53 protein-coding genes and 1 tRNA gene (2 of these 54 cut by a window edge) are annotated in these 56,768 nt (G+C 55.6%); 25 read left to right on the top strand and 29 right to left on the bottom strand.

From position 1 onward, the window contains the following. The 4 genes from ompC to IBT47_RS15420 form a co-directional block, all read left to right on the top strand. Positions 1-812, top strand: the 3' portion of a protein-coding gene (gene ompC / locus IBT47_RS15405) for a porin OmpC (RefSeq protein ID WP_200546182.1). The gene continues 292 nt to the left of window position 1, outside the view; the window shows 812 of its 1,104 coding nt (coding positions 293-1,104); its start codon lies off the left edge, out of view; its stop codon occupies positions 810-812. 1,213 nt (positions 813-2,025) lie between these two features. After that, positions 2,026-3,084 (top strand): FAD:protein FMN transferase ApbE, encoded by a 1,059-nt coding sequence (gene apbE / locus IBT47_RS15410; RefSeq protein WP_200561241.1) that lies wholly within the window; start codon positions 2,026-2,028, stop codon positions 3,082-3,084. A gap of 9 nt (positions 3,085-3,093) precedes the next feature. Continuing rightward, positions 3,094-3,735, top strand: coding sequence for a DNA oxidative demethylase AlkB (gene alkB / locus IBT47_RS15415; protein WP_200561243.1), 642 nt, complete (start codon positions 3,094-3,096; stop codon positions 3,733-3,735). Positions 3,736-3,841: 106 nt separating this feature from the next. Beyond that, positions 3,842-5,494 (top strand): multidrug ABC transporter permease/ATP-binding protein, encoded by a 1,653-nt coding sequence (locus IBT47_RS15420; RefSeq protein WP_200561245.1) that lies wholly within the window; start codon positions 3,842-3,844, stop codon positions 5,492-5,494. 181 nt (positions 5,495-5,675) lie between these two features. Here the strand turns inward: IBT47_RS15420 and IBT47_RS15425 are convergent, their stop codons facing one another. Genes IBT47_RS15425 through IBT47_RS15450 form a run of 6 tightly spaced genes read right to left on the bottom strand, consistent with a single transcriptional unit; the run spans position 5,676 to position 11,048 of the window. Continuing rightward, positions 5,676-6,470 carry an amino acid ABC transporter ATP-binding protein gene (locus IBT47_RS15425; RefSeq protein WP_200561247.1) on the bottom strand — a complete coding sequence of 265 codons (795 nt, stop codon included), beginning with the start codon at positions 6,468-6,470 and terminating at the stop codon, positions 5,676-5,678. 2 nt (positions 6,471-6,472) lie between these two features. Next, positions 6,473-7,387, bottom strand: coding sequence for an amino acid ABC transporter permease (locus tag IBT47_RS15430; protein WP_200546187.1), 915 nt, complete (start codon positions 7,385-7,387; stop codon positions 6,473-6,475). Then, a complete protein-coding gene (locus IBT47_RS15435; RefSeq protein WP_200561249.1) occupies positions 7,374-7,898 on the bottom strand; it encodes a GNAT family N-acetyltransferase in 525 nt (174 codons plus the stop codon). Before IBT47_RS15435 ends, IBT47_RS15430 begins: the two co-directional genes overlap by 14 nt. Positions 7,899-7,908: 10 nt before the next feature. Beyond that, the gene (locus IBT47_RS15440; protein WP_105591308.1) at positions 7,909-8,850 is read right to left on the bottom strand and encodes an ABC transporter substrate-binding protein; all 942 of its coding nucleotides are present in this window, start codon (positions 8,848-8,850) and stop codon (positions 7,909-7,911) included. Between the two features lie 52 nt (positions 8,851-8,902). Continuing rightward, positions 8,903-10,033, bottom strand: coding sequence for an amidohydrolase (locus IBT47_RS15445; protein ID WP_200561251.1), 1,131 nt, complete (start codon positions 10,031-10,033; stop codon positions 8,903-8,905). A gap of 13 nt (positions 10,034-10,046) precedes the next feature. Continuing rightward, a complete protein-coding gene (locus IBT47_RS15450) occupies positions 10,047-11,048 on the bottom strand; it encodes an LLM class flavin-dependent oxidoreductase (RefSeq protein WP_200561253.1) in 1,002 nt (333 codons plus the stop codon). A 202-nt stretch (positions 11,049-11,250) separates the two neighbouring features. On the opposite strand from IBT47_RS15450, the gene IBT47_RS15455 reads away from it, so the two are divergent. Beyond that, entirely contained in the window at positions 11,251-11,421 is a 171-nt protein-coding gene (locus tag IBT47_RS15455) for a hypothetical protein (protein ID WP_200561255.1), read from the top strand. Positions 11,422-11,431: 10 nt separating this feature from the next. Here the strand turns inward: IBT47_RS15455 and IBT47_RS15460 are convergent, their stop codons facing one another. The 4 genes from IBT47_RS15460 to malX all read right to left on the bottom strand — a co-directional run bounded on the left by IBT47_RS15460 (position 11,432) and on the right by malX (position 15,516). Next, positions 11,432-12,157, bottom strand: coding sequence for a 4'-phosphopantetheinyl transferase (locus IBT47_RS15460; protein ID WP_200561257.1), 726 nt, complete (start codon positions 12,155-12,157; stop codon positions 11,432-11,434). Between the two features lie 75 nt (positions 12,158-12,232). Beyond that, entirely contained in the window at positions 12,233-12,439 is a 207-nt protein-coding gene (locus IBT47_RS15465) for a hypothetical protein (RefSeq protein ID WP_200546191.1), read from the bottom strand. Between the two features lie 216 nt (positions 12,440-12,655). Continuing rightward, a complete protein-coding gene (locus tag IBT47_RS15470) occupies positions 12,656-13,846 on the bottom strand; it encodes a MalY/PatB family protein (RefSeq protein ID WP_200561259.1) in 1,191 nt (396 codons plus the stop codon). Between the two features lie 56 nt (positions 13,847-13,902). Further along, complete coding sequence (gene malX / locus IBT47_RS15475) at positions 13,903-15,516, bottom strand: maltose/glucose-specific PTS transporter subunit IIBC (protein ID WP_200561261.1); 1,614 nt, start codon at positions 15,514-15,516, stop codon at positions 13,903-13,905. A 258-nt stretch (positions 15,517-15,774) separates the two neighbouring features. Between malX and malI the strand changes: the two genes are divergently transcribed. The 3 genes from malI (at position 15,775) to IBT47_RS15490 (ending at position 17,784) form a co-directional block, all read left to right on the top strand. Beyond that, entirely contained in the window at positions 15,775-16,806 is a 1,032-nt protein-coding gene (gene malI / locus IBT47_RS15480) for a Mal regulon transcriptional regulator MalI (protein WP_200561263.1), read from the top strand. A 417-nt stretch (positions 16,807-17,223) separates the two neighbouring features. Beyond that, entirely contained in the window at positions 17,224-17,562 is a 339-nt protein-coding gene (locus tag IBT47_RS15485; protein WP_200561265.1) for a hypothetical protein, read from the top strand. Between the two features lie 21 nt (positions 17,563-17,583). After that, positions 17,584-17,784, top strand: coding sequence for a hypothetical protein (locus IBT47_RS15490; protein ID WP_200561267.1), 201 nt, complete (start codon positions 17,584-17,586; stop codon positions 17,782-17,784). A 199-nt stretch (positions 17,785-17,983) separates the two neighbouring features. On the opposite strand, the gene IBT47_RS15495 is transcribed toward IBT47_RS15490, so the two are convergent. The 3 genes from IBT47_RS15495 to IBT47_RS15505 all read right to left on the bottom strand — a co-directional run bounded on the left by IBT47_RS15495 (position 17,984) and on the right by IBT47_RS15505 (position 20,146). Then, positions 17,984-18,060, bottom strand: a tRNA-Pro gene (locus tag IBT47_RS15495). A gap of 76 nt (positions 18,061-18,136) precedes the next feature. Continuing rightward, positions 18,137-19,897: an LPS biosynthesis-modulating metalloenzyme YejM gene (gene yejM, locus IBT47_RS15500; RefSeq protein ID WP_200561269.1), complete on the bottom strand. Its 1,761-nt coding sequence runs from the start codon at positions 19,895-19,897 to the stop codon at positions 18,137-18,139. A gap of 21 nt (positions 19,898-19,918) precedes the next feature. After that, positions 19,919-20,146, bottom strand: coding sequence for a YejL family protein (locus IBT47_RS15505; protein ID WP_200561271.1), 228 nt, complete (start codon positions 20,144-20,146; stop codon positions 19,919-19,921). A 161-nt stretch (positions 20,147-20,307) separates the two neighbouring features. Between IBT47_RS15505 and yejK the strand changes: the two genes are divergently transcribed. Then, positions 20,308-21,312 carry a nucleoid-associated protein YejK gene (gene yejK, locus IBT47_RS15510; protein ID WP_200561273.1) on the top strand — a complete coding sequence of 335 codons (1,005 nt, stop codon included), beginning with the start codon at positions 20,308-20,310 and terminating at the stop codon, positions 21,310-21,312. A gap of 97 nt (positions 21,313-21,409) precedes the next feature. Here the strand turns inward: yejK and rplY are convergent, their stop codons facing one another. Together rplY and IBT47_RS15520 are read right to left on the bottom strand one after the other, a co-directional pair. Further along, positions 21,410-21,694, bottom strand: coding sequence for a 50S ribosomal protein L25 (gene rplY, locus IBT47_RS15515; RefSeq protein WP_105591320.1), 285 nt, complete (start codon positions 21,692-21,694; stop codon positions 21,410-21,412). Between the two features lie 126 nt (positions 21,695-21,820). After that, the gene (locus IBT47_RS15520) at positions 21,821-23,575 is read right to left on the bottom strand and encodes a DEAD/DEAH box helicase (RefSeq protein WP_200561275.1); all 1,755 of its coding nucleotides are present in this window, start codon (positions 23,573-23,575) and stop codon (positions 21,821-21,823) included. A gap of 186 nt (positions 23,576-23,761) precedes the next feature. On the opposite strand from IBT47_RS15520, the gene rsuA reads away from it, so the two are divergent. From rsuA to IBT47_RS15535, 3 genes are all read left to right on the top strand, one after another. Further along, a complete protein-coding gene (gene rsuA, locus IBT47_RS15525; RefSeq protein WP_200561277.1) occupies positions 23,762-24,466 on the top strand; it encodes a 16S rRNA pseudouridine(516) synthase RsuA in 705 nt (234 codons plus the stop codon). 27 nt (positions 24,467-24,493) lie between these two features. Further along, positions 24,494-25,693 carry a Bcr/CflA family multidrug efflux MFS transporter gene (locus tag IBT47_RS15530; protein ID WP_200561279.1) on the top strand — a complete coding sequence of 400 codons (1,200 nt, stop codon included), beginning with the start codon at positions 24,494-24,496 and terminating at the stop codon, positions 25,691-25,693. Positions 25,694-26,185: 492 nt separating this feature from the next. Then, positions 26,186-26,533, top strand: coding sequence for a YejG family protein (locus IBT47_RS15535; RefSeq protein WP_105591324.1), 348 nt, complete (start codon positions 26,186-26,188; stop codon positions 26,531-26,533). Positions 26,534-26,652: 119 nt separating this feature from the next. Here IBT47_RS15535 and yejF read toward each other — a convergent pair whose 3' ends face one another. The 9 genes from yejF to yeiP all read right to left on the bottom strand — a co-directional run bounded on the left by yejF (position 26,653) and on the right by yeiP (position 37,571). After that, positions 26,653-28,236, bottom strand: a complete 1,584-nt coding sequence (gene yejF, locus IBT47_RS15540; RefSeq protein ID WP_200561281.1) for a microcin C ABC transporter ATP-binding protein YejF — start codon at positions 28,234-28,236, stop codon at positions 26,653-26,655. 1 nt (position 28,237) lies between these two features. Continuing rightward, the gene (locus tag IBT47_RS15545; protein ID WP_200561283.1) at positions 28,238-29,263 is read right to left on the bottom strand and encodes a microcin C ABC transporter permease; all 1,026 of its coding nucleotides are present in this window, start codon (positions 29,261-29,263) and stop codon (positions 28,238-28,240) included. Then, positions 29,263-30,354: a microcin C ABC transporter permease YejB gene (locus tag IBT47_RS15550; RefSeq protein WP_105591327.1), complete on the bottom strand. Its 1,092-nt coding sequence runs from the start codon at positions 30,352-30,354 to the stop codon at positions 29,263-29,265. Before IBT47_RS15550 ends, IBT47_RS15545 begins: the two co-directional genes overlap by 1 nt. Positions 30,355-30,365: 11 nt before the next feature. Continuing rightward, complete coding sequence (locus IBT47_RS15555) at positions 30,366-32,174, bottom strand: extracellular solute-binding protein (protein WP_200561285.1); 1,809 nt, start codon at positions 32,172-32,174, stop codon at positions 30,366-30,368. A gap of 111 nt (positions 32,175-32,285) precedes the next feature. Then, on the bottom strand, positions 32,286-33,878 hold the full coding sequence (locus IBT47_RS15560; protein ID WP_200561287.1) for a cyclic di-GMP phosphodiesterase: 1,593 nt from the start codon (positions 33,876-33,878) through the stop codon (positions 32,286-32,288). A gap of 212 nt (positions 33,879-34,090) precedes the next feature. Continuing rightward, entirely contained in the window at positions 34,091-34,663 is a 573-nt protein-coding gene (gene mepS, locus IBT47_RS15565; protein ID WP_105591330.1) for a bifunctional murein DD-endopeptidase/murein LD-carboxypeptidase, read from the bottom strand. Positions 34,664-35,185: 522 nt separating this feature from the next. After that, positions 35,186-35,893 (bottom strand): phosphatase PAP2 family protein, encoded by a 708-nt coding sequence (locus IBT47_RS15570; protein ID WP_200561289.1) that lies wholly within the window; start codon positions 35,891-35,893, stop codon positions 35,186-35,188. Positions 35,894-35,930: 37 nt separating this feature from the next. Further along, the gene (locus IBT47_RS15575) at positions 35,931-36,914 is read right to left on the bottom strand and encodes a GTP-binding protein (protein ID WP_200561353.1); all 984 of its coding nucleotides are present in this window, start codon (positions 36,912-36,914) and stop codon (positions 35,931-35,933) included. 84 nt (positions 36,915-36,998) lie between these two features. After that, on the bottom strand, positions 36,999-37,571 hold the full coding sequence (gene yeiP / locus IBT47_RS15580; RefSeq protein WP_105591333.1) for an elongation factor P-like protein YeiP: 573 nt from the start codon (positions 37,569-37,571) through the stop codon (positions 36,999-37,001). A gap of 255 nt (positions 37,572-37,826) precedes the next feature. Here yeiP and IBT47_RS15585 point away from each other — a divergent pair, with 255 nt between their 5' ends. From IBT47_RS15585 to fruA, 7 genes are all read left to right on the top strand, one after another. Further along, positions 37,827-38,081 (top strand): YkgJ family cysteine cluster protein, encoded by a 255-nt coding sequence (locus IBT47_RS15585; RefSeq protein WP_105591334.1) that lies wholly within the window; start codon positions 37,827-37,829, stop codon positions 38,079-38,081. 274 nt (positions 38,082-38,355) lie between these two features. Then, positions 38,356-38,847, top strand: a complete 492-nt coding sequence (locus IBT47_RS15590; protein WP_200561291.1) for an Hcp family type VI secretion system effector — start codon at positions 38,356-38,358, stop codon at positions 38,845-38,847. Further along, positions 38,844-39,260: a polymorphic toxin type 44 domain-containing protein gene (locus IBT47_RS15595; protein WP_200561293.1), complete on the top strand. Its 417-nt coding sequence runs from the start codon at positions 38,844-38,846 to the stop codon at positions 39,258-39,260. Before IBT47_RS15590 ends, IBT47_RS15595 begins: the two co-directional genes overlap by 4 nt. Then, a complete protein-coding gene (locus tag IBT47_RS15600; protein ID WP_200561295.1) occupies positions 39,238-39,663 on the top strand; it encodes a hypothetical protein in 426 nt (141 codons plus the stop codon). Before IBT47_RS15595 ends, IBT47_RS15600 begins: the two co-directional genes overlap by 23 nt. Positions 39,664-40,036: 373 nt before the next feature. Next, on the top strand, positions 40,037-41,170 hold the full coding sequence (gene fruB / locus IBT47_RS15605; protein WP_200561297.1) for a fused PTS fructose transporter subunit IIA/HPr protein: 1,134 nt from the start codon (positions 40,037-40,039) through the stop codon (positions 41,168-41,170). After that, positions 41,167-42,108, top strand: coding sequence for a 1-phosphofructokinase (gene fruK / locus IBT47_RS15610; protein WP_105591336.1), 942 nt, complete (start codon positions 41,167-41,169; stop codon positions 42,106-42,108). Before fruB ends, fruK begins: the two co-directional genes overlap by 4 nt. A gap of 16 nt (positions 42,109-42,124) precedes the next feature. Next, positions 42,125-43,813, top strand: a complete 1,689-nt coding sequence (gene fruA, locus IBT47_RS15615; RefSeq protein ID WP_200561300.1) for a PTS fructose transporter subunit IIBC — start codon at positions 42,125-42,127, stop codon at positions 43,811-43,813. A gap of 97 nt (positions 43,814-43,910) precedes the next feature. Here fruA and nfo read toward each other — a convergent pair whose 3' ends face one another. Together nfo and IBT47_RS15625 are read right to left on the bottom strand one after the other, a co-directional pair. Further along, positions 43,911-44,753 (bottom strand): deoxyribonuclease IV, encoded by an 843-nt coding sequence (gene nfo / locus IBT47_RS15620; RefSeq protein WP_200561302.1) that lies wholly within the window; start codon positions 44,751-44,753, stop codon positions 43,911-43,913. Between the two features lie 61 nt (positions 44,754-44,814). After that, positions 44,815-45,879 carry a YeiH family putative sulfate export transporter gene (locus IBT47_RS15625; protein WP_200561304.1) on the bottom strand — a complete coding sequence of 355 codons (1,065 nt, stop codon included), beginning with the start codon at positions 45,877-45,879 and terminating at the stop codon, positions 44,815-44,817. 164 nt (positions 45,880-46,043) lie between these two features. On the opposite strand from IBT47_RS15625, the gene yieE reads away from it, so the two are divergent. The 5 genes from yieE (at position 46,044) to cirA (ending at position 52,764) form a co-directional block, all read left to right on the top strand. Next, complete coding sequence (gene yieE / locus IBT47_RS15630) at positions 46,044-46,910, top strand: DNA-binding transcriptional regulator YeiE (protein WP_200546211.1); 867 nt, start codon at positions 46,044-46,046, stop codon at positions 46,908-46,910. Positions 46,911-47,091: 181 nt separating this feature from the next. Then, positions 47,092-48,558, top strand: coding sequence for an amino acid permease (locus IBT47_RS15635; protein ID WP_200561306.1), 1,467 nt, complete (start codon positions 47,092-47,094; stop codon positions 48,556-48,558). Positions 48,559-48,734: 176 nt separating this feature from the next. Continuing rightward, positions 48,735-49,817, top strand: coding sequence for an iron ABC transporter permease (locus IBT47_RS15640; protein WP_200561308.1), 1,083 nt, complete (start codon positions 48,735-48,737; stop codon positions 49,815-49,817). Further along, complete coding sequence (locus IBT47_RS15645) at positions 49,817-50,602, top strand: ABC transporter ATP-binding protein (protein ID WP_172606542.1); 786 nt, start codon at positions 49,817-49,819, stop codon at positions 50,600-50,602. Before IBT47_RS15640 ends, IBT47_RS15645 begins: the two co-directional genes overlap by 1 nt. Positions 50,603-50,778: 176 nt before the next feature. Further along, the gene (gene cirA, locus IBT47_RS15650) at positions 50,779-52,764 is read left to right on the top strand and encodes a catecholate siderophore receptor CirA (protein ID WP_200561310.1); all 1,986 of its coding nucleotides are present in this window, start codon (positions 50,779-50,781) and stop codon (positions 52,762-52,764) included. Positions 52,765-52,810: 46 nt separating this feature from the next. Here cirA and fghA read toward each other — a convergent pair whose 3' ends face one another. The 3 genes from fghA to IBT47_RS15665 form a co-directional block, all read right to left on the bottom strand. Further along, positions 52,811-53,653, bottom strand: a complete 843-nt coding sequence (fghA, locus tag IBT47_RS15655) for an S-formylglutathione hydrolase (protein ID WP_200561312.1) — start codon at positions 53,651-53,653, stop codon at positions 52,811-52,813. An 88-nt stretch (positions 53,654-53,741) separates the two neighbouring features. Then, a complete protein-coding gene (locus IBT47_RS15660) occupies positions 53,742-54,866 on the bottom strand; it encodes an S-(hydroxymethyl)glutathione dehydrogenase/class III alcohol dehydrogenase (RefSeq protein WP_105591346.1) in 1,125 nt (374 codons plus the stop codon). A gap of 84 nt (positions 54,867-54,950) precedes the next feature. Then, a complete protein-coding gene (locus tag IBT47_RS15665; RefSeq protein WP_200561314.1) occupies positions 54,951-55,829 on the bottom strand; it encodes a LysR family transcriptional regulator in 879 nt (292 codons plus the stop codon). 100 nt (positions 55,830-55,929) lie between these two features. On the opposite strand from IBT47_RS15665, the gene IBT47_RS15670 reads away from it, so the two are divergent. Then, positions 55,930-56,768, top strand: the 5' portion of a protein-coding gene (locus IBT47_RS15670) for a YbfB/YjiJ family MFS transporter (protein ID WP_200561316.1). Its footprint extends 298 nt past the window's final position; the window shows 839 of its 1,137 coding nt (coding positions 1-839); its start codon is at positions 55,930-55,932; the stop codon falls past the right edge of the window.

The following is a 56,768-nucleotide window of genomic DNA, read 5'->3' on the forward strand; positions in this document are numbered from 1 at the left end:
TCGGTTTCGCGGGTCTGAAATTTGGCGATGCGGGGTCTCTGGACTACGGTCGTAACTACGGTGTTATGTACGACATTGGCGCATGGACCGACGTTCTGCCTGAGTTCGGTGGCGATACCTACGGTGCGGATAACTTCCTCTTCCAGCGTTCAAGCGGCCTTGCGACCTATCGTAACAATGACTTCTTTGGTCTGGTTGACGGCCTGAACTTTGCTATCCAGTATCAGGGTAAAAACGGCAGCCCGGAAGAAAGCAACAACGGTCGTGACGTGCTCGGCCAGAACGGTGATGGCTGGGGTCTGTCAACCACCTATGACATCGGTGAAGGCTTTGGTATCGGTGCCGCTATGTTCTCTTCTGACCGTACTGACGAGCAGAACAACAGCGCAGCGCTGGGTCACGGCGACCACGCGACCGCATACTCAGGCGGTCTGAAATATGACGCTAACAACATTTACCTGGCCGCCATGTATACTCGCGCGTATAACGCGACCCGTTTTGGCAGCATTGACTCCAGCGCTTACGGTTACGCAAACCAGGCAGATAACTGGGAACTGGTTGCACAGTACCAGTTTGATTTCGGCCTGCGCCCATCTCTGGCATTTGTTAGCTCACGTGGCAAACAGATCGAAGGTTACGGTTCTCAGAACCTGAAACGCTACATTGATGTGGGTACCACCTACTACTTCAATAAAAACATGTCCACCTACGTTGATTACCAGATCAATCTGCTGGACGACAGCGCCTTCACCAACGCAGCCGGTATCAATACCGACGATGTAGTGGCAGTTGGTCTGGTTTACCAGTTCTAAGTCTTGCTACTACAGATGGGCTGAAGGATATCCCCTGATGCCTGTAAGTTGAAAGTAACGGAGCCGCTATCTTTTCAAGATGGCGGCTTTTTTATCATCGGTAGCCGCATAACCCTCTCTTAACGTCATCCTTTCCGCAATAAAGTGCACTTGTGCTTTTGTTATCAGCAGCTAATCGTTTGTGGCTGTGGCTGTGGCTGTGGCTGTGGCTGTGGCTTGAGCAAGCCAGGCCCGACCTCTGCGGCGGCCGGGCGGTCCTCGCGTCATGCTGCGCATGATGCCTTCGGTTCCGGCTTCTGGTCTTGCGGACCGACCCGGAGTGGGCGTCCTGCCCACGCCGCGCCTGAGACCCGCGTCCATGCGGGTCTCTCCGGCCCAGAATCCTGCACCTCAGCGCTGCGGATTGCCCGGTCGCCGCAGAGGTCGGGCCTTCTGAACGTTTTGCATCGCTTTCATCATTCAGAGAAGAGATCCGGATTCATTTTTCAGGCAACGCAGAAGCCAGAAAGCAGGCGAGTTGTGCCTCCGGGCAGACAACTCGCAGCACTGAACGCGAAGAGGAATACTGGATTCATTTTTCAGGCAACGCAGAAGTCAGAAAGCAGGCGAGTTATGTCTCCGGGCGTACATTTCACAGTGCTGAACGCAGAGCGGAATTCTGGATTCACTTTCAGGCAACGCAGAAGCCAGAAAGCAGGCGAGTTGTGCATCCGGGCGGACATTTCACAGCGCTGAACGCAGAGAGGAATCCTGGATTCATTTTCAGGCGACGCGGAAGCCAGAAAGCAGGCGAGTTATGCCTCCGGGCGGACAATCCACAGCGCTGAACGCAGAGAGGAAGCCAGGATTCGCCTGCATGGACGCAGGCGAAAGGCACAGCCGCGCAGGACGCGCGTCTGTGCTGGTCCGTCCGGCTGACAAGCGAAGTGAAGGTACCGCAAAGCGGCGCGAGGACCATCCGCCCGGAGGCATAACCCGCCAGCGCCAGCCTCTGACCTTACAAACAACCTGGGGTACAATCCACCTGTGTGGCATTCCCTCGTTAACTCACCCTATTTCTAAACCGCCCCTGAATCACCACACCGGCTTCCCTTGTCATTCCCGCCTGTGGCAAAGATAATCATCGCCACAAATTTTATACAGTATTTAAAAATGGCGCAGCCCTCGTAGCTCAGGCTTACGTCGTAACGGCAGCAAAAAGGTTAGAAAGAAAATGAAAGCGAACTGGCGACACTTTATCAGCCTGGCGGCCGCATTTTTGCTGGTGGCCTGCGACAACCCGCAAACCACCGCGCAGCAGGATGCCATGGTGCTGGAAGGGAAAACGATGGGAACCTACTGGCGCGTCAGCCTGGCGGGCGTGGATAACTCGCGCCGTGAAGCGTTGCAAAACGCCATCCAACAGCAGCTGAATAACGATGACCATGAGCTTTCAACCTGGAAAAATGATTCCGTCCTTTCCCGATTCAACCAGTACCGCGGCAGCGACCCGCAGCCGGTCAGCGACAATATGGCCGATATCGTCACCCTGGCGCTGCGAATTGGTCATCAAACCGGCGGTGCGATGGATATCACTATTGGACCCCTGGTTAATCTGTGGGGCTTCGGCCCGGACAAACAGCCCGTCAGCACCCCGAACATTCAGCAGATCGATGCCGCCCGCGCGCTGACCGGATTGCAGCACCTGCAGGTGATCAACCGTGCCGGGCAGGCATATCTGCAAAAAGATCTTCCGGGACTGTACGTGGACCTCTCAACCGTGGGTGAAGGTTTCGCCACCGACCACCTGGCGCGGCTGATGGAAAAAGAGGGCATCAACAACTATCTGGTTTCGGTAGGCGGGGCGGTGCTGACGCGTGGGCAAAATGCGCAGGGCAAAGCCTGGCAGGTGGCGATTCAGAAACCGACCGATCGTGAAAATGCGGTACAGGCCATCGTCGATCTGCAGGGACACGGCATCAGCACCTCCGGCAGCTATCGCAACTACTATGAACTGGACGGCAAGCGTATTTCTCACGTGATCGATCCGGTCACCGGCCAGCCGATCCAGCATCGACTGGTGTCCGCCACGGTGATTGCTACCACGGCGCTGGAGGCCGACGGCTGGGATACCGGGCTGATGGTACTGGGCGAGGAGAAAGCCAAAGCGCTGGCGCTGCGTGATAAGCTGGCGGTCTATCTGATCTATAAACAGGGCGACGGCTTTGTCAGCTGGATGTCGCCGCAGTTTAAGGCCTTTATACAGTCTGATACCGGCAGTGATAAACCCTGAGGAGTCGTTATGCTCGATCTGTTTGCCGAAGAGGAACCCTGGAGCGAACCGCTGGCTGACGGCGCGGTGATCCTGCGCCGACGAGCACTGAGCGATGCCGATGCACTACTTGAACAGGTGGCGCAGATTGCGGCACAGAACCCCTTTCACCATCGCATCACGCCCGGCGGCCACCGCATGTCGGTGGCGATGACCAACTGCGGAGATCTGGGCTGGAGCACCGACTCGCGCGGCTATCAGTACAGCGAGCAGGATAACGCCGGGGGAACCCGCTGGCCGCCTATGCCGACGCTGTTTCGCCAGCTTGCCGTCAGCTGTGCCGCCGAAGCCGGTTTCGCTAACTTTAATCCCGATGCCTGCCTGCTTAACCGCTATGAGCCTGGAGCAAAGCTGACCCTGCATCAGGATAAGGACGAGCGCGACCTGCGCCAGCCGATCGTCTCGGTTTCGCTCGGGCTGCCTGCGGTCTTCCAGTTTGGCGGTTTTGAGCGGAGTGACGGCATCACGCGGGTGCTGCTGGAGCACGGTGATGTGGTGGTATGGGGCGGGCCTTCACGGCTGCGCTACCACGGGATTCTGCCGCTGAAACCCGGTATTCACCCTCAGGCCGGTGCGTTCCGTTTTAATCTGACCTTCCGCCGCGCGCACTAACCCCGGCTTAACACGCAGCCAATGCGGTGATAATGAGAATTAGTATTGATATAGCCCACTATCTCATTAAACTGCTAGCTGCTTTTTTACCTGCCGGGATGTTTTCATGGAGTTGCTCCACGTTGTTTATAAGCAGTATCGCTGGCCGTTTATCGGCGTGATCCTGCTTAGCCTGCTCAGCGCCGCGCTGGGTATTGGTCTTATCGCCTTTATCAACCGCGAACTGATCGTTACTCTCAACTCTTCACTGATGGTGCTGCCACAGTTCCTTGGCCTGCTGCTGTTGCTGATGGCAGTAACGCTGGGGTCCCAGCTGGCGCTGACCCTGTTGGGTCACCACTTTGTCTATCGCCTGCGCGGTGAATTTATCCGCCGGATTCTGGATACTCGCGTCGAGCGCATCGAGCAGATTGGTAACGCCCAACTGCTGGCGGCGCTGACCAGCGACGTGCGCAATATCACTATCGCCTTCGTGCGCCTGCCGGAACTGATCCAGGGGATTATTTTAACCGTGGGATCGGCGGCCTATCTGGGCTGGCTGTCACCGAAAATGCTGGTGGTCACCGCCATCTGGGTTGCCATCACGATTTTCGGCGGCTGGCTGCTGGTATCACGCGTTTACCGCCATCTGGAAGTGCTGCGTAACACCGAAGAGCGCCTGTATGCCGATTTCCAGACCATTATCGAAGGCCGCAAAGAACTGGCGCTGAACCGCCAGCGCGCGCAGCAGATTTTTGACGATGTCTACGGTGAGGATGCCCGCACCTATCGCCATCATATCGTGCGCGCGGATACCTACCATCTCAGCGCCGTGAACTGGTCGAATATTATGATGCTCGGCGCGATCGGGCTGGCATTCTATCTGGCCAATAGCCTGGGCTGGGCCGATACCGCTGTGGCCGCCACCTATTCGCTGACGCTGCTGTTCCTGCGTACGCCGATGCTGTCTGCCGTTGGCGCGCTGCCGACGCTGCTGACCGCGCAGGTGGCGTTCAACAAGCTCAATACCTTTAAGCTGGCCGACTACCAGGCTGAATTCCCGGCGCAGCGCGGTAAAAAAGCGTGGCAGACGCTGGAGCTGCGCAACCTGGTGTTCCACTACGGCGATAGCGGATTCAGCGTGGGACCGATCAATATGGTTCTCAACCGTGGCGAGCTGGTGTTTCTGATTGGCGGTAACGGCAGCGGAAAATCCACGCTGGCGATGCTGCTGACCGGGCTATATCAGCCGGTTTCCGGCGAGATCCTGCTCGACGGCAAAGTGATTCAGCCCGAATCGATGGACGATTACCGGCAGCTGTTCTCAGCGGTATTTACCGATGTGCATCTGTTCGACCGACTCATCGATGACAGCGGCCAGCCGGCCGATCCCGAGCGGGTCCAGGCGTGGCTGGAGCGGCTACAGATGCAGGATAAGATCCAGCTTGACGGCAACCGCATACTGAATCTGAAACTGTCGAAAGGGCAGAGCAAGCGCCTGGCGCTGCTGCTGGCCACCGCCGAACAGCGCGACATTCTGCTGCTTGACGAGTGGGCGGCGGATCAGGACCCGCACTTCCGTCGTATCTTCTATCGCGAGCTGCTGCCGTGGCTACAGGGGATGGGTAAAACCGTCTTTGCTATCAGCCATGACGATCACTATTTCCTGCATGCCGATCGCCTGCTGGAAATGCGTCATGGGCATCTCACTGAGCTGACCGGGGCCGAGCGGGATATGGCCACGCTGGACGCGGTAAAGCGTACGGATACCGCAGGCTGACCTTTGCATAAGTTCAGCTACTATTGTTATTAGTCAACGGGTTAGTACAGGGGTAAGCTGATTGCAACGGTTGAGTACCGCCGTTAACTTCCCTGAACTTTCTCGTCGTCTTACCAAATGGTTGCAACGGCTTATCATTATGATAAGCCGTTTTTTTATGAATCAGAGAGAGGGGGAGAAATTAGAGAACTTTGGCGAGGAAGCGGCTGGTGCGCGGATGCTGCGGGTTGTTCAGCACCTGCTGTGCGCTGCCCTGTTCAACGATTTTACCGTCAACCATAAACACCACATTATCGGCCACCTCGCGCGCAAAGCCGATTTCATGGGTGACCACCACCAGTGTGGTGCCGGAGCGGGCGAGCTTTTTAATGGTATCCAGTACTTCACCAACCAGCTCCGGGTCCAGCGCGGAGGTGGGTTCATCAAACAGAATAACCCGCGGATCGAGCGCCAGTGCACGAGCAATCGCGATACGCTGCTGCTGACCACCGGAAAGATGGCGCGGCCAGGCATCCGCCTTGTGACGTAATCCCACCGCATCCAGCAGCTCTCCGGCGCGTTCTATCGCCTGCTGGCGGGTTAATCTTTTATGCACAATGGGCGCTTCAATAATGTTTTCCAGCACCGTCAGATGCGGGAACAGATTAAAGTTCTGGAAGACGTAGCCCACCTCGGTACGCTGTTTGAGAATTGCCTTTTCCTTCAGCTCATACAGCTTATCCCCTTTGCGCCGATAGCCAATGTAGTCGCCGTCAATGCGAATAAAGCCTTCGTCGACGCGTTCCAGATGATTAATCGCCCGCAGCAGGGTGGATTTACCGGAGCCGGAAGGGCCGAGGATCACCGTCACCGAACCCGGCGGCAGCTCGAGCGACACATTATCCAGCGCCTTGAAGCGGCCAAAGCTTTTGCTGACGTGGGTAATCGAAATATGGCCGCGCACCGCGTGGCTGTGCAGATCGAGGGCTTCTGACATCGTTAGCTCCTTAGCGGGGTGATCGCCGCAGTCTGGCGGCGTAAGCGCCAGCGTGGACGCGGAGTAGAAGATTCACGGGTTGCACTGCGGGCCAGCCAGCGCTCAACGTAATGCTGCAGAATCGACAGTACGGTGGTGATCAGCAGATACCAGACGGCGGCCACCATCAGCAGCGGGATAACCTGCTGCGTGCGGTTGTAGACCATCTGAATGGTGTAGAACAGTTCCGGCATCGCCAGTACGTACACCATCGCGGTGCCTTTGGCGAGGCTGATAATTTCGTTAAAACCGGTCGGGATAATTGAGCGCAGTGCCTGCGGCAGGATAATGCGTAGCGTGCGGCGCGAGCCCGGCAGGCCCAGCGCGGCGGCGGCTTCAAACTGACCCTGATCGACGCCGAGTATGCCACCGCGAATAATCTCAGCGGTATAGGCCGACTGCACCAGAGTCAGGCCGATTACGGCGGTGCTGAACTGGCCAAGTACGTCAATGGTCTGGTATTCGGCAAAGGTCAGCGGAGTGAACGGAATACCAATCGACAGTGTGTCGTAGAGGTAAGAGAAGTTGTAGAGAATAATCAGCACCACAATCAGCGGCAGCGAGCGGAACAGCCAGATGTAGCCGAAAGCCAGTCCTGAAAGCAGCCACGAAGGCGAAAGGCGGGCCAGCGCCAGCAGGCCGCCAAAGAAAATACTGAGTACCGTGGCGATCAGCGTCAGCAGCAGGGTCTGGCCCAGGCCGCTGAGGATCGCCGGGTGGAAGAACCAGTGCGCGAAGACCTTCCACTCCCAGCGAGGATTAAAGGCCACCGACTGAATCACTACCGCCAGCACAAACAGGGCAATAAACCCGCCCAGCACTCTGAGCGGATAGCGGGCAGGGACCACGCGCAGGGTTTCCGTTTCATTGTGTTTCATGAGCGGCTCCTGCGGTAACATGCTGATTCAGCAGCTTGCGGAAGCGCAGTCGGCCATCATGGGGCGGCAGGCTGTACTCTTCCGGGTTACGGGTGATATCGAACTGCGGCTGATAGCCGTGGGAAAGATAGAGCCTGACGGCTTCCGGCTGGCGGAAACCGGTGGTGAGGAACACCCCTGTGTAACCTGCCAGCTCGGCGCGTCGCTCCAGTTCAACCAGCACCTGCAGTGCCAGCCCCTGGCGGCGCAGATCGCTGCGCGTCCAGATGCGTTTCAGCTCGGCGGTTTCCGCGTCGAGCGCCTTGTAGGCGCCCATTGCAATAATCTCACCTTCGCGCTCCAGCACCACAAACGTACCCCGTGGCGGCAGATACCATTCGGTCAGCTCGACTTCCGCGTCGCGGGCGAAAAAATCACCGTAGCGGGCGCTGTATTCGCCAAACAGACCTTCGATAATCGGTGCCAGCTCCGGGGCTTCCGGTGACAGCTGGCGGAACTGTGCTTGACTCATCGCGAACTCCTTAGTCGCCCAGACCCGGCGGGTTGATCTCGGAGCGATCCAGGCGTTCAATGCCTTCGCCCCAGCGGTTCAGTACCTTGTCGTACTCGCCGCTTTTAATCACGCCGTTCAGCGCGGTGTTCACCGGCGTTACCAGGCCATTACCTTTCTTTAGCGTCACCGCGATGTGTGCCGCCTTCGGCCAGCCGCCGTCAACGCTGCCTACCAGTTTGGTCTGGCCGGTCAGCGCCGCTTTCCATGCGCCGATCACGTTTGGACCAAAGAAGGCATCCGCACGGCCGGACTGCAGTGCCAGCGTCTGCGCGGCATCATCTTTCACGTAGATTGGGGTAAACGGCTTCAGGCCTTTTTTCTGGTTGGCTTCATCCCAGGCCAGCAGGATCGCTTCCTGGTTGGTGCCGGAGCCAACGATAATGCGCAGGCCGGCAATATCTTCCGCTTTTTTCAGCGAGGTGATTTTGCTGGTGGACTTCACGTAAAAGCCCAGTGAATCCTGGCGGTAGGTGGCGAAGTCAAACTTCTCTTTACGCTCTTTGGTGACCGTCACGTTGGTAATCGCCGCATCGTATTTGCCGGAACTGACGCCCAGCGGCCAGTCTTCCCATGAAGTTGGTACTACGTTCAGCTCAAGACCCAGGCTATCGGCCACCAGGCGGGCGATATCCACTTCGCTACCCTGCAGAGTTTTGTTGTCATCGGAGAACAGCGTCAGCGGCGGTGAGTTCAGCGCGGCTACCGCCACGGTAAATTTACCCGGCACGGCGAAGCGGTGATCCTTAGGGATCTGCGCCACGGCTTCAGGGTTCACCGGCGCATGGATCGGCGCGGCATTGGCTTCCACGCTGATCCCCGTGCCGTTCACGGTGACGGTTTCGGCCCAGGCTCCGCTGGTCAACAGGGCGGTAGCAACGAACAGTCCTGACAGTAATGAGGTTTTAAGCATAATGTTTACTCTTATTATTTGAATGTGCAGGTGGAAACGCAGTTTGCTGTGGCTAACTAATTTCACGCAGCACGGCTTCTGCCAGCTGGCTGAAATAACGGGCGGCCGGTTCGATCAGGCTTTCATCCGGTTTAAATCCGGGATGATGCAGGCCGAATTCGCTGGCGCTGCCGATACTGACGAAGGTGCCAGGGGTGTTGTGCAGGTAGAAGGCGAAATCTTCCCCGCCCATTTGCAGGTCGGCGTGCTGTACGGTGTAACCGGCTCCCGCCGCGACCCCTTTACTGAATTCTGCCCAGCGCTCGGTGTTGACCAGCGCCGGAGGCCCCGGATGCCAGTTGAGCTTCGCCGTTGCACCGAAGCCTTCGGCGATGCTGCTAATCAGCTGCTGGAAGCGTTGTGGTAATGATTCACGAATGGCGTCGTTGTGGGTTCGCACCGTCCCTTCCAGCACCACGGTCTGCGGCAGCACGTTCCAGGTATTGCCGCCCTCAATGCGGGTGACGCTGACTACCACCGATTCAAGCGGGCTGTAGCTGCGGCTGACCAGCGTTTGCAGTGCGGTAACGATCTGGCTGGCAATCACAATCGCGTCAATGCCCTCCTGCGGACGGGCGGCGTGGGCACCTTTACCGGTGACTTCGAAGTCAAAGCGATCGACGTTGGCATAAAACGGCCCGCCGCGCGTGGCGAAAGTGCCAACCGGCAGTTCCGGCGCGTTATGCATGCCGAAAATCGCGCTTACGCCTTCCAGCGCACCAGCTTTGATCAGCGTTTTCGCCCCGCCAAAGCGTTCTTCCGCTGGCTGAAACAGCAGACGTACCCGGCCTGGTAGCGTTTTCTCACGCGCTTTCAGCAGCAGTGCAGCACCAAGGATCACCGAGGTATGCACATCGTGACCGCAGGCGTGCATCACACCGGGATTCTGTGAGCGAAATTCAACCGGGACCACCTCTTCGATCGGCAGTGCATCGATGTCGGCACGCAGCGCAATCAGTGCGTCACCCTGACCGATCTCGGCCACGACACCGGTGTTCAGCCCGTAAGGCTGCGGCTCGATGCCTGCGCTGCGCAGCCAGCCCTGAATGCGTTCAGTGGTGGCAAATTCCTGATTGGACAGCTCGGGGAACTGATGCAGTTCACGTCGCCATGCGATTAACTGTTGTCCAAGATTCTGACTCATTGTGCTGTGCTCCTCAGGCGGCGACGAGGCGATGGCTGGCCAGTAGTTCCAGCGATTTCACCCGCGCCGCGCCGCTGCTGACCGGCGTATCAATAACAAACTCTTCAATGCCGTACTGCTGATGCAGCGCTTCCAGCTCGTTATGAACCTGTTCGGCTGTGCCTTTAATGACCGCGGCTTCGCGCGGTTCGATGCGGTAATTCGTGGCATTCGCCTGACGAATAAAGGCTTCCGCCTGGGCAATCGTACCAACGGTGACGCTCTGGCCATTTTCTACATGAACACGGTAGTGCTGCAGATCGGCGGCAAGCAGGTCGGCATCTGCCGCTGACTCCGCCACAATCACCTGCACCGCTACCAGCGCCGACTGTCCGCCGCTCAGGCGACGATAGGTTGCCAGCGTCTGCTCCAGCTCCTGGCGGTTACCGTTAAGATGCGCGGCAAAAACAAACTGCCAGTTCAGCTCGGCGGCCAGCTGTGCGCTGCCTTCGCTGGCACCCAGCAGAAAACGCTGAGCCGGGCGAGCAGGGACCGGGGTCGCCAGCAGCTGGTCTTCGGTTTGGCTGTCGCTGGCGGTGGCGTTCAGCCAGCCTTCCAGTGCCCGCAGCTGGCTGGAGAAATCGCCTTTCGCTTCGGCGTTAATGCCGTGCTGCAATGCACGGGTGGACAGCGGCAGGCCGCCTGGCGCTTTGCCCACGCCAAGATCGACGCGGCCCGGAGCCAGAGAGGCCAGCAGGTTAAAGTTTTCCGCCACTTTATAAGGGCTGTAGTGCTGCAACATTACGCCGCCGGAGCCGACACGCAGATGGCGGGTATGGGCCAGAATCCAGGCGATCAGCACTTCCGGTGACGGGCTGGCCAGGGCCTGCGTATTGTGGTGTTCAGCCAGCCAGAAGCGGTGAAAGCCCCACTCTTCGGCTTTTTGCGCCAGCAGTAATGTCCTTGCCAGTGCCTGGGCAGGTGTTTCACCTTCTGCTACCGGACTTTTATCCAGCAGGCTCAATTGATAAGCCATAATTAATCCTTAATGTGCTTCAGTTGCTGGCAATTATTGAAGGGAGCTGCGGGGGGAGTAAAACAACAAATCTGGCATATATCATTCATCAAATGGGATAAGCGGCTATTACCAGCGGCTGGCAAAGGCTGTGCGAAATGGATATTTTGCGGAGGCGATAAAATAAGGTTTACTAACCTTTCACAACACAGAGGAGCAACGTATGAAAGGTTTATGGCTGCATTTTACCCGCTTTTTCCAGGTGCCTGCCGGTATGGCAACGCTGGATAGCTGCCGGGTTGTTGAAGCGATGATTCCGATGGTGGAACTGTATGGTGTGGATCTGCACGACCTGCCGCAGCTGAACGACCGCAGCCCGCACGACGGTAAATAAGCTATGCAGACTATTTCTGCAGCCCGATAACCCAGGTTAATACCGTATCGGGCTGTAACTCAACTTCTACCGTAAACTCCCTTCCGGCATAAAACTCAACGGAAAACGTCTCAGTCAGCCTTAGCGTGAGCTGCGTGTTTTGCGCATCCCAGTCAACCACCTCTGCCGCACTGAAATCCATAAAACGCCGCAGTTCGGGCCATATCGCCTTATATAAGCTCTCTTTCGCCGAAAAAACGATTGTCACCGCACAGGCAAAAGGCAGTTCAAGCCGTTCTAACAGTGCCTTCTCTGCAGGATTAACGATCATATGTGCCATTTCTGACGCGTGTTCTTCCGTCATCATCTGTTCGCAGTCGATGCCCGGCAGGACGTTATTGCGGCGGGTCAGCAGCGCGCAGATGCGACGATGGGTGTGCGAAAGCGAACCACGTATGCCTTCCGGCCACAGCGGAGCACGGTCTTCATCGTTGTGCAGAATGAACTGCGTAACGTCCATCCTCGTCAACGCCTGCTGCAGGCAGTAGCGGCTGGCAAGATACTCCGCGCGGCGTTTGTTCACTGCTTTATGCAGCCTGGCAGGGAAGGGGATATTCAGCGAATCAAACAGGTCAGGGGTGAAATGCGCTTCGTTAAACTGCACGTCGAGCAGTAACACATCGGGATAAGCGGCGAGCGGGCTAACTATCGAACTGACAATAAACGGAGGCAGAACAGGCAGGTTTACCAAAAGCATAGCCACTAACCGGTTGAAAGATGATGCGTAATTTAAACAGGTTAGTGGCCAGAGATCAAAGCCGGGCAGGCGGAATCAGTGGTTAGGCGGGATCGCGAGATTCTTAATCGATACCACGAAATGCTCATTGCCCTTGGAAATCTTGGCACCGCGGTCACACCAGTGGCTGGCGAGACGGAAAAAATCGTCGCTACCGATGTCGTAGGCCAGTTCTACTTTATGGATACCCGAATGAAGAAGTTCTTCTGCATCTTTGAAGTTTGTCGCTTTTACTGTCGGCATGTTAGTCATCCTGTTTTACACAGTGCGATGAAAAGTGTATCCACAGCGTATGATATTTGTGTGACAGTTTTGTTTCACCGAAACGGGTTGCTGACAATATGCGATATAACCCGCAAAATTTTGCAACGTGTTGTAATTCAGCAGAAGGGCGCGGCTGATGATGTCCGGCATCACCCTTTCACCTCAACTCTCAGACGCGCCGTTCTGTCTGAGCGGTTAACCAGAACGGTGCTGGATTACTGCCTCAATGCCAGCAATTAATTTATCCATCCCCGCTTCGACTTTCGACCTCGGGCAGCCGACATTCAGCCGCAGGAAGCCGTTGCCCTCTTCACCGTAGGTATAGCCGGGCATAATCGCGACTTTCTGCCGTTCGATCAGTTCTGTTTGCAGCAGACGATCGTCAATCCCTGACGGGCGCAGATCGATCCAGGCCAGGTAGGTCGACTGCGGTGGCTGCCAGTCCAGCTGCGGGAAGGCGTGATTCAGCCGTTCTGCCACGTAGCGCAGATTGCCCAGCAGATAGTCGCGCAGCGCATCCAGCCAGGGTTCACCGGCGCGATAGGCCGCCACGTGGGCATGAACGGCCAGCACCGCTGGAGAAGACAGGCCATCGCAGGCTTTAAGCTGGTGAAGGTAGGCATCGCGATGGTTTTTACTGCCGATCAGCCCGTATGCACCGGTCAGCGCGGGAATGTTAAAGCTCTTGGAGCCGGAGGTCAGCAGCGCCCAGTCGCTTCGTGCCACTTCATTCCACGGCGTGTGCCGATTGTCACCCCAGACCATATCCATGTGGATTTCATCGCTGATCGTTCGTACGCCGTGCCGCTCGCACAGCCCGGCAATCAGCGTAAGTTCCGCACGCGTCCAGACTTTTCCGGTCGGATTGTGCGGGCTGCACAGCAGCAGTATCGAGCAGTCTGGCTGGCTTAGCAGGTTTTCCAGCAGCGCTGCGTCCAGTCTCCAGTCGTTACCCTCTTTGATCAGCGGGCAGGGCAGCAGGCGGCGCTGATTGCCGTCTACCACTTTATAAAACGCGTCGTAGGCCGGGGTGAAAGTGACTACGCCGTCACCCGGATGGCTCCACAGGCGGATCAGCTGCGCCGCCATATAGATCACAGAAGGACCGTAGACCACCGTTTCACTATCAATACGGCTGTTGAAGCGCTGCTGAAACCAGTGGGCAATTGCACCGAGAAAATCATCATGCTGCCAGCGGCTGTAGCCCAGCACACCGTGCTGCAACCGCTGTTGCAGCGCCTCAAGAATGCACGGCGCGGTAGGGAAATCCATATCTGAGATGGTGAACGGCAGCAGGTCGGCGCTACCGAAGCGATCGGCGACGTAATCCCACTGGGTACACCAGGTTCCGTGACGGTCGGTGACGGTGGAGAAATCAAAAGACATGCGCTTCACTCCCTGAACAAAGCTGAAAAGGGCGGCCTGAGCCGCCCACTTGGGGTTTATACGGTAAGTGGTTCTGCTGCCGCAGGACTGGCCGCTGTACGGATCAGAGCATCCAGCTCGTCTTTCACCGACTGCACCTGTGGGCCAATTACCACCTGCAGGTTGTGTTCATTAAGATGCACTACACCAATCGCCCGGTTAGCCTTCAGCGTGGCATCATCCACCAGCGTCATATCCGCTACCGACAGGCGCAGGCGGGTGATGCAGTTGTCCAGCGATACGATGTTACCGGCACCGCCCAGCGCACTCAGAATAGCCGGCACGTTGTAGCCCGATTTGCTGGAAGACGGTACGGCGGCGGCGGTCGGCAGGCTGTCCGATTCGCGGCCCGGGGTTTTGATATTAAAGCGGGTAATTGAGAAGCGGAAGATAGCGTAGTAACCCGCGAACCAGATGGCCGCCACAACCGGCACCAGATACCACTTGGTAGCGGTGCCGTGCAGAATCCCGAACACTACAAAGTCAATGATATTGCCGTCCGTATTACCGATGGTCACGCCCAGCACCGACATCACGGTGAAGCCCAGCCCGGTCAGGAATGCGTGGATCACGTACAGCGCAGGAGCCACGAACAGGAACAGGAATTCGATCGGTTCGGTGGTGCCACCGACCACGCAGGCAACCACGCCGGAAATCAGCAGCCCTTTAATTTTATGACGGTTTTCAGGTTTGGCGCAGTGGTACATGGCCAGCGCGGCACCCGGCAGACCGCCGAGGAAGGCCGGCATCTTACCCTGCGACAGGAACTGCGTTGCGCTTTCAGAAAAACCGTGGGTGGTCGGGCAGGAGAGCTGTGCCTGGAAGATGGTCAGCGCGCCGCTGACCTCGCGGCCGCAGACATCTAACGTTCCGCCTGCTTCGGTGAAGCGGATTAGCGCCACCAGAATGTGCTGCAGGCCGAACGGCAGCAGGAAACGCTCGCCGGAGCCGAAAATCATCGGGCCAAATACGCCCGCGCCCTGGATCAGGCGGCCAAGGCCGGTAATCCCGGCAGCGAAGAACGGCCAGATCAGCGGGATCAGTAAACCGACCAGACCCAGCACTACGGTAGTGACAATCGGCACGAAGCGGGTACCGCCGAAGAACGCCAGCGCGTCCGGCAGGCGTATGGTGTTAAAGCGCTCGTGCAGCCGGTAGACGATGATGCCAACGATCACCGCACCCAGAATGCCGGTATCGATAGACTGAATGCCCAAAATCATCTGGATATTATTGGCTTTCAGCACCGCCGGATCGGTAGTGGGCAGCGTACCGTTGGCGGTCAGATAGAAATTAACGGCCAGATTCAGCACGGTGAAACCGACGAAGCCGGAGAAAGCGGCAACGCCTTTATTTTCACGCGCCATCCCCAGCGGAATCGCAATAGCGAACATCACCGGCAGGAAGCTGAAGGCGAAAGAGCCAACCTTGCTCATCCAGACGAAAATCAGCTGAAGAACGGGGTTGCCCAGTACCGGTAGCAAGGTGATGACATCGCGGCTGCTCAGTGAGCTGCCAATGCCGAGCATAATGCCGCAAAACGACAGCAGCGCGACCGGCAGCATGAAAGTTTTACCCAGACTCTGGAAGAACTCCCAGAGTGTGAAACGTTGTTTTTTATGTGCAGGCATACCCGCTCCCCAATGGTGTTGTTAGGCTCTGTGTTGCTGGCGGCTAAGATAAAACGTTTTACCAAAACAATACGTGTTCAAGCTCACACTATCAGATCATTCCAGATATAACGGGGTTTAAAAAAGGTTTAACGTTTTACTAAAATTGCTTAATCATATATAACTCTCTGACCAGGCTAATTTTTTGCTTCCGGGTACGTATAATGGCGGCCGTGAGCGATGCCGTTTCGTGGAGTCCGGTATGAACGATAAAGTCCGATGAACCATAAAAAGATCACGATTATCGACGTGGCCCGCCACGCCGGTGTGTCTGTCACCACCGTTTCACTGGTGCTGGGCGGCAAGGGGCGTATCTCTCAGGCGACGGCTGAGCGGGTTAACCGCGCCGTGGATGAACTGGGTTTTGTGCGTAATCGCCAGGCAAGTACGCTGCGCGGCGGCGAATCCGGCGTGGTCGGGCTGATTGTCCGCGATATCTGCGAGCCGTTTTACGCCGAAATGACCGCGGGCCTCAGCGAAATGTTTGAAGCACAGGGCAAAGTTTTGTTCCTGCTGCAAAGCGGATCGTCGGGGAAAGGTCTGATGCGCTGCTTCGATACGCTGCTGACGCACGGCGTGGACGGCATTGTGATTGCCGGCGGTGAAGGGGCGATGAACGGCCTGAAGGAAAAGGCCGAAGAGCAGGGCGTGCCGCTGATTTGCGCCACCCGTTCCGGCGGCATTGACGGCGTTGACGTGGTCCGCCCCGACAATATGCTGGCGGCAAAAATGGCCACGGAATACCTGATAAGGCAGGGGCACAAGCAGATCGCCTATCTCGGAGGGCTCAGCAATTCACTGACCCGCGCCGAACGGCTTGGCGGTTTTTGCGCCACGCTTCTGCAATACGGCCTGCCGTTCCGCACGGAATGGATTATCGAATGCGATTATCAGCAAAAGTGTGCGGCGGATGCGACGGAACTGCTGCTCTCCCACTATCCAAAAATCAGCGCCATCGTCTGCCATAAATCTTCCGTGGCGCTGGGGGCGTATTTTGGCGTGCTGCGGACCGGCGCTGAAGTTGGCGGCGGCGCAGTTGACAGTTTCTTCCAGCAAAAAATCGCCCTGATTGGCATGGAAGACGCCCCCGAGTCCGAGTTGACCGAACCGCCGCTAACCTCAATTGCCAACTCCGCGCGTGAAATCGGCCACGCTACGGCGCGGCGTCTGCTGCTGCGCATCGGTGGGCAGAATCTGGAAGCGCAGAATATTATCGTGCCGCCCGCGCTGGTGGAGAGGGCGTCGGCGTGATTCGAATTGATAAATTCCGCCTTAGCGGGCGGGTTTTATCAATTATCGCAGCGACAGATTAAGTAGCCCGATCGTTTTCGTCAAAGACCTATTATCATGTTCCTGAGTGCGATATTAAATTCTAATTCCTGATGCGATAATATCCTATGCCGCATTGATTTGTTAGTTATTGTATTTAAAGGTTGAATGTATTAGGTTTTGGTAATTGTGATGATGTTCAATTATTTTTGTAAAAAATAGCTTATTTTTATGTGTAATTGATTTTAATGAGATCATAATAAATCTATATTGTTGATATTTAAGTAATTTATTTCATTGATTGTTTCCTATTAAATATCTTGTAATTTTAAATCATATGAATGTATTCTTTGGTTGCAGTTTGAATTTAATGCTAACTTCTTATAAAGGATTATAAATATGATGGAGCTAAATATTTTAAAAATGGAATCTGTTACCGGTTCTGGTGGTAGAAATGATAATTACAGTGCTGCGGGCAGAGCTGGAAAGCGAGGTAGCCAATCAGGGTCTGGAGGAGGAAATCAGAACGGGAATAGCAACTACGTCACGGATTGTAATAATGGAATCATCGGTGGAATGATTGCTGGATCCATCGGTGGACTAGGCGGTTTGGCTTTAGGATTAGCTGGTGGTGCGCTTGCTGGCGGGTGTTTTGAGAGCGGTTCCGGCTCAAATAATAATAACGGGAGTAACTCAAATTCAAACTGCGGAAATAATAATGGTGGTTGTTCATGGTGATGATCCTTTAAAGGCTTGAAAATGAAACGCAAAATATTCAGGGGCATAATATTACTTCTATCCATCCTGATTGTGGCGGCCTTGCTGAATGGGGCGGGGGTATTTGAAAATACCTTTTATGCTGCCCCACGCGAGCTTTCTAATCTGGTGATAACCGTTTTGAGCATGTTTGGTATGGTCAAGATCACCGATGGGATATTTGTATTCTTTTCCAGAAGATGACTGCGTCAGTGTCATTGTGCTGGCCTGTGTCATATAGGGCCTCTTTTAACAGAGGCCTTTTACATTCACAAATAGAGTGGATTTCAATCAAACCTAACGATTACACAGGCTAAATTATCTTAGTCTTTAGCCTGTGGATGCAGGGCATGATTCAGGCACAAAAAAACCAGCCGTAAGAGGCTGGTTTTTTTTAGGCATTTGGTCGGCACGAGAGGATTTGAACCTCCGACCCCGGACACCCCATGACCGTGCGCTACCAAGCTGCGCTACGTGCCGATATTTGCAGCATAGTTTACTGAACTGGCCTTCGAATGCAAGTAGCTAACATCTTGACTGCGTTATATTTATACAGTCAGTTAGCGATAAAACGTTTTTCGTCGGTCAGCACCTGAAGCAGCAGCGCCAGCTGTGGCTTGTGATTCTTCAGCTCTTCACCCTGCGAATTCCACGCCGTATAGCTACCGTTGTTATCCAGCAGCAGTGTCTCATCGGCGGTGGTGATGACCAGGCGGTGGTTGCTGATACTGCTTGCCACCCAGTTATGACGACGCTTCGCAGAAAACAAGTCTTCCCCCTGCGAATAGTCAGCAAGCGGCGTATTCACATGCAGAAGACGCTGCATCAGGGTTGCCATAATGTCCTGATGATCGGTGAGTTTATTCACCGTTTGTGCGGGCGTTTGTGGCCAGTGCACGATCATCGGCACCTGTAGCGCTGCGCGATTGCCCGGATTGTCATCACCTTCCAGCACCACGCCGTGCTGAGCGGTAATGACCACCACTGTCTTGTCTAACAGCCCTTTCTGTTCAAGCGTAGCCAGCACGCTTTGTATCTGCTGATCGACATTGGCAGCGGCCCGACTGTACCGACGAAGGCGTTGCTTATCGGAACTATCCCCGCCGCTGTTATCTGCGGTGGTTAATGACAGATAGGAGAACCACGGATTGCTATCGTTTCTGTGCCCGTTCAGCCAGTTTTGCCACTGGGTGGTCGTCTGATCGTTGCTCTGTTCGCGTGCTTCCGGCAGAGAGAAATCAGACAGCAGCGCCTGGCGATACAGCGGCGAATTGAAGCCGTCGCTGGCAAACAGGCCAAACTGATACCCCTGCTGGCCCAGCGTGCCAATCAGCGTTGAAGCAATGCGTGATGAGAGTACGCCGTCCATATAGCTCGGGGAAATACCATAAAACAGCCCAAACAGACCGGTGTCATCGGTGCCGCCGGAGCTGAAGTGCTGGCTAAAGCGCACATTGCTTTCGGCGAAACGCGTCAGATTCGGCAGCATTTTAGGCATGGTGGCTTCATTCAGCCCGTCCACGGTGATGACCAGCAGGTTGTTGCGTGTACCGCGATCGCTGACGGTAATATCGCTCAGCGGATAGGCGACCGACAGCGCTTCAGGATTCCCCTGCTGCACCAGGCGGCGCTGATACTCCTGCGCATCCAGCAGACCGTATTTTTCCAGGAAGCGTCGCGCTGTCATTGGATAGGAAAGCGGAAGGTTCGAACGCTGCATCGTGATCGGGCGATAGAAGTTAGCATCCGCCCAGATATACATCAGATGACTGGCAAAGAAGGCGCTGATAAACAGGGCCGCCAGCGGTTTGCCGAAGCTGCGGCGGTTCAGGCTGCGCAGCTTTTGCCAGCTCCAGGTGGCAAACAGCATCTCCACAAGGAAAATCACCGGCACGCTGATAAACATCAGCTGCCAGTCGCGCGCCAGTTCGCTTTGATCGGGGTTAATCACCAGTTCCCAGACAACGGGATTCAGGTGCAGGTGGAATCGTTCAAAAACCGCGCCGTCGACCAGAATCAACGTCAGTCCCGCAGTGGCGATAATCGCCGACAGGAAGCGTAACAGCCGCTGCGACATCACCACGAAGGTCAACGGGAAAACGATCAGCAGATACGCGGCGAAGACGATAAAGCTGAAGTGCCCGATCCAACTGCTAAACGCATAAATCCGACCGGCCAGCGAGGTTGGCCAGTCGGAAACAAACAGGTAGCGGCTACCCAGAATGAACGCAAAAATGATGTTAAACAGGGCGAACCAGTGCCCCCAGCTTATCATCTGGGAGACTTTTTCACGGTAGCGCTGCCGATTTGTTACCATAACGGGATCAGAGTCGTCTCATCAGTGGGCTTTATCTTCGCGTACCGACGCCTGAAGCGCTTCGGCAAACGAACGAGCCATAGTCTGGCGCTGCGCAGGTGCAACGCTGGTATTGAGCAGGTTGGTCACCATATTTCCCAAAACCATCAGGGAAAGATCGGTAGGAGTCTGGTTTTTTTCCAGTACCTGGACCAGTTCTGCGAGGATTTTTTCCACGCGTTCGTTACTGTAACGGGATGATTGTGCCATAGCGTCTATTTTACTGAGATTTAAAAGGCGTCATTTTACCGTAACAGCACGTTTTTTTCTGCATTTTTATCGTCAGCAACGGGTTAATGTTGTTGCTGATTGGTTGATCGAAATAGCACTCGGTGATTGAATACGCGCCTGTGCCAAAAGGAGAGTTTACCATGAGTCTGGATATCGACCAGATTGCCCTTCATCAGTTGATCAAACGTGATGAACAGACGCTGGATCTGGTTCTGCGTGATTCGCTGCTGCCGTCCACCCCGGCGGTTACCGCCATGATGGAAGAGCTGCACCGCGTTTACAGCGCCAAAAGTAAAGCCTATGGCCTGTTCAACGAAGAGAGCGAGCTGGCCGAGGCGCTGCGCAACTGCCGCAAAGGCGAGGATGATTTTCTGGCTTTCAGCCGTGCCGCCACCGGCCGCCTGCGCGATGAACTGGGTAAATATCCCTTTGCAGAAAGTGGCGTGGTGCTGTTTGGTCACTACCGCTACCTGGCGGTAAACTATCTGTTGATCGCCGTGCTGAGCAGCCAGAACAGTATGCGCGTGAACGAAGAGCTGGATATCAGCAGCACGCAGTTCCTGGATATTAATCATGCCGATATCGTGGCGCGCGTCGATTTGACCGAGTGGGAAGCTAACCCTGAATCGACCCGTTATCTGACCTTCCTGCGCGGTCGGGTAGGGCGCAAAGTCGCCGACTTCTTTATGGACTTCCTCGGTGCCAGCGTGGGTCTGGATACCAAGGCGCAGAACCGTGGGCTGCTGCAGGCGGTGGATGACTATTGCGCGGAAGCCAGCCTCGATAAAAACGAGCGGCAGAACTACCGTCAGCAGGTTTACAGCTATTGCAACGAGCAGCTGCAGGCGGGTGAAGAGATCGAACTTCAGGGGCTGTCGGAAGAGCTGGCGCCGCTGGGTGAAAAAACCTTCCAGGCGTTTACCGCCGAGCAGGGCTACGAGCTGGAAGATAGCTTCCCGGCCGATCGCAGCACCCTGCGTCAGCTGACCAAGTTTGCCGGTAGCGGCGGTGGTTTAACCCTTAATTTTGACGCTATGCTGCTGGGCGAGCGTATTTTCTGGGACCCGACCACCGATACGCTGACCATTAAAGGCACGCCGCCGAATCTTCGCGATCAATTGCAGCGCCGCACCAGCGGTAAGTAGCCGCATAGGGCGGATCTGATTTCAGGTCTGCCCGAATTCAGCATAAAAAAAACGCCGCATATGCGGCGTTTCTTTTACATCTGTAACGAACGAGCGATTAAGCGCGAACGAAGTCGATGTGGTGCAGTTTTGGCTTGAACGGGTGACGCTGAACAGCCTGCACTTTAACTTTGATTTCTTTGCCATCTGCAACCAGAGTCAGCACTTCTTCGTAAAAACCAGGCTTAGCCTGCATGTTCATTACGGAGTCGTGGTCCAGTTCGATAGCGATAGCTTCTTCTTTGCCACCGTAAACGATAGCTGGGAATTTGTTAGCTACACGCAGGCGGCGGCTCGCACCCTTACCCTGCTCTTTACGTACTTCTGCATTGATAGTGAACATTTTAAAGTCTCTTCAGTTTTTGTCCCTGCTACAGGCGACCCAGCAGCAGGCGGATTGTTCAGCTTTTGCATAGCAAAAGCGGGCGGCATTATAGCCTCGTTTGCCGCTGTGGGCAACGTAATAAACTCAGCGCAGCTCATTAGCCCGGCGAAAACGTCCCTGGTAATCAAAGACTTTTTCCCGCACCTGCCAGAAATGGCGCTGTTTGCGGGCGACAACAAAATCGGGATGGCGCAGCAGCGGCTGGAGGCTGATGATATCGTCAGCCGTTTTCCAGTTCAGCGGCACGCCCGGTGCGCGCTGGTGCGGGCGTAAAAAAAGCTGCTCCAAGGCGGTGCGCTGCGCCGGGCTTTTCAACCGGAAACGCTCGCTCACCTCGCTGGCCTCTTCATCGAAGTAGCGCACCTTCAGCCATTCGCCGTGCTCGTCGCTTCCGGCCTCCAGCACCATGGCCGCACAGCGCAGTACCAGCGCATCCTTCAGCTTCAGCGCGGCTTTCAGCATATCGTCGGGATCGACCAGAATCGTGTCGCACTCGCGGCAGCGACGGGCGGCAATATCATTTTCGGCATTGCACTGCGGGCAGTTCTTGAAGCGAAAGCGATAGTCACACTGTTCGCGGTTGCCTTCATCATCCTCCAGCACGCCCTGGCAGCGGCGGCCAAAGTGCTCAATAATCGTGCCGTCGGCGGTGGTTTTCCCCCAGAAGGTGTTGGCGAAACCGCAGCCGGGGCAGAAAACCTGCACTGGCTTATTGTCACTTTTCCCTTTTGGCGTCCCCACTTCCGGCGTGAACAAATCGTGGGGATTACCGGCGTAGTCGAGGATCAGGCAGTCGCTTTTCCCCGGACTGAGGCGCAGTCCGCGGCCGACAATCTGCTGGTAAAGGCTGACCGATTCGGTGGGGCGCAGAATGGCAATCAGGTCGACGTGGGGCGCATCAAAGCCCGTGGTCAGTACCGCGACGTTGACCATATATAGCAGCTCACGCGCCTTGAAGGCGGTAATCAACGCGTCGCGTTCGGCGGCGGGCGTTCCGGCGCTGATTAAGGCTTTACTGTCCGGCAGCAGGCCGAGAATTTCTCTGGCATGCTCAACGGTAGCGGCAAAGATCATCACTCCCTGACGCTCTTGAGCAAATTCGACGATCTGCTGAATGATATGCGGCGTGATGCGCTGCTGCTGTTTCAGTTCACGGTTGAGATCGGCCTCGCTGAACAGGCCATTTTCCTGCGCCTGTAGACGGCTGAAATCATACTGCACGACCGGCATGTCCAGCCGCTCGGGCGGTACCAGAAAGCCGTTCTTAATCATATAGCGTAGCGGAAGCTCATAGATGCAGTCGCGAAACATCGCCTGCTCGCTGCCGCGCACCATGCCGTGATAGTGGAACTGATAGATCCAACCTTTCCCCAGCCGGTAAGGCGTGGCGGTAAGGCCAAGCAGGCGCAGTTGTGGATTGCGCTGACGCAGTTGGTTGATGATTTGCTGATACTGGCTGTCGTCGGCATCACTGATGCGATGGCACTCATCAACAATCAGCAGTGAAAAACGGTCGTCAAACTGCGCCAGGTTTCGTGCCACCGACTGCACGCTGCCGAACACCACTTTTGCCTGGCTCTCTTTACGCTGTAGTCCGGCGGCAAAGATGTCCGCCTCCAGATCATAAGCCTGATATTTCGCGTGATTCTGCGCCACCAGTTCTTTGACATGCGCCAGCACCAGTACCCGACCACGCGCCACGCGGGCCAGTTCGGCAATCACCAGGCTTTTGCCCGCGCCGGTCGGCAGCACGATGACCGCCGGCTCGGCGGAGCGGCGAAAGTAGCTGACGGTGGCATCCACCGCTTCCTGTTGATAGGGGCGTAGGGTAAAAGACATGAACACTCACTGCGGAAAAAATATTTGGCTATTATGCCACGAAAGGGCGTTATGAGGACTATTCCCTCTGTGATGCAGGGACTTCTGCGGCTATACTGTGCATTCCATTCTGGATGAGCGCTTCGCGCCACATCACAAGACGTTAATCGTCAGTTTTCATTCCAAAATACAGGCAGTGCAGAGTTAATGCGACTTGATAAGTTTTTATCCCAGCAGCTGGAAGTCAGCCGCGCCATCGCCGCACGTGAGCTGCGAGCAAAAAGAGTGACCGTTGACGGCGAAGTCGTGCGCGATGGCTCGTTTAAACTGACCCCTGAAAGTCTGGTGGAGTTTGACGGTAATCCGCTGCAGCAGCAGCTGGGGCCGCGCTATTTCATGCTGAATAAGCCGGTGGGTTATGTGTGTTCTACCGACGATCCCGATCATCCTACCGTGCTTTATTTCCTCGCCGAGCCGACCGCCTATAAGCTGCATGCCGCCGGACGGCTGGATATTGATACCACCGGTCTGGTGCTGATGACCGATGACGGTCAGTGGTCACACCGTATTACTTCTCCTCGCCACCACTGCGAGAAAACCTATCTGGTGACTCTTGAGCATCCGCTGGGCGACGACACGGCGCAGCAGTTTGCCGAAGGCGTGCAGTTGCACAATGAGAAGACGCTGACCAAACCGGCGGTGCTGGAAGCGCTCGACGAACATCACGTGCGCCTGACCATCAGTGAAGGTCGTTACCATCAGGTTAAACGGATGTTCGCCGCGGTGGGGAACCGCGTGGTGGAGCTGCATCGCGAACGTATTGGTGATATCAGTCTGGACGCCGATCTGGAGCCGGGTGAGTACCGCGCGCTGACTGAGGAAGAAGTCGCCAGCGTTGGGCTGGCGCGCTAGCGCACAATAATTTCAAAGGGGCAGTGAGTGTCAAAGGATAAGAATTCTTCCGCAGGATTGGTGGTGATCCTCGGTCTGTTGGCGATGCTGATGCCACTTTCGATCGATATGTACCTGCCTGCGCTGCCGCAGATTGCTCGCGAGTTTGGCGTGTCGGCGGGCAGCGTACAGATGACGCTCAACGCCTACATTCTTGGCTTTGCACTTGGTCAGCTTATCTATGGGCCGCTGGCGGACAGCTTTGGCCGCAAGCCGGTGATTGCGGTGGGCACGCTGATCTTTGCGGTGGCTGCCGCCGCCTGTGCGCTTTCGCTGAGTATTGAGCAGCTGATCAATATGCGTTTCCTGCACGGCCTGTCGGCGGCGGCGGGCAGCGTGGTGATCAGCGCTCTGATGCGCGACAGCTACTCGAAAGAGGAATTCTCGCGCATGATGTCGTTCGTGATGCTGGTGACCACCGTGGCACCGCTGCTGGCACCGATCGTCGGTGGCTGGCTGCTGCTGATCTGGAGCTGGCACGCTATTTTCTGGACGATTTCCGTGGCCGCGATCATTACCACGCTGCTGGTGGTAACCCAGATAAAGGAAACGTTGCCGAAGGAGAAGCGACAGCGGTTTAATTTGCGTACCACGCTGGGTAATTTCCTGTCGCTGTTTCGCCATAAGCGGGTGTTCAGCTATATGCTGGCCAGCGGCTGTTCGTTTGCCGGGCTGTTTTCATTCCTGAACGCCGGGCCATTCGTTTACATCGAGCTGAACCATATTTCGCCGCAGCATTTTGGCTACTACTTTGCGCTGAACGTGGTGTTCCTGTTCCTGATGACGCTGCTGAACAGCCGCTGCGTTCGGCGTTTTGGTCCGCTGGCGATGTTCCGCTTTGGTCTGCTGGTCCAGTTCACTATGGCGGTTTGGCTGCTGCTGGTTAGCGCGCTGGATCTCGGCTTCCTGCCGCTGGTGTTTGGCGTGGCGATGTTTATCGGCTGTGTAGCGATGGTGTCATCGAATGCGATGGCGGTGATCCTGGATGAATTCCCTCATATGGCGGGAACCGCTTCTTCCCTGGCGGGCACGCTGCGTTTTGGTGTGGGCGCGCTGGCCGGGGCGCTGCTGTCTACCATGACCTTTAACAGCGCGTGGCCGATGGTCACAGCGATCTTTATCTGCGCCACGCTATCGGTTGTTCTGTTCCTTTATGCGGCGCGCCCGCGTTACGCTCAGTCCGCCTGATTCTAATGCCGGGCCGCTTTTGGCCCGGTAGTATTCCCAATACCCAGAGCCCTGTGTTCAGGTACAGGGTATCTGCTGCAATCCGTTAATCCGCTTCAGATATCGATCTTCGAATCGTTCTTCCTGCCTCTTCGCGGGTTGTTTCTCTTCCGTACCCGGGCACGCCTGACTGTAGCCGGGCAGTGATGCATTTGATCAAGTACCGGACATTTTCACCGTTCTGTTGATTATTTGTGAAATGCTAACCCTGAAAAAGTAACAATATTGCTACGAAAACGGTTGTGATCCCGAGGGTAACGCGGTAAATATAGCGAATAAATGAGAGTTACCTCTCAAAAAAAGACTATAAAAAATGTGGATAAGTCAGGTAATTAAAACTGCCTGAGATAAATAATGCTGTTTATCAGCACGTTAAAGTTATTTCCACAATTGATGATTTACCTTGTAAAATAATTGTGAAAAAATTGTTTAAAAGTCACTCTGGGGGGGACTATGTTGAATACATTACAACATTCAGTGGTACATCGTTTGCCAGCCAGTTATCGACGCTGCGGTGGGCCTGTCGGCTTCACCGTAGAACCGCAAGCTGCCAATGTGTTAAACAGCGATGACGACTTGATCGGGCTGCGCCTGCTGAGCCACAACGGTGATTCTGCATGGGAAATTATGCAGAATATCAAACTGGCACTGGCTGATATGCAGCTGGAGTGTTCCGTGCTGGAGCTGGAAGGCGAGCCCTGCCTGTTTGTTCATCGGCAGGATGAATGCACCACCACCTGCCGCCTGAAGAATTTCGGCGTCGGTATTGCTGAAACCTTTGCCGGTGAACGCCGCGATTAGGTCAGGCTGAGTCTCACCACATTTGAACAAGCTTGTCCCCACCGCCAGACGTTTTGATTAAGCCTGACCCGGCCGCAGAACGTCATAACTAAACCCGTAGCAGCACGTCGATCTCGCGATCAGGCCAGCATCAGCAGCTGGCGAGTGTATTCCTGCTGTGGCGTATTAAAAATCTTCTCACATTCTCCCTGTTCGACTACTTCTCCCTGCTGTAGCACCACGACCTGATGACAAAGCGAACGCACCACCTGCAAATCGTGGCTGATAAAGATGTAGGCCAGCCGGTGCTGTTGCTGAAGCTGTTTCAGCAGGGCGAGGATCTGTTTCTGCACCGAACGGTCCAGTGACGAGGTTGGTTCATCCAGAATGATCAGCTGCGGTTGCAGGATTAGCGCGCGGGCGATGGCGATACGCTGGCGCTGACCGCCGGAAAACTCTGCCGGATAGCGCTGGCGCGTTTCGGGGTCCAGGCCGACCTCTTCCATTGCGGTAATCACCTTTGCTTCCCGCTGCCCGGCATCCAGCTCGGGGTGGTGAACCTGTAGCCCTTCTGCAATGATTTGCAGCACGTTAAGCCGCGGATTCAGCGCCGAGTTAGGGTCCTGAAACACCACCTGGATCTGACGGCGCACTGGCAGCATCTGCTTGCGGTTCCACTGGTGCAGCGGCTGGTTGTTAAACCAGATATCGCCACCGGAAGCAATCAGCCGCAGCAGCGCCAGTCCGGTGGTGCTTTTACCGGAGCCGGATTCCCCAACCAGACCGAGCGTTTCACCCGGATGCAGGCTAAAACTCAGCGATTTTAATGCATGATGATAGCCCACCGTGCGGCGCATCAGCCCCTTTTTAATCGGGAACGCTACCTGTAAGTTATCCACTTTCAGCAACGGTGCCTGTTGAGTATCCGCGGGTTCCGGCCGGCCTTCTGGCTCAGCATCCAGCAGCTGGCGAGTATAAGGATGCTGCGGTGCGGCAAAGAGCTGCTGTGTGCTGTTATGTTCCACAGCCTGGCCGTTGCGCATCACGGTTACGCTATCCGCAAGCTGGCGCACAATATTCAGGTTATGGGTGATAAACAGCAGGCCCATATTCAGCTCCTGCTTCAGCTCCTTCAGCAGGGTGAGGATCTGCGCCTGTACCGTCACATCCAGTGCGGTCGTGGGTTCGTCGGCAATTAACAGTTCGGGCTGAGTCAGCAGCGCCATAGCAATCATTACGCGCTGGCGCTCGCCGCCGGAAAGCTGGTGGGGAAAATCATTTAATCGCCTGGTTGCATTGCGGATGCCCACACGTTCCAGGCAGCTGAGCATTTCGGCCCGTGCGGCTTCCCGGCGCATCCCGCGATGCAGTGACAGCACTTCATAAAGCTGCTTTTCTATGTTGTGCAGTGGGTTTAGCGAAACCATCGGTTCCTGAAAAATCATCGCTATACGGTTACCGCGCAGGCCGCGCAGCGTGCGTTCATCGGCATGCAGCACGCTCTGACCGGCAAACTGGATATCACCCTGCGGGTAAACCACCGGCGGTGAAGGCAGTAGCCGCATCACCGACAGCGCCGTCACGCTTTTACCTGAGCCTGACTCGCCGACCAGCGCCACGGTTTCACCGGCATCCACCGAAAGCGAAAGCCCGTCCACCACGCGCCGTTCAACGCCGCCCTGGCGAAAAGCAATGCTCAGATCCTGAATCGAAAGTAGCGCCATATCAGTGTACCTTGCTCGGGTCAAAGGCGTCGCGCACGGCTTCACCAATAAAAATTAACAGTGACAGCAGGATCGCGAGCGAGAAGAAGGCGGTCAGCCCCAGCCACGGAGCCTGTAGATTATTTTTACCCTGTAGCAGGAGCTCCCCCAGCGACGGCGAACCCATTGGCAGCCCGAAGCCAAGAAAATCCAGCGAGGTCAGCGTGGTGATCGATCCGCAAAGAATAAACGGCAGGAAGGTCAGCGTGGCGACCATCGCATTCGGCAACATATGCCGCGACATAATGCGCCAGTCGCTGACCCCCATCGCCTGTGCGGCGCGGATGTAGTCGAAGTTACGCGTGCGGAGAAATTCCGCGCGAACCACGCCGACCAGGCTCATCCAGCCGAAAATCACGGTAATCGCCAGCAGCCACCAGAAGCCGGGCTGCACCACGCTGGAGAGCAGGATAATCAGGAATAACGTCGGCATGCCCGACCAGACCTCAATAATACGCTGTCCCCACAGATCGACTTTACCGCCAAAATAGCCCTGGGTTGCGCCGACGATAATGCCAATCACGCTGGAAAACAGCGTCAGCATCAGGCCAAACATCAGGGAAATCCGCGTGCCGTAGAGAATGCGTGCCAGCACGTCTCCACCGTTAGCATCGGTGCCCAGCCAGTTTTCCAGCGAGGGCGGGGAAGGGAAGGGGCGGGTGCTGGCAAAGTTAATTGTATTATCGCCGAAGCGGATTGGAGCCCAGATAGCCCAACCCGCGCTGTCCAGCCGCTGCTTCAGCCATGGGTCCTGATAATCTGCCGGGGTGTCCAGCGGCCCGCCAAAATCACTTTCGGTATAGTTCACCACCAGCGGGAAATAGGTCCGATCTTGATAGTGCACCACCAGCGGCTTATCGTTCGCCAGCAGTTCGGAGCCGAGGCAAAGCACGAAAAACACCAGGAAGATCCACAGCGACCAGTATCCGCGGCGGTTATGCTTAAACCGCGCCCAGCGGGCCTGATTAATCGGATTTAAATGGCTCATCAGCGCCCCTCGAAATCAATACGCGGATCGACCAGCGTGTAGGTGATATCGCTGATAATGTTCAGCAGTAACCCGATCAGCGTGAAAATGTACAGCGTGCCAAACATCACCGGATAATCGCGTTGAATGGTCGCGTCGTAGCCCAGCAGACCCAGGCCGTTAAGCGAGAACATCACCTCAATCAGCAGCGAGCCGGTAAAGAACATGCTGATAAAGGTGGCGGGGAAACCGGCGATCACTAACAGCATGGCGTTTCGGAACACGTGGCGGTAAAGAATTTTCTCCTCATCCAGCCCTTTGGCCCGGGCGGTAACGACGTACTGTTTGCGGATTTCATCAAGAAACGAGTTTTTAGTCAGCATGGTCAGCGTCGCAAAGCCACCGATTACCGTCGCCAGCACCGGCAGGGTGATATGCCAGAGATAGTCGGTGATTTTGCCATACCACGGCAGGCTGTCGAACTGCGGTGAGACCAGTCCGCGCAGTGGGAACCAGTCGAGGTAGCTGCCTCCGGCAAACAGCACAATCAGCATGATACCGAACAGGAAAGAGGGAATGGCGTAGCCGATGATTATCGCCGTGCTGCTCCAGATATCAAACGCGCTGCCGTTGCGTACCGCCTTCTTGATGCCCAGCGGAATCGAAACCAGATAAATAATCAGCGTGCTCCATAGCCCCAGCGTTACCGACACCGGCAGGCTTTCTTTGATCAACTGGATAACAGAGCTGCTGCGGAACAGGCTGTCGCCGAAATCAAAGCGGATATAGTTCCACAGCATGGTGAAGTAACGCTCGTGCAGCGGTTTATCAAAGCCGTAGCGCTTGGTGATCTCGGCAATCACCTCAGGATCCAGACCGCGGGAACCGCGATACTGACCGTCAGCGGGGGAGGCATTCAGCGAACTTCGCGAGTGGGCCGCGTTTTCGCCGGCAGCACCCGGCAGGCCGGTGGTCTGTCCAAACTCAATATTGGCAATGGCCTGATCGACCGGGCCACCTGGTGCAATCTGCACGATAAAAAAGTTAATGGTGATAATCGCCCACAGGGTGGGAATAATCAGCAGTAAGCGACGAAGAATATACGCACCCACAGTCAGGCTCCTTAACGACGCTGCGCCGGCAGCTGTGCGGCTTTGTTGACATCGTACCACCAGCTGTCAAAGCCCAGCGAATAGGTTGGGCGAGTGGTCGGCATCGAGAATTTATTCCAGTAAGCATAACGATCGCTGGCGCTGTACCACATGGGGATCATGTAGTAGTTCCACAGCAGCACCCGGTCCAGCACTCGTCCCAGAGCGATCAGCGCCGGTTTATCGCCCTGATGCTGGTTAATCTGTTCAATCAGATTATCGACCAGCGGACTATTGACGCCCGGCCTGTTGTAGCTGGAATTGATATAGCTGCTGGCCCAGTAAAACTGCAGGCCGGTATCGGGGGTGGCAAAAGCGGCATAGGGCGAGGGCAGCATATCGAAATCACGGCTGCGCAGGCGGGAAAGATACTGCGAGCTGTCCACCTGGCGTACATCCATGGTAATACCGATACGCGACAGATTATGTTGAAACGGTAGCACCCACTGGTCGCTGCCGCCGCTACGCAGCAGCAGTTCGAAGCGCATTGCTTTGCCGGTTTTAACGTTGACCAGCTGTCTGTTCTTTAATTCCCAACCGGCCTGTTTTAACAGATCGAGCGCCTGCAGCAGTTTGCTCCGGTCGTATCCACTGCCGTCAGTTGTCGGCGGTTGATAAATTTTATCAATGACTTCAGGTGGATACTGCCCCTTTAGCGGGGCAAGTATTTCCAGTTCGCTGGCGTCAGGGTAGTTGCGTGCAGCGTACTCTGTATTCTGGAAATAGCTGTCGACTCGCTTATAGGCATTATAAAACAGCGCCTTGTTCATCCAGTCGAAATCAAACACCAGCGACAGCGCTTCACGCACTTTCGGATCGCTAAACTGCGGACGCTGAATATTAAAGGCCAGCCAGTTGGTGTCGGTAGCGACGGTATTCGGCACCGGATCTTTGATGATATAGCCGCGTTCAAAGTTATTGCCGTTGTACTGCGTGGCCCATTTTTTTGCCGAACCTTCCGCCCGGAAATCAAACGCGCCAGCCTTAAATGCCTCGAATGCCACGTTATCATCGAGATAATAGTCGTAGCGGATTTTGTCGAAGTTAAAACGACCCTTATTCACCGGCAGGTTTGCTGCCCAGTAATCTTTTACCCGCGAGTAGGTGATTGACTGGCCGACTTTATAGGCAGTAATGCGATAGGGTCCGCTCGATGGCGGTGGGTAGGGGAGTGGCTCACCCAGATTACGATTTTTCCAGAATTTCTCCGGGAATACCGGTGATGACAACAGCGACAGCATTTTGTCGCGGTCGGACTGAGGCAGTTCAAAGCGCACCGTCAGTCGGGAAATCGCTTTAGCCGTCACCCCTTTGTAGAACACCCGATACTGCGGCACGCCCTGAGTCATAAACATATTAAAGCTAAAGGCGACATCGGCGGCGGTAATGGCGGAGCCGTCCTGGAAGCGCGCCAGCGGGTTAATGTTCACTTCCACCCAGCGATAATTGTCGGGATAGCGTGCGTATTCGGCAATCAGCGGATAGAGACTGCCCACTTCATCATCGGAAGAGGTGAACAGGCTGTCATACAGTGCTTCTGTACGCGCGCCGGGACTGCCGCGCATGGCATAGCGGTTAAAGTTATCGTAGGTGCCAATTGCCGAGAGGGTAATACTGCCGCCTTTTGGCGCAGCGGGATTGGTGTAATCAAAATGCGTGAAGCCTGTGGCGTATTTTGCAGTACCAAGCTGGGCAAAACTGTAGCTCTCATTAATCTTTTCAGCCTGCGCGCAGGCTGCGGTCAGGCTGAATAAAGCAAGGGCAACAACGCGCACAATCATGGTTTAACAGGCTCCCGAAGGTTATTGAAAAAGACAGGCAAGTCAGACTGACAGTAAAGCTAACCGGGCGCAATGATAGTTAAGCCTTTTTACCCGTTTTGACAGTTGATGCTAACCAACCAGTACCGTGCGATCGTTTGACACGGACTGGTCGATAAAATAATCCACCAGCTGGGGTACTGTTCGCGGCCGACTGAATAAATAACCCTGCATATGGGTAATACCGCCATTGATCAGCCACAGCGCCTGCTCGGCGGTTTCCACGCCTTCGGCTACCGTATTCAGATTCAGTTTCTGCGCCAGATTCAGCACGGCGTCCAGTACCGGAGAGTTAACGGTTTCAGTGCCAATGCTGAGAACAAAACCCCGATCGATCTTCAGGTAATCAAATTTAAACTTTTCCAGATAGATTAACGCACTGTGGCCGGTGCCAAAATCATCAATCGCAATTTTAATATTTTGCTGGCGGATCCAATGGAAGATTTCATCCGCGCTGTTGTCATCCACCATAGCGCGTTCGGTAATTTCGAAAATATATTCGAAATGATTTTGCGGCATGGCTTCCAGCCAATCGAGCACGTCCTGACGAAAAGTCGGGTAACTTAAATGCAGTGGGGAAAGATTAATACCCAGACGCGTTCCGGCAGGGATAATCTGGCACAGCTGATGCGCATCGCGTGCCACAAGCTGGAATAAATGCCGGGTAAGCGGAACGATCAGATTTTGGCCTTCGGCATAGCTGATAAACGAGTCGGGCGGTATTCGGCCTTCGGTCGGATGTGTCCAGCGCAACAGGGCTTCAAGCCCGTAAGTTCGCCCGGTGCTGGCTTCTATTACCGGCTGGTACTCGACGTGAAATTCGCCACGCTTCATACCCAGCTGGATCTCCTTTCCCTGGCGCTGACGCAGCAAAAGCGCAAGGAAACAGGCAAAGGCGGCGATGATGCTGAGTAACAGTCCGGCGAGAAGGATGACATGAACATCGCGCGCAGGAAGCGTCTCCCCATAGAAATAGAGCGTCATGGGGTAACCGGGAATGGAAATCGTGCGCAGCGGATGCTGCGGCAAATCTGCAAGCTTAACCACTCCGTCATTCCAGGTGGTTAACGCGTTATCTTTTGTGGCTATCGCCATTCCGGCGATCTCCAGATGACGGGAGGTCAGCAGCAGGTAAGGGGTCAGGTTAACGTTCAAAGTGACAAACACGCCGTAGGACGGGTGATTGGCATCGGACAGCCAAATGGCGATTGCGGGTTTGCCCGGAACCATTGGCGTGTCGGGGATCAGGCGAACATCCAGTGGTTTAGCTATGTCGGTTAAGGGAGAAATGCTTTTTACCGCCAGTGACATCGGTCCGGTGGCAGACGAGCAAAAGGCAACGCCGTTTTTGACCAGCAAAATGGCACGAATATTGGGTGCGAATGCGGCGCGCTGGATCAGGTCATTACGGATCTGGTCGCAGCTGGCAATACTGGCGGCGGCCTGTAAAGGCTGAAGCGTTTGCTGAAGTTCACCGAACAGATTAATGACGTAGCTTTGCGTGTAGCCAGCCAGCCGGCTGTGACTTTCGGAATGGCGGTTCCAGGTGATACTCAGGGTAATAACAATAAACAACAGAAAAAAAATAAAACCAATGGCGGCACTCAGACAGACTATCTTGCGCTGCTGGGGAACCAGTCGCGTGACGTTTGTTGGCAGTGGCATGGGGTGATATCTCCCGTTATAGCCGGTTTTTTATTATTTATTAGTAACAAACAGCTTCTCTGGTGTAAGCAATGCAGGATATAACGGCGGCGGGTTTCTGTCTTCATATTCTTTTGATTATCAATAGTTTTTTTGCTGGAAAACAGGCGAAAAAAAACGCTGCCGGGGCAGCGTCTTTTTCTCTCGTGTTTCGCAGACTTCAAACGATGAAATCAGCTTTGAGTTCGGCTCAGAACCCGTCGTGCATCGCGGTAGCGATTTTTCCAGTACGATTCGTTGAGATTAGAAATCATCACGCCGTTGCTGGTCGATGCATGTACGAAGTTGTCATTACCGATATAAATACCAACATGACGCCCCGTAGAGCCTGCGCGGAACAGAACTAAATCACCCGGGCGCAGTTTCGCGCGCTGGATACTCTTTCCGCTGTCTTCCTGTTCATAAGTGGAACGAGGAAGATCTAAACCAAACTGTTCACGAAACGTAGTCTGAACAAAGGCTGAGCAATCAATGCCACGTTTGCTGGTACCGCCTAAACGATAACGCACGCCTTTCCAGTCTGCGTATTGATCCATTAAACGGGATTTAATATCCACGTTCTGAACCATCTGTTCGAATTCATCCTGAGACGCTTGAAGTAAAAAACCATTCTGGTCTTTAACTGCATGAGTATCAGTTTGTACATTGTGCCCGCTGTTCGAACTACATGCTGACAAAAGTGCCGCAAATGCGACGGCGGGGATTGCCCGCAGGATATATCTCAGAATAGGTTGAGACTTGACCATTATGTTTGTAATCCCTTGAAGTCCTTAACGACAGAGTCGTTAGTTAAAATGCGAAACGAAACGAGATTAATTAGCGCATCACAAGATGACAATTTCGGAATCTTTAAAATGTGTTAGCGAGCACGTTTTAAAATGTAACAGACCGAAATATTTTACCCATTTTGCCTAACCGGAAACGAGGTTACCCCATTACAACGCCCATGGCGAGGGGTTTTAAGTACTTTTTTATAGGTTTTTTTGATGTGAAATAACCAGATACGCATTTGGTTAGAGAACGGACAATAATGGAGGTTTTAGCGTGCCAGACAGCACAGCTTTGTGACAGAAGGCATAGCGGCTGCGAGATTAGGAATAATCTCAAAGAATGACAGTTGGTTACCTTGTCGATCTCACCTGCCTGGACATAATGAAATGTTCTGAGTGATTTACTACGTTAGCGTGCTAATTGATTTCTAATCCGCATTAAAGATAAGAAAAATATTTATCCTTAATGCGGAATGTACTGCAGGTTTATAAGGGGAATTACCTGGCCGGTTTATATTTACCCGGTAAATGACGGTAGAGCCAGTTCACCAGATAGTCGCTGGCCGGCGTCATTAGCCACCAGCTTATTCCCACCAGCACCACGGAAAGGGAGCCGACGGCAATGTCGGTAAACCAGTGGGCGCCAATCATCACGCGCGGCATTGCAAACACCAGTACGATCAGCACCGCCACGGCAAACGCGCGGTGGCTGAAATAGCGCAGCATAAAGCAGGCGAAAATAATCAGCATCATGCCGTGGTCGCCGGGGAAACTGTCCGCTGACGAGTCTTTAGTCGGAATACCGGTCAGCTGCGAGACATGATGCACGTCCGGGAAGTATTTCGTCGGGCTGGCATGTGAAACCGGGATCAGATGGCCGAGCTGGTTCAGGCCCACGGCGGTAATCAGCATGGTGATGCCGATGGCCAGCATTCGGCGGCGGCCCTGCGGCGTTTCACGACGCCAGAAGTGCAGATACAGACCACCCATCGCCAACAGAGAGACACCGTCAAATGCGCGGAAGTTGGTGATGGCTACCAGCCACAGCAGGGGTTTACTGGTCACCATGCGGTCGTTGAACCAGTAGAAAATCCCTTTATCGATGGCAAACCACTGGCCGTGGCCTGCGGGAAGATACCAGGAGAAAAAGAGGATTAACCCCAGCGCATTGAGTAAAAGGATGGTCAGTAAGCGTTTAGTCGTCATAAATACCAGAGTGTCATTAGCTAAGTCGCGGCGTAGATTATCCCTGATAGTGTAAACGAAGTTTCAACAAAGAAGTTTGCAAACTGTTCCAATCCGCGCGCGCATCGTCGATAAGTTCGATGCGACTGTCCGGGGGCTCGGTGCTGCGGGTCTCAATATGGAAGTCTGCACCCTGACGATTAATGCTGACCATACCTTCCGCAATCCGCATGACGCCTTTCACCCGGGAAACCGGTGCCAGCCTTGCCCACTCCAGCAGGCCGATGGTATCAAACACCGTATCGCCGTTGAAAACCCAGCCGCAGGCATAGTATCCCTGGCCCTCATTCAGCGCTCGCCGCCACGGCATGTTGTCGTCAGGCTTGAGTGCCGACAGCCGCGATGGTGCGGTGCTGTGATGATGATGGGCGGGATGGGGTAATTCGCGCAGATTGCGGCGTGGGGTGTCCAGCAGCGCCGCATCAATCTCGCCGTGCTGGGTGGTAACCAGCGTGCGGCCGGAGGCTGACTGCTGCTGGAAGTTCAGCAGCGCCTGGCGGCTGGCGTCGTCCCAGCGATCCTGTTTATTAGCAATAATGATGTCGGCAGCGGCCAGCTGGTCACGGAAGTTTTCATTATCCACCACCCGTTCATCCAGCAGCTGGCGCGGATCGAGCAGGCAGAGCGTGGCGCGCAGATCGATCCAGGGTTCGTACACGCTGGCCGATAGCATATCGAGGATCTGTTTCGGATGACCCAGACCGGTAGGTTCAATCAGCAGCCGATCCGGTTTTGACTGCTTCAGCAGCATATTCAGTCCGACCTGCATGGGCAGCCCGTTTACACAGCACATACAGCCGCCGGGGATCTCTTTCAGCACGGCACCGGTTTCTGCCAGCAGCGCACCATCAATACCCACTTCGCCAAATTCGTTGACCAGTACCGCCCACTTTTCACCGTCGGGTTTATTCGCCAGTAAATGCCGCAGCGTGGTGGTTTTTCCGCTGCCAAGAAAGCCGGTGATCAAATTTACCCGGGTCATCATTGCTCCAGTTAATGCGTTTTCTTTTTGTTATAACATAACAAAAAGAGCGATGTCATTGCACATCGCCCTTGTCCGGCAGAACTAGTCTGCGCGGCTCATATAACGACGCTCGGGAATATGAATGCGGATCTTGTCACCGTTGCTGAGGTATTCCGGTACCTGGATAACCAGACCGGTGCTCATCGTTGCCGGCTTAGTACGGGCGCTGGCAGAGGCACCTTTAATACCCGGCGTGGTTTCAACAATTTCCATATCCACGGTCTGCGGCAGCTCAAGCGCCAGGATCTGGCCATCCATCGTCAGCACCTGGATGCCCGGAATGCCGCCTTCTGGCAGGAACAGCAGTTCGTCTTCGATCTGATCCTGCTTGAAGTTATACGGAGTGTAATCTTCGTCATCCATAAAGACGTATTCGTCACCGTCTATATAAGAGAAGGTGACCTGGCGGCGGCTGAGAGAAATCGTGTCGAGGATGTCATCGCCTTTGAAGCGCTCTTCAACCTTCAGTCCGGTGCGTACATCCGTGAAGCGCATTTTGTACAGCGTGGACGCACCGCGTGCGCTTGGGCTTTGCACATCAATGTCTTTTACCAACAGCAGTTTGCCGTTGTAGCTGATGGCCATACCTTTTTTGATTTCATTCGCTCTTGGCATAAAACGGATCTCACGTGGAAGAGAGGAAAATTTATCGCGACAAGGTACTCGCGCCCGGGCTTTCAGGCAAGATCTGCCTGCATGGCTAAGCGGAAAAAAGCGGGAATTGTAATCATGAGGATATCCCGAGCGTCGGTGGTTTACAGCGGATAAGGCCACACTTCACGATATAATCTGACATTCGCGACATTCTGTATCGTAACGAAAGGGCTTCTGCTAATGTGGCGCCCTGTAACTTAGCGTAGAGATTATCTGATGGAATGCCGTATTGATTGTGGAGCCTGCTGTATTGCGCCTTCCATCTCCAGTCCGATCCCGGGCATGCCCAACGGCAAGCCGGCCAACACCCGCTGTATTCAGCTTAACGATCGCAATTTGTGCAATATTTTTGGCTCCCCGCTACGACCGAAGGTGTGCGGTGGATTACAGCCTTCGCGGGATATGTGCGGCACCAGCAGCCTTGACGCGATGACCTATCTGGTGAATCTGGAAGCCGCAACGGCACCTTAGGTTCAACTTTGAGATTGGCAGAGCCACTTTGCTTAACAATAAATTGGAACTTAACACGTCCGCTCGTAAGGCGAATGTGTGATCGCACAATGCCAGATTTCAAACATTTTTTAGCATCTACATTCGATAAAATTGAGCCTTCCAATTTGAGTTGGAGCGTTAGCAATCTGATGTTTCAGTAACGCTAACTTTACTGATTTTGATAATTTACTCTGCAAAGTTCGACCAGGTACACTTTCCCTGTGGATATTTATAACAACATGAGGGAAAGAAAATGGCTATACCCGCTTATCTATGGCTTAAAGATGACGGTGGTGCAGCAATAAAAGGATCTGTTGACGTTCAAGGGCGTGAGGGAAGCATTGAAATCACAGGGTTTTCCCATAATCTCAGTATACCCACTGATGGAATGACAGGTAAGATCACTGGCACCCGAAGACATTCTGCTGTTCTCATCCAAAAGGAATTTGATTCCTCATCGCCTTACCTCTACAAAGCTGTCGCTACTGGCCAGACACTGAAATCAGCAGAGTCCAAATGGTATCGTATCGATTACTCTGGTCAGGAAGCAGAATATTTCAACATTTTACTTGAAGGAGTGAAGGTTGTTGGTGTTTCGCCGGTGATGCACGATACCAAAGACGCTGCTAAAGAGAAGCATAATCACCTTGAGTGCGTAGAGCTTCGTTATGAAAAAATTACCTGGAAACATTGTGACGGCAATATTATTTTTTCTGATGCCTGGAATGAGAGGGCTCAGGCATGAGATACCCAACATTAGCAGCCTCACCTCACCCGCCATTCGATGTGTCTTCGTTTTCTCCGCCCGGCGTCAGCATCATAAAAAACATGATGATGGCTCGATTCCATCGCGGTCCCTCAGCACTGACTTATGCCTGGTTCTACAAGCAGGTAAGAGGGCATGGCCCTTGGGATTACAAAAACCAGTGCGGCAGGCAGTATGCTAACTTTGGTAATTTCCACTATGGCGCAGTAGGTCAGGCAGCAGGAATTTCGGAAGAAGTGCTGCTAAGGGCGGCTGGATGGGCGCAAAGCCGCGCAGGAACGAGTAAACCCGCGTTTGGTGATTGGTATCTTACTTCACCGTATGGGGATGATCCAGACGATCAGGCGTGGATTAGAATGGGAATAGACTATGCAAAACGCTCGGGTTTTTAAGAAACCATATCTGCTATTTATTCTGATGATATTTGTCATCGTCGGGATTTACCAAACGCTGCACGTCTCACTGCTCGATCAGCGGGTTATCAACAAAGTACACGTTAATAGCCTGGCTAATTTATATATCACAGAGGCGAGTGCAGGTGCCACGACCGGCTTTTCATACCGTTTCTATCTCTATGATGCAGCGAAAAGTGATAAAGAGTTTGCAACAAGCCTGGAAGGCGATATTCAGCCTTTCATGATAACTACGGATAAAGACGCATTAAAGAAGGTTGAGAACGATGCGATCTATCTGTCGATAAAAGGCACCATTTATAATTTTCAGAGCCCAGCTTCTTATGTGGTGCGGGATTCGATCTTTTCGGTTCCTGTCTATCTCAACTCCGCACCGTTCTAAGATATTAGCCGGCTTTCTTACCGGCTCTTTTCGACAAAACTATGACGTTTACCCCGTGTTCTCTAATGGATTCTTCAGGCCATCAAACCTCTGCTTAACCTCTCTTCAGCACTTTTCCCGATAAATTCCCCTGCTTTCAGCACCCCTTCAGCTAAAGCCATAGCGCCGGGGGTTTTCTGCGACAAATCTCAACAAAATGTGCGGACCGTCAAAAATCTGCTATGCCGTTTGCAGTAAAACTTGCCACAACACATCAATAACGACCACAATCCTTGAAACGTTTCAGCGTTGTCTCCGCAGGTTTTTTGCTCAGGGATAGCGCTTTTTTTCTCAAATTAGCTGAAACGATTCAAATTCAGCAGCGAGGAGAACCATGTTCCAGTTAGAACTCAACGCCATTAAGCCCGGTGCGCAGGCGTCCGACAAACAAGATGCCATTCGTCAGGTTGCCGCAGCGCTGACCGCTGCCGGTAACGTGGGCGAAGGCTACGTTAACGGTATGCTGGCCCGTGAGCAGCAGACCTCTACTTACCTGGGTAACGGTATTGCCATCCCGCACGGCACCACCGATACACGCGATCTGGTCCTGAAAACCGGCGTGCAGGTGTTCCAGTTCCCGCAGGGCATTGCCTGGGGCGACGATCAGACTGCCTACGTGGTCATCGGTATCGCCGCCAAATCAGATGAGCACCTTGCGCTGCTGCGTCAGCTGACTCACGTCCTGAGTGATGACAGCGTGGCTGAACAGCTGAAAACCACCGATTCAGCGGAAACGCTGCGCAGCCTGCTGATGGGCGAAAAGCAGGGCGCTGAGTTCAAATTCGATACCTCGCTGATTGCCAGCGACGTGGCCGCCAGCGATCTGATGACGCTTCAGGCGCTGAACGCCGGTCGTCTGCAGCAGGCTGGCGCGGTTGATGCGTCCTTCGTGAGCAGCGTCATCGGCGCGAAGCCGCTGAATCTGGGGCAGGGCATCTGGCTCAGCGATAGCACCACCGGTAACCTGGGTAGCGGCGTGGCCGTCAGCCGTGCCGCTGCACCGATCGACGTCAATGGTGAAAGCGCTTCGTTGCTGATCACCGTGGCCGTCGCCGACGACCAGCCGCTGACCGTGCTGAACTACCTGAGCGATCTGCTGATTGCCCGGAAAGCTGAACGTCTGCTGAAGGCTGATGCGGCGGGTATCCTCGCGCTGCTGACCAGCGAAGTGTCCGAACAGGCTGACGTGCTGACCGAAGAGTTCACCATTCGTAACGAACATGGCCTGCATGCCCGCCCGGGCACCGCGCTGGTCAGCGTAATCAAGCAGTTCAACTGCGACGTAACCGTCACCAACCTCGACGGCAGCGGCAAACCGGCTAACGGCCGCAGCCTGATGAAGGTTGTGGCGCTGGGCGTGAAAAAAGGCCATCGCCTGCGCTTTACCGCCAGCGGTGAAGATGCGCGCGCCGCGCTGGACGCGATTGGTGAAGCCATCGCCGCCGGTCTGGGCGAGGGGGCAGCATGAGCAGACGCGTTGCCACTATTACCCTGAACCCGGCTTACGATCTGGTGGGTTACACCCCAGAAATCGAACGCGGTGAAGTAAACCTGGTGAAAACCACCGGGCTGCACGCGGCCGGTAAAGGGATTAACGTTGCTAAGGTGCTGAAAGATCTGGGCATCGACGTGACCGTCGGCGGCTTCCTCGGCAAAGAAAACCAGGACGGCTTCCAGCATCTGTTCAGCGACCTCGGCATAGCCAACCGCTTCCAGGTGGTTGAAGGCCGCACCCGTATTAACGTCAAGCTGACCGAGAAGGGCGGCGATGTTACCGACCTGAACTTCTCCGGTTTTGAAGTCACCGGACAGGACTGGGATCGCTTCACCGCGGATTCTCTGACCTGGCTGGGCCAGTTCGACATGGTCTGCGTCAGCGGCAGCCTGCCTGCGGGCGTCGATCCTGAAGCCTTCACCGAGTGGATGACCACGTTACGCACTCACTGCCCGTGCATCATCTTCGATAGCAGCCGCGAGGCGCTGGTTGCCGGTCTGAAAGCCGCGCCGTGGCTGGTTAAACCTAACCGCCGCGAGCTGGAAATCTGGGCTGGCCGCAAGTTACCGACATTACAAGATGTGATTGAAGCAGCACATTTGCTGCGCGAGCAGGGTATTGCTCACGTGGTGATCTCACTCGGTGCCGAAGGGGCGCTGTGGGTGAATGCTTCAGGCGAATGGATTGCAAAACCACCTGCCTGTGAAGTTGTCAGCACCGTGGGTGCCGGTGATTCAATGGTTGGCGGGCTGATCTACGGCCTGCTGATGCGCGAATCCAGCGAGCACACTCTGCGTCTTGCAACCGCCGTGGCGGCAATGGCCGTCAGCCAGAGCAATGTGGGCGTTACCGATCGTACCCAGTTGGCCGCAATGATGGCGCGTGTCGACCTACAACCTTTCCATAATTAACAGCAGGAGACGCATAATGAAAACGCTGCTGATCATAGATTCTTCGCTGGGGCTGGCAACGGGCTATCTGGCAAAAAACATCACTACCGCCGCTGCGGCAAGTGCCGGACTGACGCTGACCGATAACCCGGCAGAAGCAGACCAGGTCATTGTTGCCGGTAAAAATATTCCGGCCGACAGCACGCTGAACGGTAAAGCTATTTATCTGGCGGATATCGAACAGCTGCTGCGCCAGCCTGCCGACGTGCTGGCGAAAGCGCAGACCGATGCCCAGCTATACCAGGCACCGGTTTCCGTAGCGAAAGCGGCTGCGCCTGCCGCTGGCCCGAAACGTATTGTAGCGGTGACCGCCTGCCCGACCGGCGTAGCACACACCTTTATGGCGGCGGAAGCCATCGACACCGAAGCGAAAAAACGCGGCTGGTGGGTGAAGGTTGAAACCCGTGGTTCCGTTGGTGCAGGCAATGCCATCACTCCGGAAGAGGTCGCGGCGGCCGATCTGGTTATCGTTGCGGCGGACATCGAAGTGGACCTGGCCAAGTTTGCCGGCAAGCCAATGTATCGTACCTCTACTGGTCTGGCGCTGAAGAAAACCGCGCAGGAGCTGGATAAAGCCGTGGCGGAAGCCAAGCCTTATCAGCCGCAGGGCGGTCAGGCTTCATCCCAGAGTGAAGACAAGAAAGAGAAAACCGGGGCTTACCGTCACCTGCTGACCGGCGTGTCTTACATGCTGCCGATGGTGGTTGCCGGTGGTCTGAGCATCGCGCTGTCGTTCGCGTTCGGTATCACCGCGTTTAAAGAGCAGGGCACGCTGGCTGCGGCACTGATGCAGATTGGTGGCGGCAGCGCATTTGCGCTGATGGTGCCGGTACTGGCAGGCTTTATCGCCTTCTCCATTGCTGACCGTCCGGGTCTGACTCCGGGTCTGATTGGCGGTATGATCGCCACCAGCATCAACGCAGGCTTCCTCGGCGGTATTATTGCTGGTTTCATTGCCGGTTATGCGGCGAAGTTCCTCAGTCAGAAGGTGAAGCTGCCAACCAGTATGGAAGCACTGAAGCCGATTCTGATTATTCCGCTGGTCGCCAGTCTGATCACCGGTCTGCTGATGATCTACGTGGTGGGCAAACCGGTTGCCGGTATCATGTCTGGCCTGACTACCTGGCTGGCTAACATGGGTACGGCGAACGCTGTACTGCTGGGTGCGGTTCTGGGCGGCATGATGTGTACTGATATGGGTGGCCCGGTGAACAAAGTGGCTTACGCATTCGGTGTGGGTCTGCTCAGTTCTTCAACCTACGGACCGATGGCGGCGATTATGGCTGCCGGTATGGTGCCACCGCTGGCGATGGGTCTGGCGACGATTGTTGCACGTAAAAAGTTCAACAAAGGTCAGCAGGAAGGCGGCAAAGCTGCGCTGGTTCTGGGTCTGTGCTTTATCTCTGAAGGTGCGATTCCGTTTGCGGCCCGCGATCCGATGCGCGTACTGCCATGCTGTATCGTGGGTGGCGCGGTAACCGGCGCTATCTCCATGGCGATTGGTGCCAAACTGATGGCACCGCACGGCGGTCTGTTTGTTCTGCTGATCCCGGGTGCAATCACTCCGGTACTGGGTTACCTGATGGCGATTATCGTCGGTACGCTGGTGGCAGGTCTGGCTTACGCGGTGCTGAAGCGCCCGGAAGTGGAAACGGCGAAAGCGTAATTTCCAGTCGGGCCGGGTAATACGCCTCGCCTCGATAGCAAAACGGCCTCGCTACTGCGGGGCCGTTTTTTTACGTCTGACTTCTACGTCTGCGTTTTTACTTCTGCTCTGACTTCAGCCAGGCAATTTCATCCTTCCAGATTTCCGGATCGATGGTTTCCAGAATCATTGGAATACCGTCAAATCGCGCATCTTTCATCAGCCAGCTAAATACCGTCTTACCGATATTACCCTCGCCGAGGCTGTGATGGCGGTCAACGCGGCTGTTAAACTCGCTCTTCGCATCGTTCAGGTGCATCCCTCGCAGGTAGCGGAAGCCGACAATCCGCTCAAACTCCTCGAAGGTTTTCACGCACTCTTCTTCGGTACGCAGATCGTAACCACCGGCAAAAGCGTGGCAGGTATCGATGCAGACGCCAACGCGGGACTTATCCTCCACGCCATCGATAATCGCCGCCAGGTGCTCAAAGCGGAAGCCAAGATTACTGCCCTGGCCAGCGGTGTTTTCGATCACCGCCGTAACACCCTCGGTCTGGTCGAGTACGATATTGATCGACTCTGCGATACGCTTCAGACACTCGTCTTCACTAATCTGTTGAAGATGGCTGCCGGGATGGAAATTCAGCAGCGTCAGACCCAGCTGCTGGCAGCGGGTGACTTCATCAAGGAAGGCGGCGCGTGATTTTTCAAGGGCTTCCTCAACCGGATGCCCAAGGTTAATCAGATAGCTGTCGTGTGGCAGGATCTGGCCGGGGCCGTAATTGTATTGCTCACAGGCGCTGCGAAAGGCGGCAATCCCCTCGTCCGTCAGCGGTGCCGCGCGCCACTGGCGCTGATTTTTGGTGAACAGCGCAAAGGCAGTTGCTTCCAGTTCAAAGGCGCGTTTAACTGCCTGATCCACGCCGCCCGCTGCGCTGACGTGAGCACCGATAAATTTCATGCCGTTCTCCTGTTAATGGCCTGGGTCATTCCCGGCTATGATAACCGGAAACGCGGCCAGATTATGCCATCAAATGGTCGGCCAGCAGGTTAATCGCACCGCCGCCCACAATCAGCCAGATAAACAGCAGCAGGCCCAGCAGCAGCGGCCGCAGCCCGGCACGTTTCAAATGGTCAAAGCGGGTGGTGACGCCCAGTGCAGCCATTGCCATAGCCAGCATCACGTTATCCAGCTGATTAATGGTGCCGATCATCTCTTGCGGTAGCAGATGCAAAGAATTGAACAGGGCAACAGCGATAAACAACAGGGCAAACCACGGAAAGCTCACCTTTGGCTTCTGAATACCGTGGTCAGAGGCGGGACGCAGACGTCGGATCTGCCAGCTGAGGAGCACCAGGAAGGGAGCCAGCATCATCACCCGCAGCATTTTAGCAATCACAGCCGTATTTTCCGCCTGCGTACCGAGGGTATGCCCGGTGGCAACAACCTGTGCCACTTCATGCAGGGTGGAGCCGATAAAAATGCCGTAGCTTTCTGCGGTAACTGACGGGAACAGTGCTTCTGCCAGCGGATACAATAAAGGATAAAGAAAGATAGCCAGGGTGCCGAACAGGACCACGGTGGCAACGGCGACGGTGACTTTGGCCGGATCGGCTTTTACCACCGGCTCGGTTGCCAGAATCGCTGCCGCGCCGCAGATGCTGCTACCCGCACCGATAAGCCAGACGGTTTCGCGATCGAGATCAAAAACTTTGCGTCCCAGCCAGCAGGCAAGGAAAAACGTCGAGCTGAGAACCAGCATATCAATCACAATACCGCTGATGCCTACGTCGGCAATTTGCTGGAAGGTCAGACGAAAACCGTACAGAACGATCCCCACACGCAAAAGTTTTTGTTTGGCGAAAGCCACCCCATCGTTACAGGGCCGGGTAATATAGGGATAAACCGTATTGCCGATAAGGATACCGAAGACAATAGCCAGCGTCAGTGCGCCCAGCCCCAGTCCTGAAAGCTGCGGGTTGCTCCCGGCGGCGATCGCCAGGGTGGCAATCCCTGCCACCAGCGCCAGTCCGGGTATAAACTTAACGGGAGCAGGGAGCGGTTTGGTGTAAGTCATGTCGGTCATATCGGTTTCTCCTTAAAAGCCACGTCGATCATGTAAGAATTCGGCTTAAAAGAGAAATTGATAATATTTTTATTATAAACCACTATTAGTGTTAAGCGGCGTCGGCGGAGGGCTGGAATCGCGGCACGTTTTGCAAGGCTGTATCTTTATATTAAGGAAGCATTATGCACATCACTTTACGCCAGCTGGAAGTCTTTACCGAGGTACTCAAAAGCGGGTCAACAACCCAGGCCTCTCTGGTGTTGGCCTTGTCCCAGTCCGCGGTCAGTGCCGCGCTGGCCGATCTTGAAGGCCAGCTTGACGTTAAGCTTTTCGATCGCGTTGGCAAACGGCTGGTGATCAATGAGCACGGACGCCTGCTGTATCCGCGTGCGGTTGGCCTGCTGGAGCAGGCGCAGGAGATCGAACAGCTATTTCGTGAAGACAATGGCTCCCTGCGCATTGCCGCCAGCAGCACCATCGGCAACTACCTGCTGCCGGGGATGATCGCCCACTACCGTCGTGATTTTCCATTATTGCCGCTTGAACTTAGCGTGGGGAACAGCCAGGAGGTGATCAATGACGTCGCTGATTTCCGTGTTGATATCGGGCTGATTGAGGGGCCATGCCACATGCCCGAGTTGATTACCGAACCGTGGATGGAAGATGAGCTGGTGGTGTTTGCTGCGCCGGGTGCGGATATTCTGAGCCATCCGGTGACGCTGCAAAGCCTGGCGGCGGCACCGTGGATCTTACGCGAACAGGGCTCCGGGACCCGCGAAATCGTCGACTATCTGCTGCTTTCCCACCTGCCGCAGTTCGACCTGGCGCTAGAATTGGGTAATTCCGAAGCAATAAAAAACGCGGTGCGGCACGGAATGGGCATCAGCTGTCTGTCACGCCGGACCATTGCCGAACAGCTGGAGCTGGGAACGCTGGTGGAAGTCCCGCTGCCGCTGCCGAAGCTGAAACGCACCCTGTACCGGATCTGCCACCGGCAGAAGCATGTATCAAAAGCCCTGAGCCGTTTTCTCAGCTACTGCAAAGAGTAACAGGTAGTTGTCATTGCTGGTGCGGCGGGAAAACCGTCGCAGCGTTGCCGTTGTCATCACGTCTTATTCTAATGATCGCCGGACGATCATGAAGCTAACTTATAACGTCGCGTTATCGCTATACGCTCCCCGGTAGTTTGTTACAATCGCGCCTCATTTTAGAAAAGCACAGCGATTAAACATGGATCATGACATAAAAACAACACAACAGCCTGGGTTAAGGCGTGAACTCAAAGCTCGTCACTTAACGATGATCGCCATTGGCGGTTCAATTGGTACCGGTCTCTTCGTCGCTTCAGGTGCGACCATCTCTCAGGCGGGACCGGGCGGAGCGCTGCTTTCCTACGCGCTGATTGGCCTGATGGTCTACTTCCTGATGACCAGCCTTGGTGAGCTTGCCGCGTATATGCCGGTATCCGGCTCATTCTCCACCTACGGTGCAAAATACGTAGAAGAAGGCTTCGGATTCGCTCTTGGCTGGAACTACTGGTACAACTGGGCGGTGACTATCGCCGTTGACCTGGTGGCCTCGCAGCTGGTGATGAGCTGGTGGTTCCCGGACACCCCGGGTTGGATCTGGAGTGCCTTATTCCTCTGTGTGATCTTCCTGCTTAACTATATTTCGGTGAAAGGCTTCGGTGAGGCGGAATACTGGTTCTCGCTGATTAAAGTCGCGACCGTAATTATCTTTATTATTGTCGGCGTTGCGATGATCGTCGGCATTTTGCGCGGCGGCGAAAGCGCCGGCTGGCATAACTGGCAGATTGGCGATGCGCCGTTCGCCGGGGGCTTCGCGGCGATGATCGGCGTGGCGATGATTGTCGGTTTCTCCTTCCAGGGAACCGAACTTATCGGTATTGCTGCGGGTGAATCTGAAGATCCGGGTAAAAATATCCCGCGTGCGGTGCGTCAGGTGTTCTGGCGTATCCTGCTGTTCTACGTCTTTGCGATTCTGGTGATCAGCCTGATCATCCCGTACACCGATCCAAGCTTGCTGCGCAACGATGTTAAAGATATCAGCGTCAGCCCGTTCACTCTGGTGTTCCAGCATGCAGGCCTGCTGTCGGCGGCGGCGGTGATGAATGCGGTGATCCTGACGGCGGTGCTGTCGGCGGGTAACTCCGGCATGTACGCCTCCACGCGTATGCTCTACGCGCTGGCCTGTGAAGGCAAAGCGCCGCGCATTTTCAGCAAGCTGTCGAAGGGGGGGGTACCGCGTAACGCGCTGTACGCGACCACCGTGATTGCGGGTCTGTGCTTCCTGACCTCAATCTTTGGTAATCAGACCGTGTATCTGTGGCTGCTGAATACCTCCGGGATGACCGGGTTTATCGCCTGGCTGGGAATTGCCATCAGCCACTATCGCTTCCGTAAGGGCTACGTCGCCCAGGGCCGCGATGTGGCAGACTTGCCTTACCGTTCCGGTTTCTTCCCGCTGGGGCCGATTTTCGCCTTCGTGCTGTGCCTGATCATCACTCTGGGCCAGAACTATCAGGCGTTCCTGGCCGATAAGATTGACTGGTACGGTGCGGCAGCAACCTATATCGGGATTCCACTGTTCCTGATTATCTGGTTCGGCTATAAGCTGACGCGCAAGACGCGGTTTGTGAAATACAGCGAGATGGAATTTCCAAAATTAGATAAGTGATATTGCTGAATATCTTCAAAGGCGCGAATTTCGCGCCTTTTTTATCTCCCACGCGCGGGTACAAATATTATTGATAAGTATTATCATTAGCTTTATTTTTCCCTCCATAATTTCTACAATCTTGCCTTTCTCCCGGCCAGGGAACGATCCGGGGCTTTCCCGAACAGGTATTGAAGATGAGTGTGACCCACGATCCCGTAAAGTTATCCGAAGTAACGCCACCCGTTAGTGCAATGGGGCGCTATCACCGGGTACTGAAGCACCGTTATCTGATGATGGGGGTGCTGTTTCTGGCGATTGTTGCCTCATTAATCCTTGATTTTACCCTTGGACCGTCCGGCCTGACGCTGCACGCGCTGTGGCAAACTCTGCTTTCCCCTGAATCCGTCGATGCCGGTACCCGAGTTATCGTCTGGGATATCCGCCTGCCGTATGCGCTGATGGCAGTGGTAGTGGGTCTTGCGCTGGGGCTGGCCGGTGCCGAAATGCAGACCATCCTCAATAACCCGCTGGCCAGTCCGTTTACCCTTGGCGTTTCTTCCGCCGCCGCTTTTGGTGCCGCGCTGGCGATTGTGCTGGGCATTGGTATTCCCGGCATTCCCGATCAGTGGTTCATTTCCGCCAACGCCTTTGTCTTCGCGCTGTTTGCCGCACTGATGCTGGATGCGGTCACCCGCTGGACCAAAGTCGCTACCTCTGGCGTGGTGCTGTTCGGTATCGCGCTGGTGTTTACCTTTAACGCGCTGGTCTCGATGATGCAGTTTATCGCCAGCGAAGACACCCTGCAGGGGCTGGTGTTCTGGACCATGGGCAGCCTGGCGCGCGCTTCATGGGACAAGCTGGGTGTGCTGTGCCTGGCGCTGTTGATTCTGGTGCCGCTGTCGTTGCTCAGTTCGTGGAAGCTGACGGCGCTGCGCCTCGGTGAAGATCGCGCAGTCAGCTTCGGCATTGACGTGCGCCGCCTGCGTCTGGCAACCCTGCTGCGTATCAGTATTCTCTCCGCGCTGTCGGTGGCCTTCGTCGGGCCAATCGGCTTTATCGGCCTGGTGGCACCGCATATCGCGCGCATGATTTTCGGTGAAGATCACCGCTTCTATCTACCCGCCAGTGCGCTGACCGGTGCGCTGGTGCTGTCGATGGCTTCCGTCGTCTCGAAGAACATTATCCCCGGCGTGATCATTCCGGTTGGCATCGTCACCTCGCTGGTCGGCGTGCCGTTCTTCCTGAGTATTATTCTGCGCCATCGGGGGAATATCTGATGCAGGGACTGAAAATCAGCGGTTTCAACGCCGGCTATCCAAAGCGCCAGATCATTACCAACCTCAACGTGCCTCTTTTGCCACGCGGAAAAATTACCGTGCTGCTGGGGCCGAACGGCTGCGGTAAGTCGACGCTGCTGCGTTCGCTGGCGGGCCTGAACCGCGCGAAAGGTGAAATGTGGCTTAACGGTGAAGAGCTGATGACGCTGCCGTTTGCCCAGCGCGCCAGCCGCGTAGTGTATCTGCCGCAGTCGCTGCCTGCCGGGGTGCACCTGCACGTGCTGGAGTCGATTATCGTTGCCCAGCGGGCCTCCGGCGGGCGCAGCAGCGCGGCCAGTGAAGCTGAAGTGATGGAGCTGCTGGAGCAGTTGGGCATTGCACATCTGGCGATGAGCTATCTGGACCAGCTTTCCGGCGGGCAGAAGCAGCTGGTGGGCCTGGCACAATCGCTGATCCGCCGCCCTGGCCTGCTGCTGCTTGATGAGCCGCTCAGCGCACTGGATTTAAATTATCAGTTCCATGTGATGGAGCTGGTGCGCCGCGAAACGGAGAAGCGAAATATCGTCACCGTCGTGGTGGTCCACGATATCAATATCGCCCTGCGCCACGGCCAGCACGTGTTGATGCTGCAAAACGGTGAACTGATTGCTGATGGTTTACCGGAAGACGTGATTACGCCGGAGAGTCTTGCGCGCGTGTACGGCGTTCGTGGTCGAATTGAACGCTGTACGTTGGGAACGCCGCAGGTATTAATCGATGGATTAGTTGAAGCACCCTCTTTTTAGTTCTGGCAAGTGCGCGCCGGGGCCCGTCCAGCCCCGGTAATTTACCGCGCAGGACAAGCGTCAATTAACCGGAATATAACCGGAAAATCGAGCGGAGACACTCCGCCAATGAAGTCAGTGACGGCCTGTGCCGTCATCCTTTTATTTGTTACTGCATTGCATACATGGAGAAAGTTATGTTTAGGTTGAACCCTGTCATGCGCGGGGGCCTCTGCGCGTCTGCTATTATTTTATCCTTCCCGCTGCTGGCTGAAGACGTTGAAGTTGAAGAAGCGAAACAACGTGAGCAGCAAATGGTGGTTACCGCTTCGGCAACCGAAGTGAATCTGAAAGATGCACCCGCCAGTATCAGCGTGATCACCGCCGAAGATATTCAGCGCCGTCCGGTGCAGAACCTGCGCGACGTGCTGCGTGACGTTCCCGGCGTACAGCTGACCAACGAGGGCGATAACCGCAAGGGCGTCAGTCTGCGCGGCCTCAACAGCAGCTATACGCTGATCCTGGTCGACGGCAAGCGCGTGAACTCGCGTAACGCTGCCTTCCGCCACAACGACTTTGACCTGAACTGGATACCGGCCGATGCCATTGAGCGTATCGAAGTGGTTCGCGGGCCGATGTCCTCGCTGTACGGTTCCGATGCGCTGGGTGGCGTGGTGAACATCATTACCCGTAAAGTCGGTAAAGCCTGGCACGGTACGCTAAGCGCCGACACCACGGTGCAGGAACACCGCGATCGCGGTGACAGCTATAACGGCGGTTTCTTCACCAGCGGCCCGCTGATTGACGATCTGCTGGGCGTGAAGGTGTACGGCAATCTTGGCAAGCGCGAAAAAGACAAACAGCAGCAGTCCGACACGGGCGCTAACGGCCTGTCTCCGCGCATTGAGGGCTACACCAACCGCAATACCAACGTGGAATTCGCGCTGACCCCGACCAAAGAGCAGGATATCAGCCTCGGCTACGGCTTCGACCGCCAGGACCGTGATTCCGACTCGCTGGATAAAAACCGCATTGAGCGCCAGAACTATTCTCTTGGCCACAACGGCCGCTGGGACTGGGGCAACACCGAGCTGCGCTTCTACGGCGATCGCGTTGAAAACTACAACAGCAGCGCCGGTAACGCGGTAGCGAGAAATAACTCGCTGGACGGAAAACTGGTCCTGCCGCTGGCGGATATCAACCAGATGCTGACCTTCGGCGGTGAAGTGCGCCACGATAAGCTGGAAGACAGCGGCACCCTGAAAGGCAGCGGGAAAACCTCCGCCAGCCAGTACGCGCTGTTTGTGGAAGACGAGTGGCGGATTATTGATTCGCTGGCGCTGACCACCGGCGTGCGTATGGACGATCACCAGACCTTCGGCGATCACTGGAGCCCGCGTGCCTACCTGGTGTATAACGCCACGGATACCATTACCGTGAAGGGCGGCTGGGCCAACGCCTTTAAAGCACCTTCACTGCTGCAGCTGAGCCCGGACTGGCAGAGCGGTTCCTGCCGGGGCAGCTGTACCATTGTCGGCAGCAAAGAGCTGAAGCCGGAAACCAGCGAAAGCTTTGAGCTGGGTCTGTATTACGCCGGGGAAGAAGGGCTGCTGGAGGGCGTGACCGGCAGCGTGACCGCCTTCCAGAATAACGTTGACGATATGATCGATATTGCCCGGACGGCCAACGCCGCGCTGGCACCGAGCTACCCGAACTACGTGGGCGTGGATGAAAACGGGAATCCGACTTTCCGCTACTACAACGTCAACAAGGCGCGTATCACCGGTGTGGAAACCGAAGTCACAGTGCCGTTTAACGACCAGTGGAAGCTGACGCTGAACTACACCTACACCGACGGGCGTAACCTGAGCGGCGGTGGCAATAAACCGCTGCAGGAGCTGCCGCTGCACACCGCCAACAGTACCCTGGACTGGAAGCCGCTGCAGGACTGGTCATTCTTCCTGCAGGCTAACTACTCCGGCCAGCGCCGTTCGCTGACCGCAGACGGCCCAACGCCGGGCGGTTACGTGCTGTGGAATACCGGGGGAGCCTGGCAGGCGACCAAAGCGGTCAAGCTGCGCGCCGGGGTGATGAACCTGGGTGATAAAGACCTGAACCGCGACGACTACACCTTTAACGAAGACGGTCGTCGTTACTTTGCCGCGGTAGATTACTCCTTCTAATCCCCGCCGGGGTCAGCGGTGCAAGCCGCTGGCCCCAAACTGTCCACTACACCAGCAAATACTTTGCGTGGAAGCGCAAATGGTCCTCAATAAAGCTGCTGATAAAGAAGTAGCTGTGGTCGTAGCCCGGCTGTACGCGCACGGTCAGCGGGAAGTCCACCTCGCGGGCAATCTCTTCCAGGCGTTCAGGCCGAAGCTGATCGGCAAGGAACTGATCGCTGTCTCCCTGATCGATCAGCACCGGTAACTGGTTAGCGCTGTTGCGCATCAGCCAGCAGCTGTCGTACTCCTTCCAGCTTTCCACATCATCGCCCAGGTAGGCACGGAAGGCTTTCTGCCCCCACGGCACTTCCAGCGGATTGACGATCGGTGCAAAGGCGGAGGCCGAACTGAAGCGGCCCGGGTTGCGCAGTGCAATGGTCAGTGCACCGTGGCCACCCATCGAGTGCCCCATAATCGCCTGACGATCGCTGACGCTGAAGTTACCGGCAACCAGCGCGGGTAGCTCGCTGTTGATGTAGTCGTACATCTTAAAATTGGCCGACCACGGCGCTTCGGTCGCGTTAAGGTAGAAACCGGCCCCCTGGCCGAGGTCGTAACCTTCATCGTTGGCCACGCCTTCGCCGCGCGGGCTGGTATCCGGCATCACCAGTACCAGACCCAGCTCGGCCGCTACGCGCTGTGCGCCGGACTTCACGCTGAAGTTTTCATCGGTGCAGGTTAAACCGGCAAGGCACCAGACCACCGGCGGCGGCGTGCCGTCTTTCGGGCCGGGTAAGAAGATGCTGAAGGTCATGCTGCAGTTCAGGCTGCTGGACAGATGGCGGTAGCGCTGCTGCCAGCCGCCGTACAGTCGGTGTTCTTCAAGTAGCTCCAGAGTGGATGGCATGTATCCTCCTGATGTTGTCTGTCGTCGTTCAGAATCAGGCCCGCCGGAGCAGGCCCGTCTCTGACTATAGCTTACCGTTGCCCGGCTATTATTTATTGAAGTGCACCACGGAGCGGATCGATTTGCCGGAGTGCATCAGCTCGAACGCCTCGTTGATGTCTTCCAGCGGCATGGTGTGGGTAATAAAGTCGTTCAGCTGGAACTCGCCGTTCATATAGCGATCGACAATGCCCGGCAGCTGCGAGCGGCCCTTCACACCGCCGAAAGCGGAACCGCGCCAAACGCGGCCGGTCACCAGCTGGAACGGACGGGTGGCAATTTCTTCGCCCGCACCGGCCACGCCGATAATCACCGATTCGCCCCAGCCTTTGTGGCAGCACTCCAGCGCGGAACGCATCACGTTAACGTTGCCGATGCACTCAAAGGAGAAGTCGACGCCGCCGTCGGTCATCTCAACGATCACTTCCTGAATGGGTTTATCGAAATCTTTCGGGTTGATCAGATCGGTAGCGCCCAGCTTGGTGGCCAGATCGAACTTGCTGGTATTGATATCCACGCCGATGATGCGACCGGCTTTCGCCATCTTCGCACCGATAATCGCCGACAGGCCAATGCCGCCCAGGCCGAAGATCGCCACGGTGTCGCCTTCTTTTACCTTCGCGGTGTTCAGCACGGCGCCCATACCGGTGGTTACGCCACAGCCCAGCAGGCAGACTTCTTCCAGCGGGGCTTCTTTGCTGATTTTAGCCAGTGAGATTTCCGGCACGACGGTGTACTCGGAGAAGGTAGAGGTGCCCATATAGTGGAAGATAGGCTGACCGTCTTTAAAGAAGCGGGTTGTACCGTCCGGCATCAGACCTTTACCCTGGGTGGCGCGGATCGCCTGGCAGAGGTTGGTCTTGCCGGACAGACAGAATTTACATTTGCCGCATTCCGGCGTGTACAGCGGGATCACGTGATCGCCCACGGCAACGCTGGTCACGCCTTCGCCCACGGCTTCAACAATACCGCCGCCTTCGTGGCCCAGCACCGCCGGGAACACGCCCTCAGGATCTTTACCCGACAGGGTATAGGCGTCGGTATGGCACACGCCGGTGGCGGTGATGCGCACCAGCACTTCGCCTTTCTGCGGCGGCATCAGATCCAGTTCTTCAATCTTCAGCGGCTCACCGGCGGCCCAGGCTACGGCGGCACGTGTTTTAATCATCTGCATTTTATGCTCCTGTCAGTTACTCCGATCCGGCGGTTTCCGGTCGTGAGCAGGGTGTTTAAGGTTAAGAGAGGGTGATAAGCCCGGTCAGTCGCTGGACTTATTATCAAACTGTTCAATAATCAGGTACTTCAACGCTTCAACATTTGGCGTGAAGGCATCACGCCGCCACACCAGCCGCGTGTCGGTATCGCGGAATTCCGCCGACAGCGGATGCTGGCGCACACGTTCATGGCCCGGCAGCAGCGTCAGCACGCCTTCCGGCAGCATGGCGATACCGCCGCCGCTGGCGACGCAGGCCAGCATCGCGTGATAAGAGGGAATATCCATCACCGGTCCGTGCTGCACGCCGTCGGCAAGAAACCAGTTTTCAAAACGCTGGCGGTAAGAGCAGCTGGGGCGAAAGGTAAACAGCGTGGCCCCGGCTGCGTCCGCCGGGCCGGCGATTGGCGGATGCTCAAGGCTGGAGATCAGCACCAGCCGTTCGGAAAAGGCCACGCAGCTGTTCAGCTCGTCCATATTGACCGGCCCGTCGGAGAGGGCGGCGGCCAGCGTGCCCGCGCGTACCTGCTCGAGGATTTCGCCGGAGGTGCCGGTGGTCAGCGACAGGGTGACGTTTTTATAACGCTGATGAAATTCAGCCAGCAGCGAGGGCAGGCGGCTGGCGGCGGTGCTCTCCATCGAGCCCAGCGCAAAGTGCCCGGCGGGTTCACCGCTGTGGGCCATCGCCATCGCTTCGGCGCTGAGTGCCAGAATGCGCTGCGCGTAGCAGAGAAAGTTATGCCCCATCGGAGACAGCCGCAGGCGCTGCTTTTCGCGAATAAACAGGTCCGTGCCGAGTTCCTCTTCCAGCTGGCGCAGGCGAGTGGTGAGGTTAGAGGGTACGCGGTTAAGCTGTTCCGCCGCGCGAACAACCGAGCCGCTGTCGGCAACGGCGCAGAACATTTTAAGCTGGGTCAGGTCCATATTCTTTTTTCGTAAGCAACTTTGTGTGAATTATTCACTTTTTGAGAGTTTACCGATCGCATAGACTACTGGCAATGAAAATCGGGCATGGGAGAACAAAATGGCAGTGCGTGTGGCATTCAGCGCGTTTCTGGCGCTGGTGGTAGCAATGGGGATCGGGCGTTTCGCCTTTACCCCGCAGGTTCCTTTAATGATAGACGATCGCCAGCTGTCGCTGACCAGCGCCGGGGTGGTTGCCGCCTTAAACTACCTCGGCTATCTGTTTGGCTCCTGGGACGCAATGCGCGCCACCCGGCGGGTGGAGTGGCGACTTCAGGCGGGAATTTGGGGCGCGGTGGCGCTGACGCTGCTTTCCGCCTGCATCGCGGGGCCGTGGTGGCACGGCGTGGTGCGTTTTCTTATCGGCTGGGCCAGCGGCTGGGCGATGGTTCTTATCGCCGCGTGGAGTAATGAACAGCTGCATCACTACGGGCGCCCGGCGCTCAGCGCGGCGGTGTTTGCCGGGCCGGGCACCGGAATTTTCCTCAGCGGAATGATGGCGGTGCTGCTGCATCACTGGCAGATTGGTGCCGCCATGGCCTGGCTGGCCTACGGCGTGATGGCGCTGCTGCTGGTTCTGCTGATTGCCCGCAACCTGCCGCGCAGCGGCCAGCTGCATCGTCCTGACATCGCGCCGGAGCCGCTGAAGCTGACCGCCGGTCTGAAAAAACTGGTCTGGAGCTACAGCCTGGCGGGGTTCGGCTATATCCTGCCGGCGACGTTCCTGTCGCAGATGGCGGCGGCACGCTTTCCCGGCAGCGCCTTTGCCCAATTCGCCTGGCCGGTGTTCGGCGGTGCGGCGGTGGTGGGCATTATCGCGGGGATTCTCACCCGCCGTTACGGCTACAGCAACCGGCGGCTGGCGTACGTACTGGTATTGCAGGCCGTCGGCGTATTCGC

The organism is Erwinia sp. S43 (assembly GCF_016624745.1).
GTDB lineage: Bacteria > Pseudomonadota > Gammaproteobacteria > Enterobacterales > Enterobacteriaceae > Erwinia > Erwinia coffeiphila.

What these genes read in the sequence shown, in the direction of transcription:
- IBT47_RS15465 (WP_200546191.1), bottom strand. Translation starts at nt 12,439, where the DNA reads ATGCCGACAGTAAAAGCGACAAACTTCAAAGATGCAGAAGAACTTCTT.
- IBT47_RS15430 (WP_200546187.1), bottom strand. Translation starts at nt 7,387, where the DNA reads ATGAAACACAATGAAACGGAAACCCTGCGCGTGGTCCCTGCCCGCTAT.
- IBT47_RS15555 (WP_200561285.1), bottom strand. Translation starts at nt 32,174, where the DNA reads ATGATTGTGCGCGTTGTTGCCCTTGCTTTATTCAGCCTGACCGCAGCC.
- nfo (WP_200561302.1), bottom strand. Translation starts at nt 44,753, where the DNA reads ATGAAATTTATCGGTGCTCACGTCAGCGCAGCGGGCGGCGTGGATCAG.
- IBT47_RS15425 (WP_200561247.1), bottom strand. Translation starts at nt 6,470, where the DNA reads ATGTCAGAAGCCCTCGATCTGCACAGCCACGCGGTGCGCGGCCATATT.
- fruA (WP_200561300.1), top strand. Translation starts at nt 42,125, where the DNA reads ATGAAAACGCTGCTGATCATAGATTCTTCGCTGGGGCTGGCAACGGGC.
- yieE (WP_200546211.1), top strand. Translation starts at nt 46,044, where the DNA reads ATGCACATCACTTTACGCCAGCTGGAAGTCTTTACCGAGGTACTCAAA.
- IBT47_RS15575 (WP_200561353.1), bottom strand. Translation starts at nt 36,914, where the DNA reads ATGACCCGGGTAAATTTGATCACCGGCTTTCTTGGCAGCGGAAAAACC.
- IBT47_RS15505 (WP_200561271.1), bottom strand. Translation starts at nt 20,146, where the DNA reads ATGGCACAATCATCCCGTTACAGTAACGAACGCGTGGAAAAAATCCTC.
- IBT47_RS15485 (WP_200561265.1), top strand. Translation starts at nt 17,224, where the DNA reads ATGATGGAGCTAAATATTTTAAAAATGGAATCTGTTACCGGTTCTGGT.
- mepS (WP_105591330.1), bottom strand. Translation starts at nt 34,663, where the DNA reads ATGGTCAAGTCTCAACCTATTCTGAGATATATCCTGCGGGCAATCCCC.
- malI (WP_200561263.1), top strand. Translation starts at nt 15,775, where the DNA reads ATGAACCATAAAAAGATCACGATTATCGACGTGGCCCGCCACGCCGGT.
- malX (WP_200561261.1), bottom strand. Translation starts at nt 15,516, where the DNA reads ATGCCTGCACATAAAAAACAACGTTTCACACTCTGGGAGTTCTTCCAG.
- fghA (WP_200561312.1), bottom strand. Translation starts at nt 53,653, where the DNA reads ATGCCATCCACTCTGGAGCTACTTGAAGAACACCGACTGTACGGCGGC.
- IBT47_RS15600 (WP_200561295.1), top strand. Translation starts at nt 39,238, where the DNA reads ATGCAAAACGCTCGGGTTTTTAAGAAACCATATCTGCTATTTATTCTG.
- fruB (WP_200561297.1), top strand. Translation starts at nt 40,037, where the DNA reads ATGTTCCAGTTAGAACTCAACGCCATTAAGCCCGGTGCGCAGGCGTCC.
- IBT47_RS15520 (WP_200561275.1), bottom strand. Translation starts at nt 23,575, where the DNA reads ATGTCTTTTACCCTACGCCCCTATCAACAGGAAGCGGTGGATGCCACC.
- IBT47_RS15560 (WP_200561287.1), bottom strand. Translation starts at nt 33,878, where the DNA reads ATGCCACTGCCAACAAACGTCACGCGACTGGTTCCCCAGCAGCGCAAG.
- yejM (WP_200561269.1), bottom strand. Translation starts at nt 19,897, where the DNA reads ATGGTAACAAATCGGCAGCGCTACCGTGAAAAAGTCTCCCAGATGATA.
- rplY (WP_105591320.1), bottom strand. Translation starts at nt 21,694, where the DNA reads ATGTTCACTATCAATGCAGAAGTACGTAAAGAGCAGGGTAAGGGTGCG.
- yejK (WP_200561273.1), top strand. Translation starts at nt 20,308, where the DNA reads ATGAGTCTGGATATCGACCAGATTGCCCTTCATCAGTTGATCAAACGT.
- IBT47_RS15420 (WP_200561245.1), top strand. Translation starts at nt 3,842, where the DNA reads ATGGAGTTGCTCCACGTTGTTTATAAGCAGTATCGCTGGCCGTTTATC.
- IBT47_RS15625 (WP_200561304.1), bottom strand. Translation starts at nt 45,879, where the DNA reads ATGACCGACATGACTTACACCAAACCGCTCCCTGCTCCCGTTAAGTTT.
- IBT47_RS15665 (WP_200561314.1), bottom strand. Translation starts at nt 55,829, where the DNA reads ATGGACCTGACCCAGCTTAAAATGTTCTGCGCCGTTGCCGACAGCGGC.
- rsuA (WP_200561277.1), top strand. Translation starts at nt 23,762, where the DNA reads ATGCGACTTGATAAGTTTTTATCCCAGCAGCTGGAAGTCAGCCGCGCC.
- IBT47_RS15570 (WP_200561289.1), bottom strand. Translation starts at nt 35,893, where the DNA reads ATGACGACTAAACGCTTACTGACCATCCTTTTACTCAATGCGCTGGGG.
- fruK (WP_105591336.1), top strand. Translation starts at nt 41,167, where the DNA reads ATGAGCAGACGCGTTGCCACTATTACCCTGAACCCGGCTTACGATCTG.
- IBT47_RS15645 (WP_172606542.1), top strand. Translation starts at nt 49,817, where the DNA reads ATGCAGGGACTGAAAATCAGCGGTTTCAACGCCGGCTATCCAAAGCGC.
- IBT47_RS15450 (WP_200561253.1), bottom strand. Translation starts at nt 11,048, where the DNA reads ATGGCTTATCAATTGAGCCTGCTGGATAAAAGTCCGGTAGCAGAAGGT.
- IBT47_RS15635 (WP_200561306.1), top strand. Translation starts at nt 47,092, where the DNA reads ATGGATCATGACATAAAAACAACACAACAGCCTGGGTTAAGGCGTGAA.
- IBT47_RS15585 (WP_105591334.1), top strand. Translation starts at nt 37,827, where the DNA reads ATGGAATGCCGTATTGATTGTGGAGCCTGCTGTATTGCGCCTTCCATC.
- IBT47_RS15595 (WP_200561293.1), top strand. Translation starts at nt 38,844, where the DNA reads ATGAGATACCCAACATTAGCAGCCTCACCTCACCCGCCATTCGATGTG.
- yejF (WP_200561281.1), bottom strand. Translation starts at nt 28,236, where the DNA reads ATGGCGCTACTTTCGATTCAGGATCTGAGCATTGCTTTTCGCCAGGGC.
- IBT47_RS15640 (WP_200561308.1), top strand. Translation starts at nt 48,735, where the DNA reads ATGAGTGTGACCCACGATCCCGTAAAGTTATCCGAAGTAACGCCACCC.
- alkB (WP_200561243.1), top strand. Translation starts at nt 3,094, where the DNA reads ATGCTCGATCTGTTTGCCGAAGAGGAACCCTGGAGCGAACCGCTGGCT.
- IBT47_RS15440 (WP_105591308.1), bottom strand. Translation starts at nt 8,850, where the DNA reads ATGCTTAAAACCTCATTACTGTCAGGACTGTTCGTTGCTACCGCCCTG.
- IBT47_RS15590 (WP_200561291.1), top strand. Translation starts at nt 38,356, where the DNA reads ATGGCTATACCCGCTTATCTATGGCTTAAAGATGACGGTGGTGCAGCA.
- IBT47_RS15445 (WP_200561251.1), bottom strand. Translation starts at nt 10,033, where the DNA reads ATGAGTCAGAATCTTGGACAACAGTTAATCGCATGGCGACGTGAACTG.
- IBT47_RS15545 (WP_200561283.1), bottom strand. Translation starts at nt 29,263, where the DNA reads ATGAGCCATTTAAATCCGATTAATCAGGCCCGCTGGGCGCGGTTTAAG.
- IBT47_RS15455 (WP_200561255.1), top strand. Translation starts at nt 11,251, where the DNA reads ATGAAAGGTTTATGGCTGCATTTTACCCGCTTTTTCCAGGTGCCTGCC.
- yeiP (WP_105591333.1), bottom strand. Translation starts at nt 37,571, where the DNA reads ATGCCAAGAGCGAATGAAATCAAAAAAGGTATGGCCATCAGCTACAAC.
- apbE (WP_200561241.1), top strand. Translation starts at nt 2,026, where the DNA reads ATGAAAGCGAACTGGCGACACTTTATCAGCCTGGCGGCCGCATTTTTG.
- IBT47_RS15460 (WP_200561257.1), bottom strand. Translation starts at nt 12,157, where the DNA reads ATGCTTTTGGTAAACCTGCCTGTTCTGCCTCCGTTTATTGTCAGTTCG.
- IBT47_RS15490 (WP_200561267.1), top strand. Translation starts at nt 17,584, where the DNA reads ATGAAACGCAAAATATTCAGGGGCATAATATTACTTCTATCCATCCTG.
- IBT47_RS15470 (WP_200561259.1), bottom strand. Translation starts at nt 13,846, where the DNA reads ATGTCTTTTGATTTCTCCACCGTCACCGACCGTCACGGAACCTGGTGT.
- IBT47_RS15660 (WP_105591346.1), bottom strand. Translation starts at nt 54,866, where the DNA reads ATGCAGATGATTAAAACACGTGCCGCCGTAGCCTGGGCCGCCGGTGAG.
- IBT47_RS15535 (WP_105591324.1), top strand. Translation starts at nt 26,186, where the DNA reads ATGTTGAATACATTACAACATTCAGTGGTACATCGTTTGCCAGCCAGT.
- IBT47_RS15435 (WP_200561249.1), bottom strand. Translation starts at nt 7,898, where the DNA reads ATGAGTCAAGCACAGTTCCGCCAGCTGTCACCGGAAGCCCCGGAGCTG.
- cirA (WP_200561310.1), top strand. Translation starts at nt 50,779, where the DNA reads ATGTTTAGGTTGAACCCTGTCATGCGCGGGGGCCTCTGCGCGTCTGCT.